The sequence below is a fragment of the Pseudomonadota bacterium genome (assembly GCA_018242545.1).
In the GTDB taxonomy this organism is placed as follows: domain Bacteria; phylum Pseudomonadota; class Alphaproteobacteria; order 16-39-46; family 16-39-46; genus 16-39-46.
On sequence record JAFEBT010000003.1, the window covers coordinates 1 to 57,390 of the forward strand.

Consider the following 57,390-nt stretch of genomic DNA (forward strand, 5'->3'; position numbering starts at 1 on the left):
GGTGCTGCTTGGCATAAGGGGACGCACCTTGTTGTTCCAGCTAACATAGAAATCATGATCTTGCCTCCTTATTGTCCAGAGCTGAATCCGGTGGAAAAGCTTTGGCAATTCCTCAAAAATCGTACGATTAAAAATAAGATATTCAGCACATTAGAAGAGCTCGAGCAAACTTTAATCGAAACTTTAAATGCTTTAACGCGGCAGCTTATTGCTTCCATTTGCAGAACATCATACTTGTTATTTTAATTTATGGAAATAGTATAACAACGCAGAAAGCTCTTCAACATGCCTTTCATGATCCTCTTGGAATTCAGTTAATTTGTCTTTATAAGTCTGATTTTCGAGTCTTTCTATTGCAGCTTTATAAGCTTCAATTGCATCATAATCTAATTCTAAAAGAGATTTTAAAGCATCCGAAAATTTTGTTTGGGTTCCCACTAATGTTGCCATAATATGCTCCTTTCAAAAAATAATTAAATTATAAGTTTATTCATATGATGAACTTAAAAAATTAGTCTTTTGACTCCTTTAAAAATAAAACAAAGATGGACCTTTGGCATACTTATAAGAAGGTGAAAAGATATCTTAGCTTAATACTATTTTATATTTTCTTGAAAAAATTCTTATTTATTCGTAAAAAACTTAATTCTAAATGCCGGCATAAATTTCAGTTTTTTGATGGAAATTGAATAAATGTATTTTCTCAAAAAAACTTACTACAAATTTAGGGTATCTTAAAAAAAAACCACCTAACAAGTCCCTTCTTTATATATTTCATATAAATTTAACACGCGTGTAAAATGTAGATCTAAAAAAAGCGTCTTTAAGATTTCTATCATTCCAAAAATTCCTTTTTTGTATGCATAAGTGGTAATATAATTTACCTATTTATATAGGAAAGTGGAAAGAAATATTTCCAGAAAGGACTCTTTAGGGTGCATGTATATAACCAAAATGATATCTCTCAAAAATACTAGAAAAAATTATATTTTTTGCCTGCTCCATAATACAAATAACGGATGAGGCTGGATATTTGGTCAAATTTCTATTATTTTTTTATTTACTTAAAGCCCCTCTTTTAATCGATTTAGTCGCATCCAACTCGATGCGTGAATTGGTCGACCTTTTGTAGAGTCAGAAGATTATTCTAAGAAGACGACAAAAAATTATAATTAAAAGCCCAACTCTCTTTACTTCCCTATCCCTTTTTTGTAGAAGGAGGGAAAGAAAAGAAAGGCGAGATAATGATGCTCACAGAAGAAATACTCTTTAGAGAACTTAAAAAATCACCTTATCTTCCGATTAAATTTCCCATTTCTCGATATCAGCTTGAAGAAGCAGCCTCCTCTTTTTTAAAATTCTTAGAACTTCCTGAAAATCTTAAAACGCATATTGACTTAAAAATTGCACCTCTCCATCGACGTGGTGACATTGGCTTTAAACATCGTGATTCGGCAGCTGATATCTATAATGACACAAAAGATTTTTTTCACTTCCATCCCCTTATCTTTGAAAAATATGGTTCTTTTTTAAATGAAAATTCTGTCATTCAGGACTTTTTGACAAAAGCAAATCTTATTTGGACTGCAACCCATTCCGTTGTGAAAGAGCTTATGGGATTAATAGACCAGCGCTTTCCAGGAACAACTCAAAAGGTATTTGACACCGATCATGTCCACATCTTATTACGTTTTTTAAAATACGATTGGAAAGAATGTGGGAAATATCTTGCAAAACCTCATTTTGATGCAGGTTCCTTCACCTTAGCAATTGCTGAAAGCTGCCCAGGATTAAGAATTGGCAAAGGCCCCGATGATCTAAAAATCATAAACCATCAAGAAGATCATGCTCTTTTTATGATCTCAAGTAATTTTAAGAAAACTATTAATACCAATGAGCTTTCTCCAGCATGGCACGACGTTATTCAATGCAATGAGACACAAATTGGACAACCCTTTTCAAGATGGGCGATTGTTGCTTTTATTGATGCCGCGAATGTCGAAGCTCTCGACAAGTCCGAAACCCATAAATGGCCTGTTGTTGACCTCTCCTAAAGAGGGCTAACTTATTTGTTACCTTCTTTTTCAATTTTTGAAAAATCCGCGAGCTTCTCAAATAAATTCACAACGGATTTTAAAAGACGATGTCTATTTTCACGAAGAATTGCATCGGGAGAATTCACTTGAACTTCTTCAAAAAAAGAATGAAGCGTTGGTGCAAGATTTGAGAGAATTAAAAAAGCTTGTTTAAAGTGAGCATCTTTTTTATGAAAATCACCTTTCTCAAACGCGTCTTGAGCATTTTGTAAATGGTTCCAAAGTTCTAATTCAGAAGCCTCTTGAAACATTTCTCTTTGAGGACTTTCTGAGAGATCAAAAGAGCTCTCTTTTAAGATGTGGCTTGCACGGCGATAAACTGTTAAGAAGGTTTCTCCTTCCTCTGACTTAAGAAAGGAGTCAAGGGCCTCTGACAGAAAACATGTCCGCGGAATATTATCTGACCAAGAGGCTGTCAAACACGCAGCAACACGATCTTGAGAAATACCTTGCTCTTTTAAGCTTACCTTCAACCTTTCTTCGAAGAATTCTAAAAGTTTTTGACATGTTTTGGGCGTATCAAAATCTATTTTTCCTTGATTTTGATAAGCTTCTAAAACAAACGTCATAAGTTTCTTGAGAGAAACTTCAAGATGATTATGACGCAACAGACGAATCACACCAAGAGCTGCGCGCCTTAAAGCAAAAGGATCTTTGGATCCCGTTGGGAACAGACCAAGTCCAAAAAAACCAACCAACGTATCGATTCTGTCTGCTAAAGCAAGAATAATAGACGTTATTCTTTCCTGAGCATTCTCAAAAGTCATTCCGAGCTCATATTGTTCTCTAATTGCCGCACAGACTTCTTTTGCTTCACCTTGGAAAGCAGCATAATAAGATCCCATAATCCCTTGTAATTCAGGAAATTCTTCCACCATTGTACTGACAAGATCAGCTTTTGCGAGTTCACCAGCACGCGCACAATGTTTTAAAATATCATTCTCTTTTAAGCTTCTCTTTTCTAAAATATAAGCGCCAAAAGAGCCACCACATAAAACTTTTAACCTTTCCGACTTATCATAGAGTGACCCAAGCTTATTTTGAAACACGCGCGTTTTTAATTGTACCAGCATATGATCTAAAGAGGTTTTTTGATCTTGTTCCCAAAAAAACAAAGCATCCGATAAACGTGCTCTTAAGACACTTTCGTTGCCTTTTTGAATGATCGTTTTTGCAGATTCTGGAGAAAACCCATTCGTAACGACCACAAAGAAAGGTTCTAAGGCTTGTTCTTCAGGTTTTTTAAGAGAAAAATAACGCTGATGAACCTTCATAGACGTTGTGAGTACTTCCCGTGGTAATTTCATAAAGTCTTTTTCAATTTCTCCTAATAAAGGAATAGGCCATTCGACAAGACCTGTAATTTCTTCAAGCAAATCTTCATCTGCCACGACTTGAAAATTCCGATCTTGCGTAATTTTGAGAACATCTTTCCAGATTTTTTCTTTGCGCTTTTTTTGGTCAAGAAGGACAAAATGTTCTTCAAGCTTCTTTGAATACTCTTCAAAAGAATGAACTTCAAAAGAATTGGGACTTAGGAATAAATGCCCCCGTGTTGTATTCGAGGATGTCACACGCCAAGCACCTTCTCCTATGGTTATTGGAATAATTTGATCCTCAAAAAGCGCGAGCAGACCTCTTATTGGACGGACCCAAGAAAGATCTTGCGCTCCCCAACGCATGGATTTTGGCCAAGGAAAATTCTTAATAAGGCGTTCTATGATTGGGCCTAAAAGATCTTGCACCTTTTTTCCTTTTTCAAAAGAGCGATAAATCCAAAAAGACCCTTTGGGACTTTCTTGGAGGTGGCATTCCTCAAGTGTCTTAATTCCTTGAGATTTTAAAAATCCTTCAACCGCTTGTCTGGGAGCATCCATGCGTGGCCCACGAATCTCTTTTTCAAAATTATCTTGGGATTCTGGCAAACCCGTTACAACAGCCACCAATCGGCGTGGGGATACATATGTGGTAATATCTTTAAAAGAAAGCCTTTCTTCTTTTAAGGCATTCCCTAAAAGATTTTTTAAATTTTCACAGGCATCCTCTTGCATGCGCGCTGGAATTTCTTCAGATAAAATTTCAAAAAAAAATGTTTTCATAGGAATCTCATTTTAAAGGCTCTTGAGACGCAACCCAAGCTTCACAACAAGCCCGTGCAAGATCGCGAACCCGTGCAATATAGGCCGCACGTTCCACAACACTTATTTTGCCACGTGCATCTAAGAGATTAAATATATGGCTTGCCTTAACACAATAATCATAAGCTGGTGTAACGAGGCCCTTCTCAAGAAGAGCGCGTGTTTCACATTCAGCATCTTCAAAACCTTTGAGTAAAAAGTTTGTATTCGCAAATTCAAAGTTAAAAGCAGAAAACTCTTTTTCGCGTCTCAAAAAAATATCCCCATAAGTTATTTCTTGATCCCCTCTTCCGCCATTCCAATTTAACTCATAAACAGAATTTTTGCCTTGTAAAATGAGCGCAATACGCTCAAGCCCATAGGTAAGCTCCACCGAAACAGGATCACAAGGGAGACTTCCCATATATTGAAAATATGTAAATTGACTAATTTCTTGGCCGTTGCACCAAACTTCCCACCCCAATCCGGAAGCTCCTAAGGTGGGACTTTCCCAATCATCTTCAACAAACCGAATATCGTTTTCAGTGAGAGAAAAACCAATTTCTTTTAAACTTTCAAGATAAAGTTCTTGAGAATTTAGAGGAGAAGGCTTTAAGATCACTTGAAATTGATGAAAAGCCTGAAGCCGATTGGGGTTTTCCCCATACCGTCCATCGGAAGGCCTTCGAGAGGGCTGAACAAAAGCAGCGTTCCAAGGTTCTTTTCCGAGCGTTTTAAGCGTGGTTGCCCAATGAAATGTCCCAGCCCCCATTTCAAGGTCATAGGGCTCTAAAATAGCGCACCCTTGCCGCCCCCAAAAAGCTTTTAATTTGAAAATAAGATCTTGAAAAGAAAGGCTCACATCATTTCCTTTTTAAGCGTTATTTAAAACAAAAAGACTTAAGAAGAGAGAATTGATTTGTCTTTAGAAAATTAAAAATATTTCTCAAAGCCATCTCTTTTAAAATTTTCCTCTCCAACCAAACCAGAATTTGCATTTAAATTGCATATATCCTCAAAAGTCCATCTGTAAGATAGTTCAAAGTCTATGATCTTTCAATGAAATAAGATTTTTTTTGCACATGTTCGAAAAAAGTCATATGAGGATGACATTTCTTGTCTCTCTTCTAAGAGACATCTTAACAATAAAAAATTTTTCAATGCTTTGATCCTTCTGCCGCACGCCTTAATCTGTCATTGATCGCTTGTCCCAATCCCTGTTCAGGAATAGATTGCACGGCAATTCCTGTAATATCCTTCTGGCGATCTAAGAGATGTAAAAAGGCAAAAAGGTTCTGCGCTGCTTCTTCTAAACTTTCTGTCTCACTCAAATTAAAAGAGACTTTATATCCTAAAAGGGGCTTTCCAAAAGCAAGAAGTCCTTCATTTGGATTAACATTTTCCACATTAAGTCTCAAAGGAAGTCGCGGCGCATAATGTCTTAAGAGCTGTCCAGGAGCGGTAATTTTAGAAACTTTTTGAAGCTTAGAAATCTTCTGTCCCAAACACGCTTCAATTTTCTCTTTCTCAAGCCCCCCTTCTCTTAAAAGAATTGGCGTCTCTTCCGAAAGATCGAGGATAGTCGACTCTAATCCTACCTCAATTGGTGAACTATCTAGAACCATGCTAAGTTTTGATTGAAAATCTTCTAAAACATGATGGGCTCGCGTTGGTGATAAAAAACCAGATCGGTTCGCACTCGGCGCTGCAATAGGGCGGCCAAAAGCCTTTAAAAGTGCGCGCGCTGTGGCGTGAAGAGGAACGCGAAGGGCTACAGTTTCAAGTCCAGCGGTTACAATTTCTGATAAAGGAGAGGTTTTCTTTTTTTTTAAAACGAGCGTCAAAGGCCCTGGCCAAAATTGGTCCGCTAATTTTTGAGCTTCTTTCCCAAAAAAAGCGAGACCTTCTGCCTGCTCTTTGTCAAAACAATGGACGATAAGAGGGTTAAAGGTAGGACGGCCTTTAAGTGTATAAATTTTCTGACAGGCTTTGTCCTGAAAGGCATCCGCTCCGAGGCCATAAACCGTCTCTGTAGGAAAAGCAACGAGTTCAGCTTCTTTTAAAAGCAGAGCGGCTTTTTGAATGTTTTCAAACGTTGAAGGAAAAAGAGACATTATCTATCCTAAAAAAGACCTCTACCGATTATCTTCCAAAGAAATAACACCTGCACCCCTTAAAAGATTTCGTGTCTCGTAAAGGGGAAGACCTAAAATAGCTGTATAAGACCCATTTATCCGCTTTACAAAACTTCCTGCAATGCCTTGGATTGCATATCCTCCTGCTTTTCCAAATCCTTCATGACTCTTTATATACATTTCTTTTTCAAGAGCCTCAAGCCGCTTAAAGCATACGCGTGTTTCAACAACGCGTCGCCAAACCTTTTCCTCAGGAGAAATCAAACAAAGCGCTGTGTAAACACGATGACTTTTTCCAGAAAGCAAATCAAGGCATTGGCGGGCCTCTTCTTCTGAAGAGGGAGCTGCAACAATGCGGCGTCCACAAGCAACGACTGTATCTGCCCCGAGAACAAATCCTGGAAGCCCTTTTTGATCTCTAAAAATTTTCCAAGCTTTTTCGAATGCAAGTCTTTCGGAAAGATTCTTTGGAAGTTCTTTTTTTAAAGGGATTTCATCAAGGCCCGCCGGAATAACTTCAAAGTTATCAATACCTATTGATTTTAAAAGGTCACGGCGCCTTGGGGAGCTTGACGCTAAAATAAGCTTCATTGCTTATTTCTCACGGAAAGAAATGCGTCCTTTGGTCAAATCATAGGGAGTCATCTCAACCATCACACGATCCCCAACAAGAACACGAATTCTATTTTTACGCATTTTACCCGACGTATGGGCAAGAACAATGTGTTCATTATCCAGTTGCACACGAAACATAGCATTTGGCAAAAGCTCAATTACCACTCCTTGAAATTCCATCAAATCTTCTTTGGACATTCTATCCTTTCTCTCTTAGCATCATAAAATATAAATATCTTTTTAGTATAAGAAACATCTTGAATTTTCCTAGTAAAATCAATTTTAAAGAGAAAAAATACGAGAAAATTTTAAAAAAATACCCATTTATGTCGCTAAAATGCCGTTAATTTCTCTTCTTAAGAAATATTTTTTCATCTTTAAACAAAAAGAACAGGAAAGCCCTTAATTTTATCACACATCGAATAAGACTCTTAAAAAAAAGCACGATTTTCTTTCGTGCTTTCTTTTTTAATATTCCTCTTTTTAAAATTTATCAATATCCATCGGAGCTTCAAATAAAAAAGCAGAAAGAGGCGTATATTGTATCGTTAAAAGATGATGAGGATCTTCAGGAACAGCGCCTTCTATTTTAACCACTTTTCCTATAAAAGAGCCTTCATCATTTGGAGATACAAAATTAAATCTTCCTCTTGCTTCCTCCTCAAGTCGTTCTCTTGGCACAGGCCCAAGCCCAGCAGGTGCCCGAGGTCCCCCTTCCTCAATAGCCCAATATGTATGTGAAACTTCCGGGGAAACCTTAGAAAGAAAATGCTGCAAGAATTGCTGACTTGTTGCAGAAAAGAAAAGATCTAAAAATCCGTCTCTCACCTCACGCATTGGCGTCAAAGTAATAGAAAAACGGCATCCAACTGGAAATTTCTTATTAGGATCCCAAGCTGCATCATTTTCTTTCGTATAGACTCGTTTTAAAGAAGGTCCATCTCTTGTTGTTTCATAAGTTACCCCTAATATATCATCTCTTGTTTTAACACCTTGAACAGCATTCAGGGAAAAGACCAAACATCCAAAAAATATAATTAAAAAACACGTTTAAACATTTCCAATCTCCGATAAAATTTATAATCTCTTTTTACCCTATAGAGCTTTTCTTCTCTTTTCAATGCAAAAACAAGTATGTAAGAGTTCATAACAAATGAGACAAAAATCTCAACGAGCTCAAAGAGAAGAAAGTTGAATATACTGCAAAGGGGGGAGATCTTTCAAGTTACGATGAGGTCTGTAAGAGTTATATTTTGATAAAGCTTTGCGCAGAGCGGATTCCATGCCTCTGACAGAATCCTCAAGAAGATCTGATCGATTAAAAATTCTTCTCAAAAAACTCTATTAGCGCGTTCAACACCCCTGTTATATTGAAGTTTTTTAGGAGTAAGAACAATAAAGGGAATAGAAAGCTCAGAATATGCAATCCTTTGATCTGCATAAAAGGCCTCCAAAGTTAGGGTTTTAAGACATTCCTATCTTAGAGGCCTTTTTGATCATAGAAAAGAGGGATGATCGTCGCTACGGTGCTATTTAATGCGCGCTCCGCTCATCCCTCTTTTGTCTCATATGTGTTTGAACTCGGACATTCTTTAAATACTGCTACGACACACTATCATTTATATACCTTTCAACAAAAGCGTTCCATTCACTTTCTGAAATGCTTTCTCTAGGAATAAAAATCTCACTCTCTTCCCTAAAGTTCGGATCTTTCAATATTTCACTTGCTAGGCCTGCGGAAAGATTTCCTATCTCAATTATCCCATTATTATACCTGATAGAAGAAGCACCAAATTCTGCTAATTTTTGCTCAAACTCAAAGTTAAGAACCGCTGTTTTTATCCTAAGTCCAATGGAGGCATTAATCGGCAGTATTGTAAGTACATTCTTCAATAAAACCGGATCATAAATATGCGTCGCACCAGATCCATAATCAATGCCCCAAAGATGAGCCCCTGATCTAATATCATATACTTCTTCCCCCATTTTCCCGACATTAAAGCTGAGCGCCCCAGCCAAAAATCTGTAGTCAACTTTTTTATCTTGAGGGAAAAATTTATTTAAGGTGTCAAAATCTTTTCCTCCTTTTTTTCCAAAAAAAGAAAACTGGCCCTTAACACCTTCCGAACGTTTATCTTTTAAAAATTTCTCAACTGAAAAAGCAGATAAATTATACTCATTACTTCCATTTCTTCCTCCAAACTCAGAAATAAGTTTCATGGCTTGAGGCGTAGAACTTTTATCCAATTGAATATCATAGTAGACGTCACTTCTTATCTCATCATAGCTCGCTTCATACACATTTCTAAAAGCCTTAAGATCCGAACTCTTAAATTGAATTCCTTTCTCACTTCGAAATAATTCTGTCCATTTCTTTTGGCTTTGTTTTAGGTTTTCAAAAAATTTATGGCGGCTTCTTATCTTTCCAACTTCAAGGTCATGCCCAAAGTGAGAATCAGTTCTATTTTCTTTCTTTCTTTTTGGATTTTCTCCTGAAGCAACTAAAAAAGAGCTGAATACCATAAAAACTCCAAGAAAAGTTATTGTTACTTTATTGATTCTTATCATTGATCTTCTCGCCTGTTGTTTGTTCATTTCTTTCAAGTTTGGTTTTAATACTTTCAAAAATCACTTACCCGCATGTGAAATCTGATTCTCTATGCCTTCTTCTTTCCCGGCTTCTAGACCTGAAAAGCAACCGATTGTAAACATCATCATCCCAATACCTGAGACCTTTTTATTTATATGTTTCATTATATTTCTCCCTGTTGTTTAAGCCCTTGTTATTGTTTTATTTCTTTTATATTTTGAGACTTTTGAATGAATGTTTTATCCTGCCTTACCTTTTTCATTAACCAATTTTTTTAAGGTCTTAATTTGAGGGTATCATATACGAGTTCGCCACCCTCTAATGATGTATTTAGGATATCTTCCCCTTGGGATCCAAACCACATTATGTCTCTCAATGTTTGGAAATCGTGCGGATGAAGAGTTTCAACGGTTAGTGCCGCACTGAGGGGACCTTCCGGTAAATTCATGATTCTTAAAGCCTGTTCACCATTCAGACCTTTCAGGCCAAAGCCACCATTCTCAGTTCGGTAATAGGAAAGTTCTTCTTTAAGTGCAAAATCCAGAACCTTAGGATACATTTCTGGCCAATCCATCTTAATTCTTGTGGGAGAATTTCTCTCGACTAAAGAAAATAAAATTGGCATAATTAGATGATAATGATTTGTTCTTAACGTTCTTCGATCAGAATCTACATAAGTATATCTGCCGATAGGATCCGACCATTCAATATCTCCATTCTTATAGTAATCTAGAATCATAGTGTCTGTTTGGTAATGCGTAAAGGCTCTGCCAAATGGATCTGATTCAAGATGAGAAAACCCATCAGGCGCGGCTGCATATGTCCTCCCCTGAAATTTTGCCTCAAAACCTTTCAAAAAAGCCTTTGTCATATCCTCTTGCGTGATCCCCTTAACCCGAATAATTGCTCCTTTAGCAAGCGCTTTATTTTTTGAAAAATACGATATAGCGATGGGCCACCATTGTGCTCCCAAAAATATTCTCTTTCCATCTGGTGACCAACTTGGCGCCGCGTCTTTTATGCTTCCTTTTATAACTTCTGGCCCCTGAAATATCTCCGTTCTTCCGATTCTTTTAGGATCTTCAAGTGCAATTTTAGAGTCATAACCCTCCTCTAAATCAAGGAGCTGACGAACGAAGAATTCAGAAAACTTCTTTTGCATTTCTATTCTCTGCTCTTCTGGAACGGGTGTTTGAAATTCAATGCTTCCTGTTAAACGACCTCTCTCAAAAATATCTCTTTGAGGAATTAATTTTTTGACACTTAACGCAAGATCTCCTTCGAAAACATGATTTTTTTGATCATAGATCCCCCTATCAGCGCTCTTTAAGTCTTCAATTAAAACATATCCAGCTCGAGGGGTAGAAAAACGATATACTTCTTTATAGTGTGAAAGATCTTGAGGAACAAAGCGAGAATCTGTTACAGCCAGGCGCATATCTTTTTTTTCAGGTTTCATTGCATTAAGAGCATCCACAGAAAAAATACCTGTCAAAACAACTATTCCAAATGAAAGTGTTATACTTTTAGTGAACTTCATAAGCTTCCTCCTTGTTCATTTATTTTTTTAAGATTTTTTAGATTTTATTTTTGTTTTGGATTTATTTTTGACTTTTTAACGCGTTTTAATTCTTCTAATAAATCTTTCTCTTTGTGTTTTTGTTTTAATTTTAAGAAAGGCGTTCTATTCGCCTTTATCCAGCAATCTCCTTTTTAGGAGAACTCGTCATCCCCTTCTAAAGACAGAATCAGGACTCTTCCATCTTCTTCTCCTACAGGAACCAGAGCAGGAAACGCTTCATTAGATCTTATATTGCCATAATCATCCTTCCAAGATTTTTCTACTTCTATAAATTTATTAAAGGCTGGCCAAAAATTCTCTAATGAGTCTTTTTCTTTGAAATGAAATTCTCCTATTTCTTTTAGAAATGTTGCATCTGTCATTAAAGGTATAACATCTCCTGCGCGTATATTTTCCGCATGGACAATTCCGTTATACTCCTTAATAGAAGCATCCATTTCTTTCAGCTTCTCTAGAACATCAGGACTTAGGCCTCTTTTAAATCTAACATCAATTCTTGCATCAACAGAGCCTGTTTGCATCAGTTCTTTGGCTAACCTTTGGTCAAAAATTGTTAAATTGTTAGCTTGAGGATTCCATTGCCACACGGCTCTTCCTCGTTCACGGTCATAACAAAATCCTCCTAGATCTCCAGAAGCAAGTATAAATCTGCGCGCATATAAGAGATCATAATCTTTACCTATCAGAGCCCATTCGGGAGAAGCTATTTGATCGGTATATTTTAAATGCGTCTGTATATCACTAGGCCGAAGCGCAACAGGACGACTCAAAGCCGCATAAAGCCCGGAGGTGGGCTCATCCAACCAAAGAATTTGGGGATTGACACCTAAGGCCCGGTCATAGTCTGCATGCTTCGCCATACCCATTTGATCGAAAAGAAGTTGAGAGAAACCTTCATTTATTCCTTTTCCTTGAAGATATATGTCTCCTCTCACCAAGGAAGATCGTTTATCATTTAAAAAGGCATCTATGGAACCTCGAGGTAGGACAAAGATATGATTTTCCACCTGTTTCCCATAATTTTTAAGTGCTGCTTTCGTTTGAAAAGAAGAGGTATCATCCGCCCTAATATAAGCTATAGCCCTTCTTTTATCTTCTAAAGAAAGTTTCCGATAAACCTTTTTAAATGTTTCAATATCAGAGGATTGAACCTCATAATGATCTCTGTCTTTTCTAAGTTGCATCCAAGGTCCATTCGCCATTTTTTTTAACTTTTCAAGAGCAGTTAGCTTAAATTTATCTTCGGTATCCATCTCATATCGATATAGTGCATCATGTTCCGTTCCAAAAAGTTCAGCATTGAATTTCCCCCCTTTTAATGAAGCGTTGAATAAACAAAGAATACCGAAAGAGATGAATATAATTTTAGTAAATCTCATTTTTACTCTCCTGCTCCCTCATCGTCAAGCTCATCGAAGAGTTCATCCAAATAAAGCCGACTCTTTCTTTTCGAAATAACCCTATCAGAAACCGTTATGAAATAAGGATGCATGTTATAATCTTCCCTCGACATTCTATCAATCCAATTAACCGCTCCTTGCGCAGGCATGCTTACATCCAGAACCTCTCCATTATCTTTTAAAACTTCTGCATCAAAAAGCTTTAATTTCTCTCTCACGTCTTCTGTATTTCGAACAGTAAGAGCAATGCCTGTATTAGGATGGGCCTTTGCGATGTCATCAACTATTTTATAGGAAAGCATAGGATCATATATATTGACTATTCCTTCTGGTATATGGCGTTCCCATAATTTTCTTCCCTCCCCTAAGTTGTAACCCGCTTCTTTACCTTGCCCCCATGTATAAGCATAATCTCCAGTCAAAATTGCCTTTTTATAACCTTCTTCTTTCATTCTTTTCCATGGAGCTTTTCTCCAACCACTTTCTATAAATTCTAAATCAGCCCATGCTAAGCTATAATCCCGACAGACAGTAAAACCTGCAACACCCTCCCTATCTTCAAGAAGATCTTTTAATTTTCCTTCTTTTACTTTGAAATAAACCCCGTCTAATGTATCTGCATATGGCAGCAAGCGCGCTTTTACACCAGGAGAAACTTCTTTTGCGAAACGAAATTCAACGTTAACCTTCTCTTTTTCGGCTGGAGTTAATGATTTTAGAGCTTCTAAAATTTTAGGAGCGTCCGTTCCTTCAATCTTATTTTCTTCAAGATTAATTTTGACAAATGATGTTGCTTTTGTCTTTCTTTCATCAAGGCCAAAAAACGGCATTACTTCAGTTTTAAGCAAAGCAGCTTTTCGATGCTCGGCTTCTTTTTTCATTGCATCCACTGGGAACAAGGAAAAGGTATTTCCTAAAACGATCATACTTAAAGAAATTATTGTGATTTTGTTTCGCCTCATCTCTTTCCTCCTTGTTTTAAACGCATCTTTTATTTTTTCTGCATGTTTTCAGAGGCCTGTTGAGCGTAAATATTTTCTTTTGCGTTCAAAATACCTCTTGTCTCACAACAGACGTTTTGAAAATTTTACTTTTCTCGTTGTATTTCTTTATAGGCTTTCAGGGCCTCTTTCACTTTCAGAGAAGGAATTGCACTTGCTTCAAAAGAAATGGTAAAATCATCCTTCGCTTTTTTCTCTAACCCTCTAAGGACCTCCTCTGCTTTCATTTTTGACTTTCCGAAACCTGTAAACCCTTCTTTTTTATCTCTTCCAATCATTTCTCGAGTATCTTTCGAACCCTCTTGTCCCCAAGAAATCTCGGCGTCAGGAGAAATCCTCTTAAGTATTTCTTTGGAAAGAGCCCTTCCATAAACAAAGATACGATTGTCTTCAGGTCTATAGGATGCAATTTTCTTTCCAGTTGAATCATAAAGATCCTCTATGTCTGCATTTCTTCCAGACCAATAACTATCATGCACCATAATCTGGTCATATGGTTTTATGAAGGAACCCTCTCCTATAAAATTTGGTGTAAAAAGAACTTCTGGGCATCTAAATCCAACTCTCTTGATTGCTTTTTCAGAAACATCAGGATCCTGAAGTATCGCCCCAAAACCAAGCGCTGGTATGACATAATGATCTTTTTCAAAAGTTTCTCCCTGGGCTTCAAAGCGTGCTCGAAATTCAGGAGTAGTTTCTATAGGAAGATAAACCTCAACTCTTATTTTGTCTTTTTCGGAAGGAGACATCTTTCCAAGAGCTGTCATAAGACCTTTCATATCATTCCCTTCAACCCATTGAGTGTTTCTGTCATAAGCAAGATAAGGTTGCTTTATATCAAAAAAGAAACTTCCAACTCCCATAAAACCTGGTGATGCAAAAGAAGTTACGGCTCCGTTTCCATACATTTCTGTTTGACTCCCCTGCACTGCAGCAGAAGAAAGAACGCCTCCGATCACGAAAATACCTAAAGAAAAAGCTGTGATTTTATTATATTTCATGTTTTGTTCTCCTTGCTTTTTTTACCAATTTTTATTATTTAGATACATTTTGTATACCTGGAATGTCCCTCTCATACGTATAAACACCTATATCTTCTACAAATTTGCCTCAATTTCCCGGTTGTAAAGCTGTATCTGGAAACTTCATGTATTCTATTCCTCCTGAAGTCATGAACCCAAAAGCAAGATCCCCTACAGGTACATTTTCCATTTTCAAAGATTCTCCATCTATCGTATAAGAAATTCTTTTTTCATCTAATGTAGACTGAAACTCTTTGAGGGCATTTACAGAAACCACCTGATCTTCTGGCAAAATATCTATCATTTTCCGCGTTAATCCTTTCCCCGTTACAGTAACTTCTCCAGTGCCCAAATCATGAATAAGTCTGTCACCAGTTGCAGCATTGAACACAGTTTCCTTTCCCCGTCCGCGTGCAAAAACAACATCTCCCTTCCTAAGAAAAAAATCAAAGTCTTCATGTCCTCTAAACCATTGCGTCGCAGGCGCTATCTGGGGAGCCAGCATATATATTCCTAATTCAGGATGGCCCTTCCACTGTTTTATAAATGCGTCAACCTCTTTTCCTTGAAGCTGAACGGTTTCTCCCTTTTTACGTAGGCCATATTTCCTTAAAAATTTTCGATCTTCAGAAGAGGCATTGTTATCCAAGCGTATTTCTACAGTAAGGTTTTTCCTTTGTTCAGATGATAAAGAAAAAAAGAGTTTTGAAAACCCATCAGGATCCGTTCCTTCTAATCTTTTCTCTGTTTTGTCCCAGTATAAATAAGGATTTTCTTTGAGTTTCTTAAAATCAAAAAAAGGCTTTTTGAAAGGGTTGATACTTTTTTCTCTAACTTCAACATCCTTCTGTTTATCTTCTTCTTTTCCAGCCTCAAGACTTGCAAAACAAAAAGAAACGCCCCCCATGAGCATAAACACAGCAGTCGTCATCTTAAGATATTTCATTTCCTTCTCCTTGTTTTAAGTTATAATTTCATTGTTTTCTTTTTTATTTTCATGTTTTATGAAGACATCATTTTAAAAAGAACTTATCCAAAACATTTCCTTATTTCCCAGGATGGGTTTTTATGAATTGGATTATTTTGAATCCTCTCCTTTCAGCAACCTATTCAGCAGTTTTTCCTTTAAAAGACGCTTTTTTTGAAAATCCATCACCTCCTTAGAAAGTGTTATTTCTATATCATCCATCCACTCCTCAAATGGAATATCTGCAACTTTAACATCTTTAGAACTCCAATATCCTTGAGAATCAAGACCCAATGGGATACCATGGGCTTCAAATATAGAAGGAACAACGGACGCACTTGTTTTTTTAACTTTTATATCCACTCTTGCTGCAGGAGGGAGAGCGGCACTAATATCTCTTGCCAACGGTCCTCTGAAAGTAAATTTTCCTAAGAGAGAGTCATACCCATAGAGTTTGTCTCCCAGCTTTGTATAAAAAGCTTCTCCCCATCCGCCACGTGCAAAATAACCTCCACCCACATCCCAAAGTATAACAAAGTCCTGTTTCTTCAAATCTTCCGAAATTTTTGAAGGGACAATCTTTAAAAAGTCCTCCTTTTCCATGCCAGTTATTTTAAAATCAGCCTCCTCTATCCCAGGAAGGTTGATTAAATTAGAATAATGTTTTAGAAACTGCTCAGGCGAGATTATATAATCTGTTCCATCATAAACAGCCCCCAAATTTACCAAACTTCTTCCAACTTCAAGTACAGACATATTATATGGAAGACGAATCCTAACGCTCTTTTCCCATTCTTCTTTACCTGTCACAACACTGCCTGTTCCTAGGACAATATGGTTCTTTTCTAAGCGAGGAGCAGTTGCAACACTTTCATCCAGCAGTTGAGAGGCTCTCCTTGAATCTTTTTTTGAGTCCTTAACTTCTACTCGCGCAATCACTTCTAAATAATTTCTTATTTTAGATGCATCTCTGCTTCTGATCTCCCCTGCATTAAAATCCAATTCTACAGAGGACCTTTCCTTTATTTTCTCATCAGAGGGAAGATTGGACTTTCCATTAAACTGATCTTTAACACTTCCCTTAAACATTATATGTTCGAAAAAATGCGCTAGTTCCTCTTTTTCTGATTCCCTCTGCAGCGCCTGTATGGGAGAAAAGGAAGTCCCTATTAAAACGCCTGTAATTAAAGAAACTGTCGTAAGCGTATTGATTTTCATAAGATTTCTCCCCGTTTTTAAGGACATTAGTTTTTTGTTTTTTTATTCAAGATTTAAAAAGAATTCGTTTGATCCTTTCAATCTTACATAGCTATATTTGCATTTGCATTTAAAAAATTTGCAATTTGTTTATCTATCTGCTCACTGATCATAACGTCAATAGAACTCCCATCCGTAAATCTTAGAGCATTGAGTGATTGAAGACCCTCTGCTGCAGGCACATCTTTTACATAAAAACCTGCTCCATTTTCTTCTTTGTAAACAAAGCCCAACCTCTTATTGCGCTCATTAAAAAGCAGATCATCCAATGCTTCAAATTTTATTTTAACACGTGCATTTGGATCCAGGTTCGCAAGAACTTCTTTTGAAAGTATGGGATCCTTAATCCTCACAACACGCTCTTTATGAGAATATTCTATGATGGGTTTTCCAGTTTTCTTATCAAACAGAGACTCAGTATCTCCTGTAACGAAACCAAAATATCCAGCCCCTTCATAATATTGATCAAAATTTCCATCTTTTAATTTCTTTCCTCCCGCTACATATCCCCAAAAAATGTCTTTTGGACAGTTAAATCTTAGAAAAGTTCTTGTTGGCAATTTGTAGAGGGTGTCAGACCATAAAGAGTTAAACTTCTCAGCCGGTACTGTATAAGCGCCCAATTCAGAAATATCTTTAAATGCTTCTAATTTTCCTTTGACTTCTGGAGCAGGAGAATATCCTTCTGGAATTTCAAACCGAATCTTTGTCTTCTTTTTTTCTTCCTCAGGGAGTAAAGCGATTACACTCCTCAAGGTCTTTAAATCTGTCCCTGATATCTCACCTTTTGACTTATCATACCTAAAATACTCTTTTTTCTTAAACTCTAACCATTCGGGGAGTACTTTTCCCGTGGCCTCTATATCGGAAGCCTGCATTGTTTGATTTCTAAAGTCTCTTCTTTCCATATCTACCTTTGCAGCATTAGAAGAGTCTCCCGCTAAAATTGCTATTCCGAAAGAGAAAATTGTAAATGTTTTCAGTTTCATTTTATTTTTCCTTTTTTAAAGTTTATCTTAAACACCTTATTTAGACATTATTTTTTTGTCTTTTAATCTTAAAAAGCCTTTCTTCTTTTCCGAAAAACAATCTTCAAAACCTTTCTTTATACTTTAGATTCCGAATGCTTTTCGACCTTCTCTTTATCAAAAGAGGATTTAGGAACAGGACGGTCTCCTTCAGACTTGAAAGACACATGTCTTTCTGGTTTTGGATGTTCCAAGATTTTAATTTCGGCCATTTCTTCAAGCTTATGACGCCGGTCTTCACGGGCTTGCTCAATAGCTTTCTTAAAAATTTCAGCACGAACTTTCGGTATTTTAATATCCGCTTTAAGAGCTGTTATTCCGTTTTGTGTGCCAGCTATTGTGAAATTCATGTCGCAAGCACGCTTCTCATCCTCTGCCATATCTGAAAGAACAACAAATTTTTCGCCTTTTTTCAAAACACCAACAGTTGTTCCAGTAACAAGATTTTTAAGAGGGACACCTGCATCTCTTAAAGCAACAGAAATGCCTGTAAGTGCAACGGAATCTGCAGCGCCATCGATTCCCATTATTTCAGAATCAACTTGGACCTGATAAAGAAATTCTTCTTTCAAAGGAAGGACAGGACGAAAAGCCTTTTCCATAAAAAGGTTAGAGATTCCATCAATGGTGTACAAGCCCGGCCGTCGTCTTTGTTCTATATTTGTCAGAGAATCAAAGGGTATCTTCACAAGCCATCTCTCATCGACTATAGGTTTACCTGCTTCTCTTTTTTCAAACTTTACCTTTGCTAAAGCTTGGTTTTCCCCTGAGCTCACGAATGCACTTCCATCAGCATCCCCTGAAAAAAGCCCAGCCTCTCCTCTTAATTCTCGACTTTCTTTTAATTTACGTTTGTCTTGGCGCTTTCCGTGGGAAATTTCTTCTCGAACAATTGCAGCATAAACTGCAAAAAACGCCTTATTGAGCCAAAACTCAGGAACGCCTTTGAAAGCAGGATCTTGTTCTAAATTCTCAAAAGCACCCTCAAGAAGAACCTTACGGTTTCTCCAATCCTGCTCTTGAGGCACAGCTTTAAGTTCCTCCAAAACTTGAGAGGATACTTTCTTTTTTATGTCTTCAAATGCTTGAACTTCAGTCCCATACTTTTTTGTCGCAGGATTCATTCCCGCCTTGTTTGCAAGACGATCCATGGCTGCAATCAAATTCTTAAACTCTTTCTGTCCTTGGGCAAGGGCCTCTAAAACGGATGTTTCAGGAAGTTCATTTGCACGGCCCTCGATTGTTACCAAATCACGCACTGTTCCCGTCAAGAGCATGTCGAGATAAGCTTTCTTTCTTTCTTCTATCTTTGGATTAATGACATAGTTCCCATCTACCAATGCAACGCGCGCTGCACCAAAGGGCTCTCTTATTGGAACGCCGGAAAGTTTTAAAGCTGCAGAAGCCGCTAAAAATGCTGCAACGTCACGATTTTCATGGCCTTCCAAAACGTCACATGTCACAGTCATGGGACGCGCCCATCCTTCAGATAAAAGAAGAGAAATGGTGCGTTTTAGTTGATCTGCTACATTTTCTTCAACCTCCTCAAACACTTGAGGTTTACCAGGTATTTCTTCTTGCTTTTGAAAAGCTTCAAATCCTGGTGTGCGATAAGACACCATCAGGGGATCAAAATCGGGCGCTGCTATTTGGGGTTTACCAATATCAACAGTCGCCAAAACAGTTGTACCTCCTAATCTTACAACAGCTGATCCATCGGCTTGTCTTGCAAACCCTCCCGTTTCAATACTGAAAGGTAATCCTCCAAAGGTGGTTTCTTCCCGATAAACACGCGAATCGTTAAGAAACATTTCCAAGCCTTTTTTGTCTTTTTTTTCTTCATTTAAAGAATCTTGATCAGACGCAAAAGAAAAATTGAGCCCTAAAAGAAATATGCTTAAAGTGGTCATTGTTAAGGTCTTGAATCTCATAGAACTTCTCCTCATTCATCTTATGTTAAATATAACTCACATTTTGATCCCAACTCTCATCACCCATTTCTCAGAGAATCATTCTTCATTAAGATAAAATTTCGGTTTCTTTTACCATCTGGCACGATATCCTTCTGAAGTTCTGAAAATACTTTTTTCTTGTTTTTCATCCATAGGCGGCCTTAAAGTTTCTTTTCCTTGAAGAGCGATTTCGGGCATTTCAATAAGCTCTATTTTTGACCTAAATTCTGAAGACGTTAAGAAGCGAACGGCTTTCGCCCTCTCCAATTTTGCCAAGATATATCCATCAGGTTGAATGCTATAAGAAATCTGTTGTTTGTCTAGTTTTTGTCTTACGTTCGCCTCATCTTTCATCTTTAAAACAACAGGAAAATTTAGGGATTGAACCTTAAGATCATCCTTAAATTTCCCTCTCCAATCTCCTTCAGAAATAATTATCTTGCCTTTTTTAAGGTCAACCATGGCATTTCTATTGGTATCATATATCCCTTCTTCAGAACGGCCAAAGGCATAAGCCTTTCCATCGGCTTCAAGAAGATATCTCCAATTGTTGTAAGACCTATCTTTAATAGGATCTTCTCCTTCTCTCCCCCGTCCGAGATGCCATTGATCTACGACCTGGGAAGGTAAGTGTCCTTCAACTTGAACAGTATAATCTGTCCTCTCTTTCCCATCCTTATTATTTTCCCAAACAAGCCCATCAACATCATTAGGGGAGATTAAAAGCCATCCTCCTGTCACATTATTTCTTATCCAGACTTCATGACCTCTATTCAGCTCTGACCTCCTCTCATCCCAAGATCTCTTATAAACTTTAACTTTAAGAGCTTTTCTTTCTTCTGGAGAAAACCCTTTGAGAAAAGCCTTCAATTTTTCTTTTCTATTGGTTGAAAAGAGAATTTGTCCCGGTAAAATAACAAACTCCTGCCACACATGAGCATTGTTTTTGATCCCATCAAAATCCACAAAATTATAGTTATTCCTGGCATACCCTTGCAGAAAACTCTCTCCCTGATAATAATTTAAGGGGACGGAGAAAGCGGGATGGGAAGGATAAGGAACTGAAACTTCATTATCTTCTCCATAAGAATCAAATGTAACGAAGGACGAAACATTGGTTCTTTCATCTAAAACAGTTGCATCTTGCGCCTGCGAAATATCAGGGAGCTCCATTCCATGAACGGTCAAAAGAGGATACGACAAAAAAAGAACTTTAAAAGAAAGAGGGATAATTTTTCTGAATTTCATAATAGACTTTCTCCTGTGTTTTGAATAAGGTTTCGTTTTGCTTTATAAGTGAAAGAAACTTTTTCTTTTATTAAGCTTCAAAAGAATTGTATCCAGGTGATCCAAAACCGGTTTCAATGAATAAATTCCTCAATCTTTCAGCATCTTGACTGTTCTGAAAAGCGATATTTGAACGCATTATATTGTCTTTGAAGAAGTCACTATATCCTGGCTCAAACCATTTTTCATAATCATAATTATACCATTTTGTTCTAAGAAGACCATTCCCATCTATATCGTAAACAACATTCCAGTCATTTAGTTTTTGTTTGACTTCGCCAATATTTTTGAAGGTTACTTCAAAAGGATCTTTTAAATTGTGATAACTCCAATAAGCGACCCATTTTAAAGTTTCGTAATCATATATTTTTATAAATTTCTCTGCAGGAACATATTCCCAAAGTTTTTGTCCTGTTTTTGCGTCATAAGCGGTCTCTTTATTTTTTTCAGTTGCGAGAACTTTGTCAGGAGTTTTTAGGATAGAGGTAACACCATCAGGAACGAAATCTGTATGAGCGAATATTTTTATCTTCTTTTCAGGGTCAGCATCATAAGACCATCTAAAAGTTACGTTTCTTTCCTCTAATTTGCGTTGCGCCTCTTTATCCTTTAAAAGTTCATGGATCTTTTCTTTATCAACATAGAAGGTCTTTCCTTCCACTCTGCCATATTTTTCAACAAAATTGTTCTTTCCCACGTCTTGCCACACTAACCTAAGGTCATCATCTTTTGCACCTGTTTGATCTCTCCACAACTCATAATTCCTACAAAGCTCTATCCAATTATTACCTGTAACGAATATTCTCCTGTTCTTTTTTTCTGCCTTTATCCATCGAACGTCTCTCTTTTTAGTAATTTGACCTTCATACATAGCTCCCACGTCATCTTCTTTTGAAAACTCTATATTCGCTGGAGCTTTTCTTCTTAGAGTATCTTTGATTTCTGGCGCTGCCTTAAGTGTCTCTGCTGCCAAAGAAATTGTAAGAAAAAGAGAGCCTAGGGTTGTTACTGTATGTTTATTAAGTTTCATTTTTTGTTCTCCTTATTTGTACGTGATTGTTTAACTCTTTATGCTTTGCTCTAACTTTCATTCTTCAAAAGTGAGCTGAATGAAGCAAGAACTTCATATCTTTGAACTTTTACTTTTCATATTTCACCAAGATATCCTCATTTCTTATAACAATGAGTTCCCCCTCCTCAATTTCAGCTTCAGCTTCGCCAAACCCCTCAAAGGGAAAGCCGCGAGAACGATAATACTTAAATAAATTCTGGTAATTTTATTGAATTTCATATGTTTTCTCCGTGTTTATTGTTTTTTATTTTATTATTTTTGGTCTTTATTGTTTTTGTTTTTCTAATTTAGAATATACTAATTTTTAGAGATTGGCACGCTTAAAAAAACAGTAAAGGGATCAAAATCCGGAAAATAAGGTTATGTTTCAAGTGACTATCCACGGGTTAATACCCGTGGTATCTGCGCCACCTTTTAGATAAAAGTTTTTAAAGGATCTTTCTATCTAATCTTTAGTCAACTTCCATAGGAGCTTCAAATGCAACCGTAAGAGGCGTGTATTGAAGCGTTAAAAAATGGTGAGGATTTTCAGGAGTATCCTCTTCTATTTTAGCTATTCTTCCTTTAAACACCCTTCCATCGCTTGCACCCAAATCAAATCTTCTTTTTGCTTCTTCTGCTATTCTTCTATAATCTGCTGCTGGGTCTTGGTTAGCACCCATTCTAATTACATCTTGCACAAAAACGTCCTCTTTAAAGATCCAAAATGTATGAGGCTTTTCTGGGGAAACTTTGGAAAGAAAGTGTTGAAAGAAATTCAAATGCAAAGGTCCACTAAAGAAAAGCTCTAAAATTTCTTTTTCAATACCTTCCTGAACGGGGGTTAAGGTAAGAGAAAATCTGCTTTCTATTGGAAATTTCCTCTCAGGATCCCAATGTGCGTGTCTTTTTTTCACATAGGCACGTTTTAAAGAGCGACCTATTTCCTGACTTTCATAAGTTAATTCTAATAATCCATCGTGTATTTTCACACAAAGAACATTATGGAAAAAAAGACAACACAGGCAAAAAAAGGCAAATGAAAAAATACGATTAAACTTTCATAAGCTCCTTAACTAAAATGATCTCTTTAACCTATAGTATTCCCCCCCCTCTTTTCTTCAAGATTCTAAAAAATCTACCTCAGGAAAAAGCGACCACTTAGGGCAATACCCACAGAAACACCCTCAAAAACAGCTGAAGCTATACTATCTGAAACTATAGCAGCATCCTTTCCATTCCTATGTAAGATGTGAAAGGCTTGCTCAGGACGTAAGTTAGGCAATACGAGGTGCCCTGTTTCTCCAAGAGAATAAGAAAGCTCATATCTTTTCATCATACCTCTGACTTCTGGATAGTCGAAAAACTCTAGGTTGATCCTTGCCTCCTTATTCGTGTCTTTCAATAACCTTATGTGTCTTTGAATTTCTTGAAAGTCATTGGTGCGATAGATTTTTTTAACGGGGTCAAAATATCTATACTTTCCTGTAGAATCATCCCTTAAATATACCCATCCCTCATGATTGTTAACCTCCATCAAAGGGCCTTTTCTATAAATTTTTAGAGAAAAAGGGTGCCCTTGAGGAACAGCATAAAAGAAAGAGTTTAAAAGATCCTTTTTCTTATCTCGTCCCTCCCCTACCCCTATAGAATCCGGATAACGTTTATCAATTCCTATCAAATGATCAAGCCAGAAATTATTTTCCGGCCCCCAAAAAGCTGTGGGTATAAGTTTAAAAGTGACCCTTTCAGAAAGATTTTTATTTTCTGAAATAAATTTCAAAACCGCAGGGAGGTTCTTAGGGTCTATAGCAACTTCCCTTTTATCAGGAGAAACTCTCCCTCCGTGTCTTTCGAGCCATATCATTTCCACTTCTTTCAGGGTAAACATAAAACGAAATGTTCCTTTGGACTCAGGTATAAAGATCTCTTTTCCATCATATACTGTTTTGAAATCGTCTCCTGTTATTTCTTTTGCACCAGGATTCCATGCAAGAAATTTTCCAGTTTTAAGATCTTCTACTCTTATATTTCCGCTTGAGTCTTTAAAAAAATGCTTCGCACTATCAAAAGACAGAGGTTTTTTTCTTTAGCGAGGTCTTCAAACTTTCTGGCTTCTTTTTGCCTCACCGTATTTTTTTCTTTATCAAGTCCAGCTTCTATAGATGTTGCTGAAAAAGTTTTTAAAATAAGAAGTCCAAGAGAAAGTGTTGTTGTATTGAGTTTCATAAGATATCTCCCATGTTTTCGTTAAGGATTTTTTTCTTCGCTTATCGCGTTAGCTTCTAAAAAGGTGTTAGAAGATATGCCCGCGTTCCCTTCAAGCACGGGTTGCTCATTCAATTTACGCTGATTTATGTATTCCTGGAATACCTCCAGCAGGTGCTCTTTTGTCATACTTTCTTGTTGAAAATAAACTTCTGGAGACGCCCCTGCCTGTCGAATATCCAACACCATCCGCATAAGGTCTCGCCGAAGGCCACTTACTTCCATAATATCCTTATGATGCGTAACAGATGCGCCTTCTTCTATCAGCTTTCTCTCAAGCTCGAGATCTCTTTTTTGTATTCTAAATCCAACAGGTGCCTGAGGCTTTATTTTTTGAAAAGCTCTTAGAGCGAAATCCTGATCATGAAAGATCACCCACTTTGATCCACTATCAATCTGCCAAAGTTCTTTTCCTCTTCTTACATCATAGCCCGCTTCTTTTAAGGGACCAGTAATAAGAGCATATTCATCTGTCAAAAAAACATGATTAAATGCTTTGTCTCCCAAGAAAAACTTATCTGAGAAATCAGAACCAACCGGTGTTGGTGCCCAAATAGAAAATTCTCTTCCTTCTTTTAACCATCCATTTTTTATAAGGACATCAAAGGAAGGATAAGGCAATTTCCACAAGCCCTTTTGATCTTTCATTCCATGTTTTTTAATAAATTTTTTTCCGTCACCAAACCCATGCGCGTCCAATTTAATTTTAAATTTAGCCTTTTTTTTAATCTCTTCAGGAACTGACCTATAAAATCTTTCAAATTCAAAGGGATCTGAACTTCTAATATGAACCCCATTTTCTGTTCGGAAGCCTTCTGTCCATTTTTTTGACTTGTTTTTTAGGTTGTTAAAAAATTCCTGAGGGGTTTTTGACTCTGCCTTTGGGACCTTCTCCTCGATGGGACCATAAATTATTTCTCTCTTTTCTCCCTCAGGATAGTGTTCTGATGCCTTTAAAAAAGGACTGAATACCGTACAAACTCCAAAAGAAAGAAGGATGATGTTAGATGTTTTCATCATAAACCTCCCTGCCGTTCTTGACGTTTTTTACAAATCCTTCTTGAAATAAGGCAGCAGGAAATTCAACCCTCCCTTTAAATTCTTCGCCCCCGTATGCAAACCATCCATATGCTTCCTCTAAAGAGAACTCTTTATAAAAGGTTCCATCATTTCCTCTTCTAAACGCTTCAATGCGGTTCTCTGTTAATTTTATTTCTGCTTTAGGCTCACCTTCAGCAATTAAACGAACAGGGACATTCGGAAAGCGATCTTTAAATTTCTCAATCATCTCAAGTGCAAGCGTTCGATTATAGATGCGAACCTTTCCGTCTTTAACAGAATGCTCCCAGATTTTTTTTCCAGATTTTCTATCATAAAAAGCCTCTTTTCCCGCATCCCAAGCTAAAACACTCATATCATTCACAATATAATATCCATATTTCTGTGCTTCTAAATCGCGCCTTATTTCGAAGTCTTTAGAAGTTTCTAGACCTGGAAGCTGACCCTGACCCATAGCTTCGCGCGGATAGGTGTGCCCACGCAAAAACCAAAAGAAGATCTGACGAATGTTACTTATTTTGTGTGTCTTTAAAAAATCCTCAAAATCGTCGGGTTTTAGGGCAAAATTATATCCATCCCTCGTTTGTGCAAAGGGTTTATAAATTCTTTGAAGTTCAGGAGAAGCTTTTTGGTTAAGTGTAAATCCAAGGCGAACATTCTTTTTTTCTTCAGGAGACATTCGTTTTAAAGCTTTTTCAATTTCAGCGACATTTGTTCCTTTAAGTTCTTTTCTTTTCTGATCAACCTCAATATAAGAGCCTTTTCTAAGCTCATTTAAAGCAATGAAATGTTCTTTCTCTTTTTTTTGAGCTTGATCACTTCTTTCCATTTCGGCTTCTGTTGCTTTTGTACCTTGCACAAAAGAAAGAGATCCACTTAAGATAAAGACACTTAAGGACAGTGTTGTTATATAATTTATTTTCATTAGATTCTTCCTTTTTTTAAGTTTCTTTTTAATTTTATGATGCTCTTATGCTCATTGCGGTAAAGAAATGTTCCTTTTAAAAACTATCTTTACAAAAGGCATAATAAGCGTTTTAAAGACGTTTTTTTGCTTTATAAGCAGTCAAAGCTTCTTTCATTTTTGAAGCAGAAATTTCACTCCTTTGAAAAGAAATATCAAAAGAAAGCTCTGGTTTTTCTTCCATCATTTTAAGCAAATCCCTTGCTTTTATTGGAGTTTCTTTGAAATTTTTATCTTCCTCATTTTTATGAGGCATCATTTTCTGTTCTTCTGATCGAACAGACTTTTTCCAAGCTACAAACGTCTCAGGATTAGCTCTTTTAAGAAATTCCCTAGCAAAATCAGCTCCATAAATGGAAATATGATCGTTGGTTGGATTATACGAAGCAACCTGTTTTCCATCTTGAGTATAAAGAAATTCTCCCGCGTGATTCATCCCATATAATAAGCCGCCCTGCCATATAATCCGATCAAATGCGTCGCTATCAACTTTTATTATACCCAAAATTTTGGTGAAAATAGGTTCTGAACATACAAATCGAATTCTCATGGGTTTTCTATCTCTGTTCTCACCATCTAACTTTTGATACTTTTTTACAAAATCATCTCCTGTCATGACAGAAAAGTCATTGATAGATGGTCTTCTGATGACCCCTTGGCTTAATTCAGGAGAAAGTACTTGATCATAATATACATTAATTTTTAGATTTTCCTTTTCTGAAGGAAGTAACTTATCAAAGCCTTTTACAAAAGTTTGTATATCATTCCCTTCAACGCGCTGGTTCTTTCTATCAAAGATCATATAAGGTTGGGCTGGATTCACAAACGCCTCACCCAATACCAACGGCTCCAAAGACACAAGAATGGTAAAATCCGCTCGGTCCTCCCTGCCTGCATGAAAATCTTTAAGAGGAGCCGAAGAAAGAGGTGCTCCAAAGGCAAGAAAACTTAAAGTAAAAGCTCTGATTTTAGTGTACTTCATTGAATCTCTCCTTATGTTTTAACGTTATCTTTTCATTCCCGTATAAGACGTCATTTCAAAAAATCTTTAAGGATATCTTCTTGTTTCAATTGAATTATATGAACCATCTTCTAATATGCACAATCTTTCCAACCTTTCTTGTAACTGACTCTTTGCCCAGGGATCGAGCTCATGCTTAGGTAAAACAAATTCCATATCCTCTCCCCAGTCCGTCCGTAGGACATCTTTAAGCTCTACATTTTTTGCATACCAATATCCTTTTGGATCAAAAGCCCCTGTGATGCCTACTTTCTCAAATATCCCTGGCATCATACCATCCGCGTTTTGGCTTTTAATCCTTATCTCCCCTCTTATGTCTAAAGGGAGCCCTTTAAGAACGTCTCTTACAAACTTTCCATTTAAAACAAGTTGCCCTGCTCCAAAATTGTTCTCAAAGTATTTTTTGCCACTGGTATTATATCAAAGTATTTTCTGCCACTGGTATTATAATAAAACTCTCCTCTATCATTGCGCACCAAGACATACCCACTGCCGAGAAACCAACATGGGGTTACAATTTTCTTATTCAAATCCTCTAAAATATATGGATAAATAAGTTTTTCAAACGCTTCATGTCCAATTCCTTTTATGCGATACTGCGCTGCTCCTATTCCGGGAACCCCTATGAGATCAGGACTTCTAATTTCGTGCGCCTTAAAATCGAATATTGCCTTGGCGTTTTTCTCCAATTTTTCATCAGAAGGAAAATAAGAGAGAGCCCTATTCAAATCTTTAGCCTGTTGTTCCATAAAAGTAGAATTTTTGTGCTTACCGATTGATTCCTGTGCCATAGCCTTTAAAGAAGAGAAAAAAGATCCCATTATAAGCACAGTTATTAAAGAGACGTACGTCAATATTTTGAATTTCATGTTAACCCCCCTTGATTATTTAGCTGCCCATGACCTTGAAATAAATTATATTCTCTTTGGACAGCTTCACCGCCGATGCTTGAATCCAACGCATCTACAACCCCTTCCTCATTTTCATCCTCAAAAAATAAGTCTGACCCTATGAAAATTTGCAATTTCAAGTTGTGGAACTCTCCAAGAGTTGCCTATTTCATCTTCAGCCATTTTTGCTGTTTCAGGCCTTAGAGACGCTCTATTTTCCATCGCCCTCACAAAAGAAAAAGGAAGAGCTGCAAGCATAAGCACACTTAAAGAAATCTTGTTTATCTTATTATACTTCATGGGTTTTTCTCCCTGTTTATTCTTTTTTTATTTTCTTATGTTTGGTCTTTATGGTTATTTTTCTAATTCTTATAATATACTAATTTTTAGATTTTAACACTCTTAAAAAAACATACAGACTTAAAGAAAAAAATGAGAAGTTAATTTCTCCTAAACAAAAGAGTACCTATAGTTTTATACCTCTTGGACAAGGCAAAATTTCTTCCCTGAAAATGAAAGCCCAATTTTTAAAAGACGCGTGAGACCGCGTTGCTCAATTTCTCTATAATAAGCTTTTTGAGAAATTTGCCTCAGGGCTTCTTCAGCTGTTTGTTTCAAAAGAGCCACCCTCTCAGTTTCCGAAAGAGGTTTACCCTCCGGTTCTTTAAGGCGCTTAAATTCCATTAGAATACTAAGTTTCTGAGCATCTCGCGATATAATTGCATAATCATAGCGTCCCTCACCACTTTCAGGGTTGGACCTAATTTCATAAAGGGAAGACGCATGCAAACTTGCCGTAAGTCCAATCATTAACCCATGATAAAAAGCTTCCGGGGTTCGGCTCGCGTCATGAACACTGACGGTGTGCTCCAAGAGTTCCTTTAAGTCAGCAGAGAATTTCTCGATATTCCCTGTTAAAAGAGCATTCAAAAATTGATTGTACCATTCAAGTCCATAATCATGAACAAACCATTCTTTAATTATTTTTTTAAGAAGAAAGCTTACTTCTTTATTTGGAATAACAAGCGTGCATAAAGTTCCATCATCGATATATTGATGATTCATCGCCGTTAAATATCCTGTCATCAAAAATAAGCTCCAAATCGATGTCGGATTGCTTCTTTTCAGATCGGAAAACACTACATTCTCATCAATAAGTTTCTCAAGAGTATGTTCTTGAAGAAGTGATTCAAAATCCTCTTTAAAGGAAAAACTTGCCCCTGTTAGAAGAGATTTAATCAGTTCGTTATCGGATGTATTGACCCAATAAGGCTGAAAACTCCGCCTTTTTGAATAAAGTTAATAATTGACCAAGGGTTGTAAACGGTAACATCTGACATATGATATCCATTGTACCAATCTTTAACTTCTATTACTTTTCCTTCCATATGAGCTTGCGTCAAGAGATCCTCAACTTCGCCTTCTGTAAACCCAAAATAAGAACTATATTTTGAATTCAAAACAGAAAAGACATCAAGATGATTAAGTCCTGAGAATAAACTCTCACGTGATACCCGCAAGATTCCCGTCAAGACCGCTTTATAAAGACAAGGGTTATCTTTAAGACACGCACTTAGAAAATTCCGGAAAAAAGACACGAGCGTCTCATAAAATCCTTTGAGATATCCTGCATGGATGGGAGTATCATATTCGTCTATGAGAACAATGGTTTTTTTTTATGATGCATAAAAAGGCATTCCGTGAGTGTCTTAAGAGAATCTTTAAGTTGGGCTTGATTTGCTTCTCTTTTTAAAATTCGAGTATATAAAAATTTAAGCTCTTCCGGAAGGATATCGCTTTTTTGCAAATAAGAAAAATTTTTATAAAGACTTACGATGATTTCGTAAATCTTATCATAAGCCAAAGCAAAATTATCTTCTTTGATATCTTTAAAAGAAAGAGAAATGACGGGGTATTGACCCTGATAGTCTTCATATATCGTTTCTTGAGAAATTTTAAGCCCTTTAAAAAGTCCCTTTGTCGAAATTGAGCTAACTTCCGGAGCAAAAAAGTACTGAAGCATGGAAAAGTTGAGTGTTTTTCCAAATCGTCTTGGACGCCTAATAAGAATAACTTTAGCAGCCTCTGTAATAACCTCTTTAATGAAAAGCGTTTTATCAACAAAATTAAATTTCTCATCAATGAGAGTTCTAAAGTCACTTTCTCCAATAGGAAGCTTCATTGAATCCTTATCCTCTTTGTGCTCTATCTAAAGATGCTTTTAAAGCATTTTTCTGTTTAGCGTATCTTAAATCAAGCTCAAATGAAATCTTTAGAAGACTTTTTCTTGAGAGAAGACCCAAACACCTTGTCATTAAAAAGATATTGATAGGACGCATGCATGTATCAAAAGAATTAAAAAAGAGAGAATTTTAGTCTAAAAATTCTCTCTTTCTTTCAAAGACCTCTTTAAAAAGTTATGACTTCTTCGTTTCTAAACCCGATATTGTCTCTTCTATAATTTGAAGTATAGGCATACCTTTTAAAAGATCTTGTGCAACTTGTATATTAATTAAGGATTGCTCATGGTCCTATACAATGGACAAAGCTTCTTTTGCTTTGATTTGCGATGCATGAAAACCCTCTTCATCTTTTATGAATCCAACAGCTCTTAGTGCCGCATTATCAGTAGGCTGAGGAGATGCCGACATTTTAAGAGTTACATCAACTTTTGCATTTTCATCTAATTTTTTCAAAACATTTTTTGCAAGAGCAGCGTTCTCAATCCTAACCTTTCCTGATCTGAACTCATGGGATAAGAGCCGGTTTCCCCTCGTCGCATCATAAATATCTTCACCATTTCCAGTATATGTTCTAATATAATTATCATGTACCCATATGTGAGAAAAGGGCCCGTTATTCTGAGGAAATGCCCAAGCACCCCTAATGAGGTAATGGGTCGAAGGATTTATCCTATGATAGTCCAGAAAAATGTTCTCAACCCTGGGAATCATTATCTCTTTCCTCGCCCACGTAGAAAAGTCACCTCCCGACATTTCTACACGATCCTCATTAGAAAAAGCCCCATATTTTTTTAAATTCTCTAAATCCGTTACAGAAGCGTCAGGAGAAATTTTTACTGAAACCTTAATTTTATCTTTCTCTTTCTCAGGCAAGAGGTCCAGCATGGCCGCAATTTTAAGAGCATCTGTTCCACGGATCGTTTTATTGGAGAGATCTACGACAACATAAGGTTTTTCCTTGAGCTCAGACATAGAAAAAAGTGAACGCACCTCTTTTTTCGTTTTTGGTTTTGCTTCAGAAAGTATTGTCATAGAATCATCACGCCCTCGTCATCTTTCCATGGCAAACGCAAGACTACTCGTTAAAAAGAATGCGGCCAATGAAACTGTTGTTATTTTGGTAAAATCCATGGTTTTTCTCCCGTATTTATGAGGCTGTTTTTATAATCTTACGGCTTTATTTTTATTGTTTCATTCTTTAATGATATCATTTTTATTAAGAATTTATAGTCTTAAAATTCTTTTAATGTTTTTGGCCCTACAGGGCTTTTTCTAACTCAAGATGAATGCCAAAGGACTTAAGCCGCTCAAAAAGGTCTGTTTTCAGGTGTTTTAATCCTTCAGCGGTTTCTGCTTCAATTCGCATGGTTAAAACATCTTGCGTATTTGAAGCTCTAATGCCCCACCAGCCTTCTTTAAAGGTTGCGCGAATACCATCGAGATCATTAAAAGAAACGCCTTCCTTTAAAAGGTCTTCTTTAATCTTCTTTAAAATTTCTTTCTTATCTTTTCCTGCGCTTTCAATTCTAATCTCAGGCGTATTTTCCCGTTTTGGAAGGTCATCATAAAGCTCAGACAAACTCTTTGAAGACATATTTAAAATTTCAAGAAGTCTTAATGCCGCATAAAGAGCGTCATCATATCCATAATAACGATCGGCAAAGAAAATATGACCGCTCATTTCACCGGCAAGAGGCGCTTTCATCTCACGCATTTTTGATTTAATCAGAGAATGTCCTGTTCTTTCCATAATCGGAACACCCCCAAATTCTTCAATCTTGTCAAAGAGAAGTTGGCTTGCCTTCACATCTGCAATAATAGGAGCTCCAGGCATTGTTTTCAAAACCCCTTCGGCAAGAAGAATCAGAATCTGATCACCCCATAAAATTCGCCCTTTTTCGTCCATAACGCCCAAACGATCGCCATCTCCATCAAAAGCAAATCCGAGATCTGCATTGGTTTTCAAAATAAAATCTTTAAGCTGGTCTAAGTTTTCGGGAACGGTGGGATCCGGATGATGAGCAGGAAAATTTCCATCAATTTTTGTATTGAGAAGAATATGTTCTCCTGGAAGACGCTTTACCAATCGCTCTATAATTTCACCGGCAGAGCCATTTCCAGCATCCCACACAACTTTTAAAGGTTTTTTAAGCATAAATCCTTCAAGAAGTTTTTCAACATAAAGATCGCGTAGATCATGTATCTCAAAGAAAGATGTATGGGAAGAAGAAGAAGAAGAGGAAAGATTTTTGAGTTTTAACGCAAGATTTTGAATTTCTTGCCCAAAAAAAGGCTGTTTTTGAAGGGTTATCTTAATTCCGTTATGGGTGGAAGGATTATGCGAGCCTGTAACCATTAAAACAGCATCCACATCCAGTGCATAATGCGCAAAAGATGCCATGGGCGTTGGACCACATCCAATGGAAAATACGTGGGCTTTTTCTTCAAAAAGGCCACGATGAAGCGCGTCTACCAATTGCGGCGTGCTTAACCTTCCATCAAATCCCACAGCAATACGCGGTTGTTCTTGATTCTTTTTTTCACGGACAAGCTCTGCAAAAAGGCGCCCGATGCTATAAAAATCTTCCGGAAAAAGCGTTTCGTTAAAAATGCCCCGAATATCATACTCTCTTAAGATTGATGGATGAAATGTATGCACGTTAAACCTTTCTTTATAGATTTTGCCCTTTCACAAGGGAGCGGCCTAAAGAAATATAGGTAAAGGGTGTTTTTCTCATTTCATCAAGGGTATAGATATTTCTAAGGTCAATCAACAAAGGTGTTTTCATAATCTGATTCATTTTTTCAAAATCAAGGGCCCTGAATTCATTCCATTCTGTTAGGATAAGACCTGCATCTACTCCTTCCAAAGCATCATAAACGTTTTTCTCCCAAGAAATATTGGACAAAAATTTCTGAGCTTCCACCATACCTGCTGGATCATAAGCTTTTAAGATTGCTCCTTTCTCTTGTAAGAGAGGAAGAATTGTAAGACTTGGACTTTCACGCATATCATCCGTATTGGGCTTAAATGTAACCCCTAACACACCAATTGTTTTTCCCTTAAGGTCTCCGTTGAAAAGAGCTTCTATTTTTTCTGCCATCTGCTCTTTTCGCGCCTCATTTGAGGCCACCACGGCTTCAACAATTTTTAAAGGTCTTCCAAGATCTTGAGCTGTTTTAACAAGCGCTAATGTATCTTTTGGAAAACAAGAGCCACCATATCCGGGTCCGACATGTAAGAATTTTGATCCGATACGTTTATCAAGACCAATGGCTTTTGAAACAGCTTGCACATCAGCGCCTGAAGCTTCACATACATCTGAAATTTCATTAATAAATGCAATTTTCGTCGCTAAAAACCCATTCGCGGCATATTTAATAAGCTCCGCTGTTTCTAAATTTGTAAAAACAATAGGCGTCTCTAATAAGTTGAGAGGCCGATAAAGCTCACGAAGAGCCTCGCGTGCGTTCTCAGTTTCTGCCCCCACCACCACACGGTCAGGACGCATAAAATCTTCAATTGCAGATCCTTCTCTTAAAAATTCAGGATTAGAGGCCACATCAATTTTAAGATCCGGACGTTTTTTCTGAACAAGGTCCAAAATCTTGCGTCCTGTTCCAACAGGAACTGTTGATTTTGTTACAAGAACCGTTGGTTCAGATAAATTTTCTGCCACTTCTTCAGCCGCACTAAACACGTAGCTCAAATCTGCGTGACCATCTCCACGACGACTCGGAGTTCCAACGGCAATAAAAACAGCATCAGCACTTTTTAAGGCTTCTTTCAGGTCATTTGTAAACGTTAAGCATCCTGTTTGAAGTCCTTGTTGTACAAGCGTTTCAAGCCCAGGTTCATAAATCGGAATTTTTCCTGCCTGGAGATCTTTTATTTTTTTTTGATCTTTATCGACAGCCGTTACATGAACTCCAAATTGAGCAAAACACGCTCCAGAAACAAGGCCTACATATCCAACACCAATCATTGCAAGACGCATTTATAATTCCTCATATTTTTAAGAATGAAACTGATACTCTTTTAAAATAGCCGACATTTCTTCTCTTAAATCTTCACGCGCAAGAGCAAAAGCAACCGTTGCTTTTAACAGACCTTGACGTGTTCCACAATCAAATCGCTTTCCCTCAAATAAAAATCCTTGGAGCTCTGTGAAAAATGGCCCCTCTTTAAGCCCTTTTGCTAGCGCATCTGTTAGCTGAATTTCCCCTCCCACACCTTTTGCATGAGAATTTAAGATTTCAAAAATAGAAGGGTCCAAAATGTATCGACCTATCACAGCCATTTGAGACGGCGCTTTATGAAGCTCGGGCTTTTCAACAATCCCTTTTGCTTGAATGAGTGTCTTAGATTGCGCTTTAACATCTAAAATACCATAGTAACATGTTTCTTCTTTTGAAACTCCTTGTACAGCAACCATATGCCCAGAATTCTTATAAGCGTCGACCATTTGTTTTAAGCATGGCGTTTTACTTTGAATAAGATCATCTGCCAAAAGAACCGCGAAGGGTTCGTCTCCAATCAAATGTCGCGCACACCAAACGGCGTGACCTAATCCTAAGGGCTCTTGCTGACGTATATAAGAAATCTGACCAGGCGCCATTAAAAGATCATTAATCATTTCGAGATCTTTTGTTTTTCCCCGTTTTTGAAGTTCTGCATTTAATTCATAGGAATAATCAAAAAAATCCTCTATTGCGCTTTTTCCTCTCCCTGTTACAAAAATAAACTCCTCAATTCCTGCAGATCGGGCTTCTTCAACAGCATATTGGATTAAAGGCTTATCAATAACGGGAAGCATTTCCTTTGGGCTTGATTTTGTAACAGGTAAAAATCGCGTTCCAAGCCCACCCACTGGAAAGACAGCTTTTTTAACAGCACTCTGCATAAAAAAAATAGTCCTTTTATAAAACATTGTTTGAAAGTGTCCTTACCCTACAAAATTATGAGGAAACTTTCAATCACGGATGTAAGATTTTTTTTAATAACGCAGTGTAGAGGTTTTTGAAGTATTAAAAAGAAAATAAAGATCCCTTCTCAGTGAAGCTGCTGGATGGAGTTTCTTGTTTAAAAGAAAGCAAACTCTATGAACAAGAATTTTAAGACTACACGCTGCGTTAATTGTTAATTGGAACCAGCATTGGTAAAGGCTCCCAAATTATAAATGGTTTAATTTTTCGCTTGGCTTTTCTAAGATCATCATAATACATGACGTCATAAACATTTTGATCTTCTGGATAACTTTGATTGGCACGGTGTAATGAATTGTATGAAGGAACAATACCTATATTATCTTGTCCCAATAAACGTTTCACAATAGAATCAGGATCACTCATATTAATGGGCATTCCTACCTCATATAATGCCAAAAACATACGAATTGCTTCAGCCAGACAGCTTATTGCAGACGGCACTCTCATCTCTTTCCTAAAGAAAAGAGTTTTCGAGCACTTCATTATAAAAGGCCATAATTTAGTGATAAGAGCAAGAGTTAAGAGCAAATTCCATTCTTACTAAGAAAATTACTATTTCATATTAGCCAAGTAACCCTGTACAACCTTATCTGACATCTTGAAAGACCTTGTAAATTTCTCTATGGTTCTAAAATATTGACCCCTAAAGAGATTTACAATGACACCAAAGAACATAAACCTTTTTTTTGAAGCTTTGGAAAAGGCAATTCCCAATCCTCAAACAGAGCTCATCTATACAAATCCTTATACACTTCTTGTTGCCGTTGTCCTCTCCGCCCAAAGCACAGACAAAGGTGTAAATCGTGCAACGCAAGACCTTTTTAAAATTGTGCATACCCCGTCAGATATGATTCACTATGGAGAAGAAAATCTAAAGAATACCATTAAAACCATTGGACTTTATAAAACAAAAGCTAAAAATATTATAAAATTGAGTCATATTTTAGAAGATCGCTTTAAGGGAACCGTCCCGGCGACACGTGAAGAACTCGAGTCACTCCCAGGCGTTGGGCGTAAAACAGCCAATGTGGTTTTAAATGTTATTTTTGGGCTTCCAACATTTGCTGTGGACACCCATATCTTCCGTGTCTCTAATCGAACGGGTCTTGCCGTTGGAAAGACCCCCTTAGCTGTTGAAAAAATATTAGAAAATGTCGTACCAGAGAAATTCCGGCATAGTGCCCATCATCTTCTTATTCTCCATGGGCGCTACACGTGTAAGGCTCAAAAACCTCTTTGTCCGGCTTGCCCAGTAAAAAACCTCTGTTCTTACACCTTTAAAACACAAGAAATTTCTCCCAAATCCATTTAAAAGAATTTTTACATTTCATCTCTTAAACTCAGGAAGAACATAGGTTGGAACCTTCCCATGTTTTTGAAAGACATTCCTTAAATTTTTCTCAAAAGGAAGATCTTTTCCCGTCTCTAGGCATTCAAATTTATGAATTCCGGCTGGAATAAAAGCAACGTCTAATCCTTGCTGCACAGCTCCTGTAACATCTGTTCTGAGAGAGTCCCCAATACATAAAATCTTTGATTTATTTTCAATTTCAAGAACATTTAAGGCTCTTTCATAAACACTTTTATGGGGCTTTCCATGGGAGAAAACCTTTCCACCTTGAGACTCATACCAGTCCGCCAAGGTTCCCGCACAAATCAACTCTTCTCCTTGAATATGAACAATCAAATCAGGGTTAACGCAAACAAAGGGAATATTTTTTTTGAGACCCTTTTCTAAGAGAGCCATATAATCTTCTAAAGAGTCTTCCCAACTAAACGTATGGATTCCTAAAATAAAATCAGCTTTCTCAATGGAGATGGCTTCTTTTAAGCCTGGGACATCGAGCATATGACGGTCCTTTTCTCCACCAATAAAAAAGGCATGACATCCAAAATTTGGAATATAAGTTTCAATCATGGCACCTAAAGCATCATCTCCAGAGGTAATAAGCCCCTTATAAAGATGAGGATCTATCTTAAGATCTGAGAGCCGCTCTTTAATAAATATAGATTTACGCGGTGCATTCGATAGAAAAACTATCTGCTTTTTTAAAGTTCGCAACTCTTCAAGACTTCTTAATACATCGGGATAAAGAACTTTCCCGTCATGAATGACGCCCCAAAGATCAACCACATAACCATTATAATCCTCCCAAATATCTGAAAGACCTTTAATTATTTTAAAAGACATTTTTACACACTCCCTTTATACTAATAAATAACAATGCAATACAAATTTAGAGAAGATAATAGCATCTAATCGTTTTTGGTTTCCACTTTTAAGAGACTAACTTTCATGAAAATTATACAAAACCCTAAAATTTATCACCTTTTTTGTTTCCTCATTCATTTTATGAAACCTCAAAAGGGACTTTTTATTGTTTTGATTCTCGGGCTTTTTGCGTGGCCCCTCGAACAAAGCTTTTTTCCTTATTTTATTAAACTTATCATTGATGGATTAACACGTCTTGAATCTTTACAAATTCCTTTAAATGAAATGCCTATTTTTAAAGATTTAGGAAAAATTTTACTTTTAGGTCTCGTTTTCTTTCTCGTGACAGAATTTATCTATCGAAGTTCTGATTTTTTACGCGCTTTTTTGCTGCCTCCCTATATGGCACGTCTTCGAACTTATCTTATTGAGTATGTTGCACGTCAATCATTTACCTACTTTTCAAATAACTTCCCAGGGGCTATTGCAAATAAAATCAATGATCTTCCCAGAGCAGCTTATGAACTTTTTGACACCATTTGCACCTCTTTCATCCCTGGCATTCTAAATGGGCTTATTGCAATTTTACTATTGTTTATGCTCTCTCCCCTCTTAGGTCTGATTATGATGGGGTGGTTTGTTCTCCACTTAAGAATTTCTTGGGTCGCGTCAAAAAAAGCCAGCCTTTATGCTAAAGATCAATCGGAAGCTTTAAGTACCCTTTCAGGAAAAATTGTCGATGCTCTTAATAATATTTTTACAATTCGACTTTTTAATGGATTCCATTATGAAAAGAAATATTTAGACCATTATCAAACTTCTGCCGTTCAAAAATATACAAAAACACTTGCTTTCTCTGCCAAGCTAAAAACAATTCTTGGAATCTTAGGTCTTCTTGAATATACCGCAATGATTTCCGCAAGTCTTTATGGGTGGAAAATGGGTTGGTTAACGCTTGGCGATGTGGCATTTATCTTAACAATTCTTCAAAATATTATGCAATCTACGTGGTGGGTCACTTATGAATTTCCTCATCTTTTTGAACAAATTGGTATCTCACTTCAAGCTTATGATCTTTTAACACAAAAAATTACAATTCAGGAAATTCCTGGAGCCCCTGCGTTAAACGTCACAAAAGGAGAGATCGTCTTTGATAATGTAAGCTTTCATCACACATCAAATTCTTTAGAACATCCCGTTCTTTTTAAGAACTTAAACCTTACCCTTAAAGGAGGAGAAAAAATTGGTGTTGTTGGGTTTTCTGGAAGTGGAAAAACAACTTTTGTAAATCTTATCTTAAGGCAATTTGATCCACAGCAAGGTCGTATTTTAATCGATGGTCAAGATATTAAAGATGTCTCTCAAGCCTCTCTTTGGAATGCAATTTCCGTTATTCCTCAAGATACAAGTCTTTTTCATAGAACACTTTATGAAAATATTCACTATGGCAACCTAACGGCGTCTCGAGATGACGTTCTCATCGCGGCCCAAAAAGCCCATGCTTCTGAATTTATCTCTCTCCTTCCCCATGGATATGAAACAGTTGTTGGTGAACGTGGTGGAAATCTTTCTGGTGGAGAGCGTCAAAGAATTGCAATTGCGCGCTCAATTTTAAAAAATGCCCCCATTCTTATATTAGATGAAGCAACATCTGCCCTTGATTACAAAACTGAGAAAAACATCCAAGAAAGTCTTTTAACAGCGATGAAAAACCGCACAAGCATTGTCATTGCACATCGCTTGTCGACACTTTCTCGAATGGATCGTATTCTTGTTTTTCAAAAAGGAGAAATTATTGAATCTGGCACTCATCAAGAGCTTTTAAATCTTAATGGTTTTTACAAATATCTTTTTTCTCTTCAATCAAATGGCTTTCTACAAGAAACAAATGATTCTGTTCTTTAAAATGTTCGACTCAGAACAAAATCCACTAAGTTCGAAAGAAGTTTACGTTCTTCAGAATCTGGAAAAATTTCAAGCATTTTTTTAGACGTTATACTGAGAGTTAAGAGCTTATTTTGAATATCTTGGAAAACGTGATGTCTTTCAAGATAATTTTGTGCTTTCTTAAAATCATCTGGCCGTTGTTGATGCTCACAAAAAGTTCTTTTCCAAAAGGCCCTTTCTTCTTCGTTTCCTTTTTCATATGCTAAAAGCACAGGCAATGTAACTTTTCCTTCTCTAAAATCAATTCCCTTTTCTTTGCCGCCCTCTGCTTCTTTATAATCTAAAATATCATCCGTCATTTGGAAAAGAATACCTAGAAAACGACCATATTGTTTTAAATCCTCACATTCTTCGGAAGGAATGCCCCCTAAAATTGCACCAATATGGCAAGCGGCCTCAAAAAGAGAAGCTGTTTTTGCTTCAATAATTTCCTGATAGTGAGATTCCGTCATATTTAGATCATGGAGCGTTTCAAGTTGTAAAACTTCTCCTTGGGCAATTAAGGATGAAGACCGAGACAAAATTTTAAGGACATGAAGAGATCCATCTTCAATCATACATTCAAAAGCACGCGTAAATAAAAAATCTCCGACTAAGATACTCGCTTTATTACCCCATACTGTCTGAGCTGTTTCAATCCCCCGTCTTTGAGGACTTTCATCAACAACATCATCATGTAAAAGCGTTGCCGTATGTATAAATTCTATAGCTGCGGCAAGATTAATGGATCGTATGCCTTCATATCCCACCAACTTAGATGTTAAAAGAACTAAAAGAGGTCTAATCCTTTTTCCGCCAGCCCAAATTAAATGTTGAGAAATTTCTGAAATAAGAGAAACTGGACTCAGCAACCGCAGACGTATCAACTGATCAACAGCTTTCATCTCATTTTCTAAATAAGATTGAATATCCACCCAAATTTGAGAGAATTTATTTTCTTTGTTTAAGCTTTTATGCACCATATTCCTCTTTTAAAAAACTTCCTTTTTTGCCTACCTGAACCTTTCTTTAAATACAACAAAAGAATCTTAAACTTTCTTTTTTAAAATAATTTTTTAAGTTAAAATTTCTATTTTCTTTTAAAACACTTTCTCGAAAATTCCTTGACAAATAAAAGCTCCTTAAGCTATGAAAATGGTGAGCTTCTTAAAAGAGGGAAAATCTCATTCTGCAAGATGAAAACAGCTCTCTTCTCTATAATACACTTTTCTCTCTTTAAAAAGAACGCTTAACAAACTTGTCTCTATTTGGCGGAGTAGCTCAGTTGGTTAGAGCAGCGGAATCATAATCCGTGTGTCGGGGGTTCGAATCCCTCCTCCGCTACCAAGAACAGCCGGCTTTTAATCTATCTCGTTGCCCATTTGCAACAAACCGAGCAAAAGAAATATTTTATTTAAAAGTCCTTCTTTTTTTATCTGTTCCATCTTCTCTATATATTTTCTGTCATTTTTTAAGCTTTATGCTTTCTTTAAGATCGATTTCTATTTCCCTTTTTTTGCAGGGCTTTTAAAAATTTGTTTTCTTCTGACCGTTTTAATCTTTGCAATCTAAAACGTGAATGATAGGATCAATTTTATAAGAAAGCGCTTAATTGTTTACCATGACGTAATTTAAGTGCTATTCTGATGAATGTAAAATATTGATTTTTACATGGGGTGGAGTTACATTAATTTAAAGGTTTCTAAAGCCCCTTCTAGAAGTTTTAGAGTGGCCGTTCTTAATAAGTTAACATAAAGGGATAAAAATGAAAAAACATTTAGTTTTGATCTGTGCAAGCGTTGCTTTTGTATCATATGGGATTGATTCTGCCAGTGTAGCACAAGCAAGTGTACAAACTTCAAAAAATACGAGCGAACTAAGATCTGCAGGTGCAGCTTCTCTTGCGAGCTCACAAGAATTAACATTAATGGAAATTATCGGCCTCGATGATATTGCGTTGAATGATTTTCTTAATGCTTCAACAAACTCACCAAACGTTACTACGAAAGTTATGGCTGCAGCCAAAAAAGATGATCGTGTTATGAAAGCTTTACTCGCAAAACTTGAGAACAACATTAACTATCGCGATCAAATGCTCGTCACACTTTTAAATGATCCAGAATTCTGTGCGCTCGTCGTATCACCAAAATTCTCTGGCATGTTTCCAAAAACTGCTTCGACATTAAGTCAAGCAACTTCGGCATTGCCTTCTGGAAATTAAAGAAATTTGAGACTCCTAAAAACCGCCCTTCGTTTTAGGGCGGTTTTTTATTGTGTAAAATAGGGGGTTACCCTGACAAGATATCTTTTCATAACGTGTATAACTTTGTTTGTAGGCTTTGAAGAGCTTAAATCCGTGTCAGAAAAAGTGACGACAGATGTCGATCAAAAACCGATAAAACGAACAATTTTGCAAAAAATCTTTTCGAAGAGAACAGAAAGAAAAAATTTTATTAAACTCTCCCACCACAGATATAAAAAAAGAAAATCTGCTTAAAAAGATCCATCTACTGTTTCTATAGACCCAGTATAATGTTATGATTGGTAAGCTTCTTAAAGATGACAGCGCAACAGTGCAAACGATTACTTTTTCGGTTAGCCCAGTTTCAACACCAGAAGATGCTAACATCATTGCAAGTACGACACGCTCCTGCAGAAACTCTCCAATAAAATCGTGCTTTAAAGGAAGCAAAGAGGATTTGTTAAAGACTATTTTTGACTTTTAAAAAACTTAGTTTTCTTCAAAAAAATCATAAGTTTTTTTATTTTCTTCAAATTTTGATAATCCTTGTCTGGTCAGCGTATTAAAAAAGGAAATGCGAAGTGCCTTTCTTAATTTTAATCATTTTAGAAAAAAGAACAAACCCTCAATAAAAGGATTAACATAAATCTTTAATTTGTTATAATGGAGAATAAGTCTTATTATGAGAAATCTTAAAAACGTCTCTTTCTAATAAATAAAAAAGGATTTTCTTACCATGGCACAAAAAATAACATTTCTAACACCCGCTCTTTGTGTTTCTATAATGATTGGAATGGCTTTTCTTCCTCAATCCACAAAAGCAAGCATTAGAACAATGAAATCTGTTGGACGTGGATCCCTTAAGGAGGCCCCTGAAATTCCTATGAATGCTGATTCTTTGCGGTCTTTTATCACATCTGGGGCGCATTCACCCTCAGCAATTCATCAAATCATAGAACGTTCAAAAAAAGATCCACAGATTTTGCATGCTTTTTTACAAAAATGTGAATCGGATGTAGGATACCGCGAACACATTATGTTTTATATTTCATCTCTCGATGATCAAGAGTTGATTGATCTTATTACCCAGCATAAAGATAAATATGGTCGTGCTTTTAAAATGCTCAGTGACTTTAAGTTAAAAAACTTAGCAAAAAATACCTAATGCATGTTGCTGGCTTCTTGGATTAAAAAAAGCGGCGTTCTTTTAGAGCAGTCATAAGGGTTCCATCATCTAAATAATCAAGTTCTCCCCCTAAGGGCACACCATACGCAAGATGGGTTATTTTGAGGGTATAATTCGTATGTTGAGAAATATAATCCTTTAGATAATGGGCTGTTGTTTGCCCTTCGATTGTTGCGTTAAGCGCAAGTATGATTTCTTCAAATTGAGAGGCTTTAATGCGTCGCACAAGGCCTTCAATTTTTAAATCTTCAGGACCTCTTCCATCGAGAGCGGACAATGTCCCGCCTAAAATATGGTATCCTCCTTTGTACTCTCCCATCCTTTCGAGAGCCCAAAGATCCGATATGCTTTCAACAACACAAAGAAGATGATTCTCTCGCTCTATTGAGGTACACAAAGAACATGGATCTTCTTCATCCCAATTACCACATGAAGAACATTCTTTTATTGCATCCGCCGCAGACTTTAAAGCTTCCATTAAAGGATAAGCAAGACTCTCTCTTTTTTTTAAAAGATGTAATGCTAATCTCCGGGCAGAACGGGGCCCAAGCCCCGGAAGCCTCGACAAATGCAAAATAAGAGTCTCTAAAGATGATATTTTCATGGTAAAATTAAAAAGGAAGCGAAAGTCCCCCAAGTCCCTTCATTCCACCCATAATTTTTTCCATTTCGGTCGCCATCATCGCTTCTGATTTGCGTTTACCATCTGAAAAAGCCGCCACAATTAAATCTTCAAGAACATCTGCCTCTTCAGGATTCAACAAACTTGGATCCAGAGAAACAGAGATCACGTCTCCTTTTCCATTAAGAACCACCTTAACAAGTCCTGCTCCAGACGTTCCTTCAACATGCTGTTGAGCAACTTTTTCTTGTACAGAAGCCATATCGGACTGTAACTTCTGAGCTTGTTTCATCATTTTTGAAAAATTTTGCATTATTCCTCCTTCGGTTCATCAATAATTTTTTCAACACGGGCTTCTTTAAACGTTTTTAAAACTTCCTTCACAAGAGAATCTTTTTCAATCTCTAGAAGACGCATCTTTTCAAAAGCTTCTTTTTTATCACGCAAAGTAGGCTGACCCATTTCTTGAGACAACTGAACGATCCACTTTCGATGCGTTAAAGCTGTTAAAACCCGCGCTAACTGAAGATGATTTTTTGTCTCTGCCTCTGTATTAAGACGCAAAGTCAAAACACCCTCTTTCATATCAACCAGATGCGCTTCTTGATAAAGCATTGTATACAATCGAATCTCTTTATGTTTCAACAAAAAATCTGCTATTTCTTCCAAATTCTCAAAAGAAGGAATGCTTTCTTCTTCAGTTTTCTTTCCCGAATTTACTTTTTCTTCTAAAGGCGTCGTTTCAATGTCTTTTTCAATTTTTTCTTCAATTTTACTTTCTTCTTGATCCCGCACAAACTCTTCTTTTATGTCTGCTCCTTTTTCTGAAAAGAAAGAAGACCATGTATGAAGAGGAGGAAGATCTTGGATATATCCAAGCCGCATGAGCACCATTTGGCTTGCCAAAGCCGAAAGGGGAGATGAACGGATTTCTTCCCATCCTTTTGAAAGAATTTGCCATGTTCGTTGAAGAACAGGAACGGAAAAGGTCTTTGCAAGAGCATGAAGGTGGTGTTGATCTTCTTTTGTCCTTATGCCCAAATCAAGCATCGGGTCAACTTTAAGACGTGACAAAATATACGTTATATCGAGCAAATCTTTTATTAAACGAGAAGAATCGCCCCCTTTTTGATAAAAGTTCTCTGTCATTTTTAATGTCTTACTCATCTCTCCCTTATGAAGAGACTCAAACAACGTGATCATTTCTGAGCCTTCAAAAGCACCGACCATATCCCGAACATGACACGCCGTTAGAGAGAAAGCCTTTGATGATTCTGCGTCCGTTCTTTGAAACATATTAAGAGCTTGATCAAGAAGAGACATCGCATCCCGTAAAGACCCATCTGCAAATCGGGCAATAAGAGCAATGGCTTCATCATCAACCTTGCTTTTTTCTTGAGACACAATTGTTTTTAAATAAGAACTCATTTCTTCTGCAGAAATGCGTTTTAAATCAAATCGGCAACATCTTGAAAGAATTGTCACGGGAACTTTATGAATTTCTGTTGTTGCAAAAATAAATTTTACATGGGGAGGAGGTTCTTCCAAGGTTTTTAAAAGGGCATTAAAAGCATTCTTAGAAAGCATATGGACTTCATCGATGATATAAACTTTATACGCCGCTGATGCTGGAAGATATCGGCAAGATGAAATAATCTCGCGAATATCATCCACACTCGTGTGGCTCGCAGCATCCATTTCAATAACATCAAGATGTCTCTCTTCTAAGATATCTACACAAGGCCCACATGTTCCACATGGCTCCACGCTTTCATTAAGAGACCTCCCTACACAATTAATCGCCCGCGCTAAAATACGTGCTGTTGTTGTTTTTCCAACCCCACGTTCCCCTGTTAAAATAAAAGCATGTCCTAAACGATTACTCTTAAGAGCATTCGATAAAATTTGAATCATCACGTCTTGGCCGATAACATCCTTAAAAGCTTGAGGACGCCATTTACGCGCAAGAACTTGATAAGAGCCCTTTGACTCTTGTGAGGATGGCGAAGAGTTTGAAGTTGAGGAATTTTGAAGGCTCACCTAAGGCACCTTAAAAGATAAGAAAGTATCAAAAAAAATCAAAAAGGAATGAGCTCAATGACCCAAGGGGTGCTTTTTACGGCTGCTGCCTCTCGGCCCTGACCGGGTTTCAAAGCCCACTTGCCCAAAAAACCCATTCCCATCTTTCTTATATCAAACTCAAGGCGCTTTAGGATAGCTTTTTTTCTTTAAAAAATAAGAAAATCATTTTTTTGCATGAATTTTAAAAATACGGAATTTATTTTAATGTTCCCGGCAAGATATCATCTTCTGTTCCAGGCCTCATATACCAACGACCTAAATTCCTTGCATAGCTTGAATCAATAACATGCATACGTAAGCGCTTTCCTACTTTGGGATTTGTAAATTCTTGAGGTATTAAATCTTCATCAAAAACACGTATGGAACCATGACAATCAAATGAATGAAAAGCTGTCGCACCGGACGCTACGATTAAAGGAACTAATTCTTCCCATGCTTCTAGAAAAGATACTCTTTGATGGTTACCTCTCAGGTGCACACGTTTTTGGTAGGCAGCCTTTTCACAAATTTCTTGGGCGCTTGGAAATGTTTTAAATGCCCATCGTGTTTGAAGAAATCTTATTAATTTACTCTCTTCACATTCAATAACTTCAAGAAATGCATCATTACTGATGGCAGACGCATATACAAACCGGCTTGTCTGTGAAACATAAAAAGCCAACATAAGATCTTCACACGGCATAAAATCTTTTGCTTTTTTTCCAGGATAGTTAGGATGGTATACATTTTGATAATGTTTCCAGGGTGTAAGGCAAAAGTCGATGGTATTTAAGAGTTTATCTTTTAACGCTGGATTTTGAGATAAGATTTTAGCAATAACACTTTCAAGTAAAAGGTCTGGAAGAGCTTGAGAATAAGGATGTGACCCAGGAGTCTTTAATTCAGCTTCTACTTGAATGAGTTTCGTTCGGTAATCTTTATAAGCAGCATGGAGATTGTGGTGCTCATCAATAGGATTATTATCTCTATCTATGCCATTCATAAAAAGGATAAGCTCAAAAAGACCAACGTTTCTCGGGAGTTTCCCCCTTAATGTATGAGGGATAAAAAGAAAAGATCGTGAATTAACTATTGTATAGGAAAGAGGCGTTTCTTCTTCTCTGACCTCTCTTGAAACAGCATCCTGTATTCGCATCATTTTACCTTCTTGCGTTAGATAACAAGGAGTAGGAACATGAATACGAATATCTACATCTGACGCAAATTCATAACATTGATAGGGCGCATGTACGGAACGTAACAATTTTGTAATAATTCGTGTGGGAAATACTTTATGATAGAGAGAGCCATCCTCGTTTGTAAATCGTGCCATACTTGTAAATTCTTTTGTAAGGCTTTCATAATATTTTCTAAACGCGCTCTCTTCTTCTGCTAAAAGATAATCAAAAGTTCTATAAAAAACTTCTAACGAGGTACTAATATGCTGCACGGCCCATGCCGTTGCTATAAAATCTTCCTCCTCAAAGAGTCTTTCACCCCTTTGAGCTCTTTTTTTGTACTTTTGCCATAAAGGATAATTAAAGCGTGGAAATATATGACATCCATCATCGAAGAGTTTTTGTTGATAAAAAGCATATCGATTGGGAACAGGATGATCTTTAGCAGAATGTGCCTCATACATAAAGAGGCTGAAAAAAAGAAAATTTACAGATAAAAAAAGTCGTTTTAAAATAAGGATTTTAGACAAAAAAATACCACGCGCATTTCTACAAAAAAAGGTTTTTTCTTCCTTCAATTTAATTTTAAACCTAAGCATTATTTTAAATATTTTTCATAAAAAATAGAAACATAAATCTTAAATTCCATCCTTCAGTTAGATAGTCATTAAAATTTCAAATTTCAATAGAACGGTTTAAAATAAACACAAAAATTACATTTCAAGAAAACAAAATCCTTCTCAAAATCATACGTATTCTTCTAAGCATAGCCTTCCATCATATCCTTTGCGATCAAGCGCATCATGGCTTCTTTTCGCTTTTCACGGGCTCCTTCATAGTCTTTTGATTCTTCTTCAAGAAGTTGAGCCACGAGCTCTTCATAAAAGGCGCCTCTCTCAGTTTCAGAAATTTTTTCTAAGTGGGCTCTTGCTTCTCCCCATAACTGACCTTTAAGAGCTGCTTCCACAACCAAAAGCTTTGCAACACTTGAATCGGGTGTCAAATCTAATAAGTGGAGAGCCATGCGATAAGGTTCAAGCTTATCCTGCACAGGAGAGAGAGAAAGATATGTATGTCCCAACATAAAATTTTGAGAAATTTGCCATGCACGCTCAATTGTTTTTAAAGATTTGCTTCTTTTCCCATCTTCATTTAGGTATGTTGCGTAAAGGCATGCTGTTGGAACAAAGCCGGGAGAAAATTCATTCGAGTAAGATAAGAGTTCCATTTTTTCATCGCGCGACAAATCAGGAGCTTGTGATCTTCTGTACCATAAAAGTGCTTTAAGACTATTTTTACGTTTTCTCTCCTCTTGAGAGGAAGGCTTAATTTGATCTAAAATAAGCCCGGCTTTCTCAAATTCCTCTTCTTTTAAATAAACATCAAAAAGTGTGTAAAGAACCCAAGGGAGTGTCGGATATAATTTATAAAGCTCTTCGCTTAATGTTTTTACTTGGATATTATTTTTTTCCTTTAATGCAATCTTTGTTAATCCATAAAGTCCTAAAAATAAGCCTTCTTTTTCTTTTTTAATTTTTAAAAAGAGTTTTCGAGCGGCTTCATTATTGTTTTGTCTTAGATTTTCATGAGCCTCCATATAAAGCCCAAGAACAGGAGATGGAAATAAGCTTTGAAGTTTATGAGACTTCTCAAATATTTTTTCAATATCTTGGCCATAAAAATAAAGCATGCCTTCTAAAAGGGTGCGATATCCTTTTTTATATTTTCTTAAAGTATGGGCCTTTATAACACGGTCTTTCAATTTTAAAAAGAATTGTCCGATCATGTAAAGGCAAGTAAAAAGAATGCTAAGAAGAACGACAACCCCAACAGAAACACCGACGGACGTGTGGATACGATATCCTTGCCATTCTATAAGTACTTCTCCTGGAATTTGGATAATCCAAAGCGCAAGAGCGGCTAGAATAAAAAGCTTTATAAAAAAAATAAAAAACCGTACCATTAAGAGACTCCCTTTATTTACCTTTATTATCTTTAATGTTAATCCCTTTAATTTCGCCAAACGCACTTCCTAAAATATAACCTTCTATTTCTTGTAAAGTTTTTTGTGTCTCCATATATTGCTCTGCGGATATTATCCATTCCCGAATCTCACCTTCTTCTCTAAGACCAATGCTTTTCAACATTTCAAGAGCCCGTTTAAGATCGCCATAGCCAAGAACCTGTTCAATATTAACAAGCGTCCTATCAAGTGTTTCTTTTGTAACGCTTCCCCCTTTAATGCGCCGAACACTAACAAGATTTTTAATCCGCGATAAAATTTTTTCTTTAAAATTCTGCGGTTCAGGACGCAAAATGATGCTAATTTTATCTGCAACATTAGGAAATGACAAATAAAGATCTACAGGCGTTGCAATCCCTTCATAAGAAAGAGGCTTTAAAGACTTTAAAAGATCTTGGAGCGTTTCATCACTCACCGCAATTTCGTTCATCAATGCTTTTAATTCCTCTTCAAAAGGACGCCCCGCTAAGACAACTTGTTGCAAATTTGAGAAACTCTGCATCACTTTGAGGCTTTCTTGACCTGCTTTGTTTTTTAAAAGAAGTATTTTTTCAATTTCTGAAACACGTTCTTCTAATTGACGGAGATGGGCTTGATCAGCACTACTTTGTCTTGCTAAAAGAGCTGTCTCTTGAGGAAGAATAACTTGGGAATGCCTGCTTTCAAGTGCATTTAAACGCCCGTTTAAAGCTGCCATTTCACCTTGGGTTTGGACAAAATCTTTCTCAAGAAGATCAAATTTTTCAAGCTGAGTTCTTAAAATAATTTGATTCTCCTCAAGCTTTTTTATCCTCATCTCAAGTGTTTCTTGCGTTTCTGCTAAATCAGAAACTTCGGAAGAAACGGAAGAAACATTTTTTCCCTCTTCCATTGCTTCCCAAAAAAGAGCTCCCATTAAAACGAGGACAGCCATTCCTAAAACCCATAAAAAAATAACAAAAGATTTCTGCTTAGAGCCTTTTGATTTCTCTTCATTTTTTTCATCTTTTAAAGAGACGTCAGAAATAATTTTCTCTTTTTTTATCGGCTCCTTAGAAGCTAAAGAATGTTCATGAGAAGAAGCTTGCGCTGCTTTTATCTTTTCAGAACGCTCTTCTTTCTCATTCTTGTTTTTAACATGTTTTTTTTCTTTTGATTTTGACTGTTGTGGATGAGAGAGAGCTTTTTTTGTAATCTTTACCATGATGAACCTTTGGCTTTAATAAGTGAAAGACATTCCATCATAGCGTGTCTTTTTGGATTTAAGCAAGAGGGGTTAAATTTTCACAGCATTTCCTCTATGTGTCTTGCCAAGAAAAAATCTGCCTTATCGTCTTAACATACAATCAAAAATAGCTATTATAGATATAATAGCTATTTTTTTACACGTTGAGGATAAAAAATAATGTTCCATATTGTTGCTAAAGATGCAAAAAACCGTTTTGGACAATTGTTAACAAGTGCCATGAAAGGGCCTGTTACAATTGATAAAAACAACAAACCTGTTGCTGTTCTTATCTCAACAGATGAGTATAAACGGCTTGAAAAAGTTGAAGAAGATTTTTTAGCACTTAAAGCACAATCTGCACTTAAAGAGGGCTTTATTGGGATTGAAGAAAGTGAAATTTTCTTAAAAGAATTGCTCAATGCTTAAAATTAATTTTTCTAAATCAGCGCAGAAAATTTTAAAATCTCTTTCTCCTAAGCACAAACATCAATGCGCCTTAAAGATACAAGAGTTAATCTTAAAGCCCCTTCCAAATGATGTTAAGTCTATAAAAGGGACTTCTTTTTTAAGAGTTTCTGTAGGAGAATATCGAATTGTTTATCAGTACACGAAAGAAAATTTAGAAGTTCTTCTTCTCGACAAGCGCAATAATGATTTATGAAATAATTAAATTATATCAACGAGTTAAATTTTTTATGGTGAATAGATACCTTATCTTTTAATGAGCATTTTCTTATTGTTTTATAAAGTAATTTCTTATTTTTTAAGGGTAATCAAAAAATTGAGATTGATAACATAATCATCAACGTTTAATTAAAATAGAACCTTTATACTAGGCATATCATGGACAATAAATTTAAAATTGTAAATTGTAGCGCTCAAGAAAATTATATTTTAAAAATTACTTTTGCTGACGGAGAAACTGGTTTCGTAGATTTGGCCCATCTCGTTGGAAAAGGTGTGTTTTCTCTCTGGAATAATATTAATGAATTTAAAAAAGTATCTATAGACCCTATTGTAAAAACGGTTTGCTGGGAAGGAGAGATTGATCTCGACCCTATAACTATCAGAGAACATCTTTCTATCTCACATAAAAGGAGTCTTGCCTAGGTGATTTCTACCTTTTTTGGTGATTTTCTTCTAAAGAAAGTTATTTTCAAACGGCTTAAAAACAAGTTGAGTCTTTATCATTAACAGCCTGAAAAATTTACTTTTTCTTAAATCACAGAAAAAGAGGTCTTGCATCCGCAAGAAGTTGTTGCTTGCGGATTGTTTTTAATCACAAACTGGGAGCCAATGAGCTCTTCTTCATAATCTAAAGAAGCTCCTTTCAAAAGCCCTAAAGAAATGTCATCAATAATAACTTCTCCAGGCTCTTCTCCATAAATCTGATCTTCTTTATTGTAAGTGTCATCCATTTTGAAAACATACTGAAACCCAGCACATCCGCCTCCTTCTACTAAAATACGAAATCTTATATTTTTTTTAGGAGAGTCTCCCGTTTTAGAAAGAACCTTTTTTAACTGATCTTGAGCTTTAGGCGTTATTGTAAACTCGCTTGGCACAGCAACCTCTCTTTTAAATTTTTTCCTCTCATTTGAGGGTAAAAAATAAATTTTCTGGATAACAGACGCAATCAGAGGTATACCAAAATAATCATCGTTAAAAAATAAAATTCTTTTTAAACGTTAGGAAATAGTGCCGTGAATCTTTTTCGTGATCTTCATCATCGCCTTTTAACCCTTCTAAGTGAGCTTCAACAAGAAAATACTCTACCCACGCCCTGTGAATTCTCAAAGGTGTCTTTGGAGTCTCCAAAAGATGAAACCCATGGTGATATGTCAACGAATGCAGCTCTTGTTCTTGCAAAATCTTCTTCTTTATCTTTCCAAGATTTTATTGAAACACTTAAAAAAAAGATATCTGCCTTTGAATGTGTAACATCGGTTGAAAGTGCAGGACCTGGATTTATTAATATGCGGCTTTCCGATGATTTTTGGCGCAGTTACTTAAAAAAAATTTTAGAAAACGGCCCTTCGTATGGAAAATCCAACGAAGGCACTGGTAAAACTGTCAATGTTGAGTATGTCTCCGTGAACCCAACAGGCCCAATGCATGCAGGGCATGGACGGGTGGCTGTTGTTGGAGATGCTCTTGCGACACTTCTTGAAAATGTTGGATATCGTGTTATTCGGGAATATTACGTTAATGATGCGGGAGGGCAAGCCGATACACTTGCAAGATCCGTATATATCCGTTATTTAGAAGCTCTTGGAGAAAAAGTCCCCCCTATCCCTGAAGGCCTTTATCCCGGAAGTTACCTTATTCCTGTGGGAGAAGCTTTGGCCAAACAATATGGTGCTCTTTATAAAAATACACCCGAATCAGAATGGCTTGAAACTTTCCGTGCTTTTTCTGTCAAGGCCATGATGGACCTTATTCGAAGTGATTTAAATCTTCTCGGCATTCATCACGACGTTTTTACTTCTGAAAATGAACTCCTTCACAAAGGCGTCGTTGCACATATGATCGAAACACTTAAAAAAGAGAATCTTGTCTATACAGGTATTCTAGAAGCACCAAAAGGAAAAGTTCCAGAAGATTGGGAGGCAAGACCACAACTTCTTTTTAAATCAACGCTTTTTGGAGATGATATCGATCGGCCTCTTCAAAAATCTGATGGATCTTGGACGTATTTTGCAAAAGATATCGCCTGTCATTATGATAAATATAGCCGTACACAAGGTGCTCTTTACAATGTGTGGGGAGCAGATCATGGCGGATATGTTAAACGCATTAAAGCGGCCGTTGAAGCCCTTTCCCATGGAAAAAATCATCTTGAAGTCATTTTGTGTCAAATGGTTAATTTAATGGAAAATGGAATTCCTTTAAAAATGTCCAAGCGTTCCGGAACATTTATCACGCTTCAAGAAGTCATTGAAAAAGTTGGAAAAGATGTCTTCCGACTTATTATTTTAATGCGTAAAAGTGATGCCCCTTTTGATTTTGATTTTTCCAAAGTTCTTGAAAAGTCGACTGAAAATCCTGTTTTTTATATTCAATATGCCCATGCACGTATTCAATCTGTGAAAAGGCAAGCCTTAGAAACGTTTCCCAATCTTGATTTAACACCTGACGGCCTCCTTAAAGCTTCTCTTTCATCTCTTCAAGAGGCAGAAGAAATTAATTTAATTAAAATTCTCTCTTCTTGGCCCCGGCATATTGAGCTTGCAGCTTCCTCTTTAGAGCCACATCGTATTGGTTTTTTCCTCCATAATCTTGCCGCTCATTTTCATGCGCTTTGGAATATGGGAAAAGAAAATACCGAACTTCGTTTTATTCATCCTCAGTCTCTTGAAAAAACACAAGATCGCTTGGTTCTTTTAACGTGTATTGCTCAAGTTATTTCAAATGGTCTTCAACTTTTGGGTGTGCAAGCACTTGATGAAATGCGTTAGGAGCTTAAGAAAAACGTGTTACAATTTTTCAAATACCTTGCGTCAGAAAACTCTTATAAGATGAAGATTTTTCTTGCATTAGGATGCCTAAGCCTTCTTTTGATAAGTCTTCTTTTTTGGGGAATTCTTAATAAAGAATCACATCATTCTTCATCGTCTCTCTATTCGGCTCCTCTTCTTAAACCTGATTATGAAACGTTCAAAATAAAATCTCAAAACCCAGGAGGATCACCTATTCTCCATCAAGATAAAGAAATTTATAATCAACTTATCAAAAAAGAAGAAAAATTAGAAACCCCAGACGAAGACTTTTCTGCATTTCTAACCGATCCAACCTCCTTTTTAGAGGAAGGTACGGAAATTCTCAAAGATCAGCCTTTACCGCCCCCTTCTCTTGAATCTCTTTATGATCCTGAAACAAATTTCCCTTCTCCAAAAGAAAGCACCCCTCAATCTTGGTCAGACATATTTGAAGAGCTTATGGAGCAAGGTATTGAACCAGCTGCTTCTGTCCAAAATTCTCAGTTTTACTGTGTTACACTTCCTCCTGTTCAAGATAAAGAACATGCACACACAGAATGGAGACGGCTTCGTTCAAAGAATAAACTTCTTCTTCAAAATCTGCCCATGACAATTACAAGAGATGAAAAATTAGAAGGGAAAGTTCAATTTCAAATTCAAATTGGTGCCTTTAAATCAGAATCTGAAGCAGAAAATATTTGCTTGGTTTTGCAAAACCAAAAAATCCCTTGTTATATCACAGTAATAAAAGGATCTTAACATATGGACACATTTTTCTTCATTCTTAAAAATGTTTTTCTCCTTGGATTTCCTGTTATCCTCGCTATTACGCTTCATGAATCAGCACATGGATTTGTAGCTCTTCAGTGTGGAGATAAAACTGCTTATGAAAGAGGAAGAATTTCTTTAAATCCATTCAAACATATTGATCTTTTTGGAACAATCCTATTACCAGCATTTCTCATAATTGTGCATGCTCCTTTTATTTTTGGATATGCAAAACCCGTGCCTGTTAATTTTAATGCTCTTAAAAATCCAAGGTGGGATACTCTTAAAGTTGCAGCAGCTGGCCCTTTAACAAATATTTTTCTTGCCTACTTTTCTGCCCTTGCATTTTATGTTATCCCTTTCTTTCCTGATTTTTTATTTACAGATTTTAAAACATTTTTGTCTACCTCCATTCAAATTAATTGTATTTTAGCTATTTTTAACATGCTTCCCATTCTGCCACTTGATGGCGGACGTATTTTAGGGGCCCTCCTTCCTCCAACACTCGGAAAACGCTTTTTACATCTTGAACGTTATGGTATGATTATTCTTCTTGTTTTAATTTCTTTTCCTTTTTTAACGTCAGCCCTTTTAGGATTTCCGATTCCTCTTCTGTCATGGATTCTTTTTCCTTTCCTTAACGGGCTTCTTGATATAATAAGGATCTTAAGCGGTATACCCATCGCATTTCTTTAAGGAGTCCATAAATGAGTATCGGATTTTGGCAAATCATTTTAATCCTCTTGATCGTGCTAATTGTTTTTGGATCTGGAAAACTTCCGAAGGTAATGGAAGATCTTGCGAAAGGAATTAAATCTTTTCGGGATGGTATGAATCTAGAAGATCACCCTCCCCATCAAGAAAAATCAGGACATTCCTTAGAAAAACTTCCCTCTTATAAAAAAAAGAAGGGCTCTTCTTCCAAAGTAAAAAAGCCTTGAAAAAATTCTAATGTTTTCGATTGGTATTTTTGAAATTATCCTTATCTTTGTCCTTGCTGTTATCCTCTTAAAACCCGAGGATTGGCCGATTTTACTGCATAAAGCAGGTCGTCTTTATAAGAAAATGCGCATTTTCAGCCATCATTTCCAGCGCTCTATTGAAAATGCTTTAGAAGCATCAGAAATTCAAAATTTTACAAAAAAAACGCCTCCCACGCCTCCCTCCTCTTATAAAGGTGGTCGGAATGACTGACTTTGATTCTCCAAAACCTTTCTTGGAACATTTTCGAGAGGCACGGAAAAGAATTCTTATTGTTTTCATTGCCTGGACTTTTGGCAGCGGGTTATCTTATTTGTTCTCTGAAGAAATTTTTGGACTTCTCCTTCTTCCTTTTGTAAAAGAAACACAAAAGAATCCTCATACCATAATCTATCTTGGGCTTACGGAAGCTTTTACAACTTATTTAAAAGTTGCTCTTTGGGGGGGCATTCTTTTGAGCTTTCCAATTTTTGTCTATCAATTTTGGAAATTTATAGCACCGGGACTCAAGCCAAAAGAAAAAAAAATCATAAAATCTTGTTTTATAATTTCACCCTTTTTGTTTAATCTTGGGGCTCTTTTTTCTTATTTTGTTGTGATTCCTCTTGCCTGGCGCTTTTTTTTAAGCTTTGAACATTCCTCCTTGCCTTTACCTCTGCTTCTTGAAGCACGTATGAGTGATTATTTTTCGCTTACCTTTAGCTTCCTTGTCTCTTTTGGGCTCAGTTTTCAATTTCCTCTTATTTTAATCGGACTTGCACACTTAAGGATTATTTCTTCAAGAGGACTTGCGTTAAACAGAAAATATGCCATAATCTTAATTTTTATTGTGGCTGCAATTTTAACGCCTCCAGACGTGTTAAGCCAAATTTTGCTAGCTATCCCCCTAATGATCCTTTATGAAGGGACAATTTGGATCATTCGTCGTAATGAGTATTTAAGTGAGACTTTAAAAAAACATGTTTGATCTCAAATGGATTCGTGAAAATAAAGATTTTTTTGATCAAGGGCTTCAACGTCGTGGGGTATCTTCCCAAAGTACACTTCTTTTAGAAATGGATGAGGCCTTACGTTCGCTCCAAACAGAAATTCAAACAATCAATGAACAGCGCAATGTTACAGCTCGTAAAATGGGAGAACTTAAGAAAAAAGGGGAAGATATAACAGCGCTTGTCCAAGAAGGCGCTCAGCTTAAAAACCTTCTCCCAGAACTTGAAGAAAAAGAAAGAACACTTCATCAACAAATTTTTAATATTCTTGCCTCTTTGCCAAACCTTCCACAAGAAGATCTTCCGGTAGGCGATGAAACGGCCAATAAAGAAATAAAAAAAGAAGGGACCCCCCCCTCTTTTTCTTTTACACCCAAACAGCATTTTGAATTAGGTGAATCCCTTGGGCTTATGGATTTTGAGCAGGCTGCTTATATTTCGGGTGCGCGTTTTGTCATCCTAAAAGGGCCCTTAGCACATCTTGAACGTGCCCTTGCTTCTTTTATGTTAGATATCCATACACGAGAATTTGGATATCAGGAAGTTTCCCTTCCCCTTCTTGTTAAAGATGATGCTTTATTCGGAACGGGGAATCTTCCTAAATTTTCAGAAGATCTTTTTAAAACAACAAGTGATCACTGGCTTATTCCAACAGCAGAAGTTCCTTTAACCAACATAGTTGCTCAAAAAATCTTAGAAGAAAGTACTCTTCCTCTTCGCCTAACAGCTTACACACCCTGTTTTCGATTAGAAGCCGGATCTGCAGGCCGAGATACACGCGGCATGCTCCGTCAACATCAGTTTGGAAAGGTTGAATTGGTAAGTATTACAACGCCCTCTCAAGCTTCCGCCGAACACGAACGCATGCTCATGGCTGCTCAAACAGTTCTTAAGCGTCTTGAAATTCCCTATCGTGTTATGCTCCTTGCAACACAAGACATCAGTCCTGCCTCTCAAAAAACATACGATCTTGAAGCATGGC

Annotated in this window: 60 protein-coding genes, 1 tRNA gene and 1 other RNA gene (1 of these 62 only partly in view); 17 read left to right on the forward strand and 45 right to left on the reverse strand. The window is 36.8% G+C overall.

Annotation, left to right across the window (positions count from 1 at the left end):
- The coding region (locus JSS34_00890) for a transposase (protein MBS0184904.1) at positions 1–246 on the forward strand (246 nt) is incomplete at its 5' end.
- On the opposite strand, the gene JSS34_00895 is transcribed toward JSS34_00890, so the two are convergent.
- Positions 238–450 (reverse strand): DUF2383 domain-containing protein, encoded by a 213-nt coding sequence (locus JSS34_00895; protein MBS0184905.1) that lies wholly within the window; start codon positions 448–450, stop codon positions 238–240. The genes JSS34_00890 and JSS34_00895 overlap by 9 nt on opposite strands.
- Positions 451–1,244: 794 nt before the next feature.
- Here JSS34_00895 and JSS34_00900 point away from each other — a divergent pair.
- The gene (locus tag JSS34_00900) at positions 1,245–2,054 is read left to right on the forward strand and encodes a hypothetical protein (GenBank protein ID MBS0184906.1); all 810 of its coding nucleotides are present in this window, start codon (positions 1,245–1,247) and stop codon (positions 2,052–2,054) included.
- 11 nt (positions 2,055–2,065) lie between these two features.
- Here the strand turns inward: JSS34_00900 and JSS34_00905 are convergent, their stop codons facing one another.
- From JSS34_00905 to JSS34_01070, 34 genes are all read right to left on the reverse strand, one after another.
- Positions 2,066–4,195 (reverse strand): glycine--tRNA ligase subunit beta, encoded by a 2,130-nt coding sequence (locus JSS34_00905; protein MBS0184907.1) that lies wholly within the window; start codon positions 4,193–4,195, stop codon positions 2,066–2,068.
- A gap of 7 nt (positions 4,196–4,202) precedes the next feature.
- Positions 4,203–5,075: a glycine--tRNA ligase subunit alpha gene (locus JSS34_00910; GenBank protein MBS0184908.1), complete on the reverse strand. Its 873-nt coding sequence runs from the start codon at positions 5,073–5,075 to the stop codon at positions 4,203–4,205.
- A 295-nt stretch (positions 5,076–5,370) separates the two neighbouring features.
- Positions 5,371–6,327: a threonylcarbamoyl-AMP synthase gene (locus JSS34_00915; protein MBS0184909.1), complete on the reverse strand. Its 957-nt coding sequence runs from the start codon at positions 6,325–6,327 to the stop codon at positions 5,371–5,373.
- Between the two features lie 21 nt (positions 6,328–6,348).
- Positions 6,349–6,939, reverse strand: a complete 591-nt coding sequence (maf, locus tag JSS34_00920; protein MBS0184910.1) for a septum formation protein Maf — start codon at positions 6,937–6,939, stop codon at positions 6,349–6,351.
- Positions 6,940–6,942: 3 nt separating this feature from the next.
- Positions 6,943–7,161 carry a translation initiation factor IF-1 gene (gene infA, locus JSS34_00925; protein MBS0184911.1) on the reverse strand — a complete coding sequence of 73 codons (219 nt, stop codon included), beginning with the start codon at positions 7,159–7,161 and terminating at the stop codon, positions 6,943–6,945.
- Positions 7,162–7,446: 285 nt separating this feature from the next.
- A complete protein-coding gene (locus JSS34_00930) occupies positions 7,447–7,983 on the reverse strand; it encodes a hypothetical protein (protein ID MBS0184912.1) in 537 nt (178 codons plus the stop codon).
- Between the two features lie 582 nt (positions 7,984–8,565).
- A complete protein-coding gene (locus tag JSS34_00935) occupies positions 8,566–9,486 on the reverse strand; it encodes a hypothetical protein (GenBank protein MBS0184913.1) in 921 nt (306 codons plus the stop codon).
- Between the two features lie 341 nt (positions 9,487–9,827).
- A complete protein-coding gene (locus tag JSS34_00940) occupies positions 9,828–11,093 on the reverse strand; it encodes a PD40 domain-containing protein (GenBank protein MBS0184914.1) in 1,266 nt (421 codons plus the stop codon).
- A gap of 173 nt (positions 11,094–11,266) precedes the next feature.
- Positions 11,267–12,514 carry a hypothetical protein gene (locus tag JSS34_00945; GenBank protein MBS0184915.1) on the reverse strand — a complete coding sequence of 416 codons (1,248 nt, stop codon included), beginning with the start codon at positions 12,512–12,514 and terminating at the stop codon, positions 11,267–11,269.
- Between the two features lie 2 nt (positions 12,515–12,516).
- Positions 12,517–13,497, reverse strand: coding sequence for a hypothetical protein (locus JSS34_00950; protein ID MBS0184916.1), 981 nt, complete (start codon positions 13,495–13,497; stop codon positions 12,517–12,519).
- Between the two features lie 125 nt (positions 13,498–13,622).
- Positions 13,623–14,537, reverse strand: a complete 915-nt coding sequence (locus JSS34_00955; GenBank protein MBS0184917.1) for a hypothetical protein — start codon at positions 14,535–14,537, stop codon at positions 13,623–13,625.
- A 109-nt stretch (positions 14,538–14,646) separates the two neighbouring features.
- The gene (locus JSS34_00960) at positions 14,647–15,504 is read right to left on the reverse strand and encodes a hypothetical protein (GenBank protein ID MBS0184918.1); all 858 of its coding nucleotides are present in this window, start codon (positions 15,502–15,504) and stop codon (positions 14,647–14,649) included.
- A gap of 132 nt (positions 15,505–15,636) precedes the next feature.
- Positions 15,637–16,743, reverse strand: coding sequence for a hypothetical protein (locus tag JSS34_00965; protein MBS0184919.1), 1,107 nt, complete (start codon positions 16,741–16,743; stop codon positions 15,637–15,639).
- An 83-nt stretch (positions 16,744–16,826) separates the two neighbouring features.
- Positions 16,827–17,771, reverse strand: a complete 945-nt coding sequence (locus JSS34_00970; GenBank protein MBS0184920.1) for a hypothetical protein — start codon at positions 17,769–17,771, stop codon at positions 16,827–16,829.
- A gap of 116 nt (positions 17,772–17,887) precedes the next feature.
- Positions 17,888–19,741 (reverse strand): hypothetical protein, encoded by a 1,854-nt coding sequence (locus JSS34_00975; protein ID MBS0184921.1) that lies wholly within the window; start codon positions 19,739–19,741, stop codon positions 17,888–17,890.
- A 111-nt stretch (positions 19,742–19,852) separates the two neighbouring features.
- Entirely contained in the window at positions 19,853–21,010 is a 1,158-nt protein-coding gene (locus JSS34_00980; GenBank protein ID MBS0184922.1) for a hypothetical protein, read from the reverse strand.
- A gap of 70 nt (positions 21,011–21,080) precedes the next feature.
- Complete coding sequence (locus tag JSS34_00985; GenBank protein MBS0184923.1) at positions 21,081–22,079, reverse strand: hypothetical protein; 999 nt, start codon at positions 22,077–22,079, stop codon at positions 21,081–21,083.
- Between the two features lie 494 nt (positions 22,080–22,573).
- The gene (locus JSS34_00990; GenBank protein ID MBS0184924.1) at positions 22,574–23,092 is read right to left on the reverse strand and encodes a hypothetical protein; all 519 of its coding nucleotides are present in this window, start codon (positions 23,090–23,092) and stop codon (positions 22,574–22,576) included.
- Between the two features lie 146 nt (positions 23,093–23,238).
- On the reverse strand, positions 23,239–23,991 hold the full coding sequence (locus tag JSS34_00995; GenBank protein ID MBS0184925.1) for a hypothetical protein: 753 nt from the start codon (positions 23,989–23,991) through the stop codon (positions 23,239–23,241).
- A gap of 134 nt (positions 23,992–24,125) precedes the next feature.
- Complete coding sequence (locus tag JSS34_01000) at positions 24,126–24,329, reverse strand: hypothetical protein (GenBank protein MBS0184926.1); 204 nt, start codon at positions 24,327–24,329, stop codon at positions 24,126–24,128.
- A gap of 21 nt (positions 24,330–24,350) precedes the next feature.
- Positions 24,351–25,388 (reverse strand): hypothetical protein, encoded by a 1,038-nt coding sequence (locus JSS34_01005; GenBank protein MBS0184927.1) that lies wholly within the window; start codon positions 25,386–25,388, stop codon positions 24,351–24,353.
- Positions 25,372–26,352, reverse strand: a complete 981-nt coding sequence (locus tag JSS34_01010) for a hypothetical protein (GenBank protein ID MBS0184928.1) — start codon at positions 26,350–26,352, stop codon at positions 25,372–25,374. Before JSS34_01010 ends, JSS34_01005 begins: the two co-directional genes overlap by 17 nt.
- Positions 26,353–26,464: 112 nt before the next feature.
- Positions 26,465–27,373 carry a hypothetical protein gene (locus JSS34_01015; protein ID MBS0184929.1) on the reverse strand — a complete coding sequence of 303 codons (909 nt, stop codon included), beginning with the start codon at positions 27,371–27,373 and terminating at the stop codon, positions 26,465–26,467.
- 66 nt (positions 27,374–27,439) lie between these two features.
- Positions 27,440–27,685, reverse strand: a complete 246-nt coding sequence (locus JSS34_01020; protein ID MBS0184930.1) for a hypothetical protein — start codon at positions 27,683–27,685, stop codon at positions 27,440–27,442.
- A gap of 86 nt (positions 27,686–27,771) precedes the next feature.
- Positions 27,772–28,281 carry a hypothetical protein gene (locus JSS34_01025; GenBank protein MBS0184931.1) on the reverse strand — a complete coding sequence of 170 codons (510 nt, stop codon included), beginning with the start codon at positions 28,279–28,281 and terminating at the stop codon, positions 27,772–27,774.
- Between the two features lie 120 nt (positions 28,282–28,401).
- Positions 28,402–28,602 (reverse strand): hypothetical protein, encoded by a 201-nt coding sequence (locus tag JSS34_01030; protein MBS0184932.1) that lies wholly within the window; start codon positions 28,600–28,602, stop codon positions 28,402–28,404.
- A 174-nt stretch (positions 28,603–28,776) separates the two neighbouring features.
- Positions 28,777–29,388, reverse strand: a complete 612-nt coding sequence (locus tag JSS34_01035; protein ID MBS0184933.1) for a PD-(D/E)XK nuclease domain-containing protein — start codon at positions 29,386–29,388, stop codon at positions 28,777–28,779.
- Positions 29,389–29,540: 152 nt separating this feature from the next.
- The gene (locus JSS34_01040) at positions 29,541–29,969 is read right to left on the reverse strand and encodes an AAA family ATPase (protein ID MBS0184934.1); all 429 of its coding nucleotides are present in this window, start codon (positions 29,967–29,969) and stop codon (positions 29,541–29,543) included.
- On the reverse strand, positions 29,957–30,484 hold the full coding sequence (locus JSS34_01045; GenBank protein ID MBS0184935.1) for an AAA family ATPase: 528 nt from the start codon (positions 30,482–30,484) through the stop codon (positions 29,957–29,959). The genes JSS34_01040 and JSS34_01045 overlap by 13 nt, the downstream gene beginning before the upstream one ends.
- A 349-nt stretch (positions 30,485–30,833) precedes the next feature.
- Positions 30,834–31,577, reverse strand: coding sequence for a hypothetical protein (locus tag JSS34_01050; GenBank protein ID MBS0184936.1), 744 nt, complete (start codon positions 31,575–31,577; stop codon positions 30,834–30,836).
- A 226-nt stretch (positions 31,578–31,803) separates the two neighbouring features.
- Positions 31,804–33,204 (reverse strand): phosphomannomutase/phosphoglucomutase, encoded by a 1,401-nt coding sequence (locus JSS34_01055; GenBank protein MBS0184937.1) that lies wholly within the window; start codon positions 33,202–33,204, stop codon positions 31,804–31,806.
- Between the two features lie 13 nt (positions 33,205–33,217).
- A complete protein-coding gene (locus JSS34_01060; protein MBS0184938.1) occupies positions 33,218–34,543 on the reverse strand; it encodes a UDP-glucose/GDP-mannose dehydrogenase family protein in 1,326 nt (441 codons plus the stop codon).
- An 18-nt stretch (positions 34,544–34,561) separates the two neighbouring features.
- Complete coding sequence (gene galU, locus JSS34_01065; GenBank protein MBS0184939.1) at positions 34,562–35,449, reverse strand: UTP--glucose-1-phosphate uridylyltransferase GalU; 888 nt, start codon at positions 35,447–35,449, stop codon at positions 34,562–34,564.
- Positions 35,450–35,678: 229 nt separating this feature from the next.
- The gene (locus tag JSS34_01070; GenBank protein MBS0184940.1) at positions 35,679–35,975 is read right to left on the reverse strand and encodes a hypothetical protein; all 297 of its coding nucleotides are present in this window, start codon (positions 35,973–35,975) and stop codon (positions 35,679–35,681) included.
- A 217-nt stretch (positions 35,976–36,192) separates the two neighbouring features.
- Between JSS34_01070 and nth the strand changes: the two genes are divergently transcribed.
- Positions 36,193–36,846 carry an endonuclease III gene (nth, locus tag JSS34_01075; protein ID MBS0184941.1) on the forward strand — a complete coding sequence of 218 codons (654 nt, stop codon included), beginning with the start codon at positions 36,193–36,195 and terminating at the stop codon, positions 36,844–36,846.
- Positions 36,847–36,861: 15 nt separating this feature from the next.
- Here nth and JSS34_01080 read toward each other — a convergent pair whose 3' ends face one another.
- Entirely contained in the window at positions 36,862–37,725 is an 864-nt protein-coding gene (locus JSS34_01080; protein ID MBS0184942.1) for a TIGR01459 family HAD-type hydrolase, read from the reverse strand.
- Positions 37,726–37,830: 105 nt separating this feature from the next.
- On the opposite strand from JSS34_01080, the gene JSS34_01085 reads away from it, so the two are divergent.
- The gene (locus tag JSS34_01085) at positions 37,831–39,651 is read left to right on the forward strand and encodes an ABC transporter ATP-binding protein (protein MBS0184943.1); all 1,821 of its coding nucleotides are present in this window, start codon (positions 37,831–37,833) and stop codon (positions 39,649–39,651) included.
- On the opposite strand, the gene JSS34_01090 is transcribed toward JSS34_01085, so the two are convergent.
- Positions 39,648–40,655 (reverse strand): polyprenyl synthetase family protein, encoded by a 1,008-nt coding sequence (locus JSS34_01090; protein MBS0184944.1) that lies wholly within the window; start codon positions 40,653–40,655, stop codon positions 39,648–39,650. The two genes, JSS34_01085 and JSS34_01090, sit on opposite strands and share 4 nt — an antisense overlap.
- 287 nt (positions 40,656–40,942) lie before the next feature.
- Between JSS34_01090 and JSS34_01095 the strand changes: the two genes are divergently transcribed.
- From JSS34_01095 to JSS34_01105, 3 genes are all read left to right on the forward strand, one after another.
- Positions 40,943–41,019: transfer RNA gene (locus JSS34_01095), tRNA-Met, on the forward strand.
- A 418-nt stretch (positions 41,020–41,437) separates the two neighbouring features.
- Positions 41,438–41,893 (forward strand): hypothetical protein, encoded by a 456-nt coding sequence (locus JSS34_01100; GenBank protein MBS0184945.1) that lies wholly within the window; start codon positions 41,438–41,440, stop codon positions 41,891–41,893.
- A gap of 757 nt (positions 41,894–42,650) precedes the next feature.
- The gene (locus JSS34_01105; GenBank protein MBS0184946.1) at positions 42,651–43,079 is read left to right on the forward strand and encodes a hypothetical protein; all 429 of its coding nucleotides are present in this window, start codon (positions 42,651–42,653) and stop codon (positions 43,077–43,079) included.
- A gap of 22 nt (positions 43,080–43,101) precedes the next feature.
- On the opposite strand, the gene recR is transcribed toward JSS34_01105, so the two are convergent.
- The 7 genes from recR to JSS34_01140 all read right to left on the reverse strand — a co-directional run bounded on the left by recR (position 43,102) and on the right by JSS34_01140 (position 50,167).
- The gene (gene recR / locus JSS34_01110) at positions 43,102–43,704 is read right to left on the reverse strand and encodes a recombination protein RecR (GenBank protein ID MBS0184947.1); all 603 of its coding nucleotides are present in this window, start codon (positions 43,702–43,704) and stop codon (positions 43,102–43,104) included.
- Positions 43,705–43,711: 7 nt separating this feature from the next.
- Positions 43,712–44,035: a YbaB/EbfC family nucleoid-associated protein gene (locus JSS34_01115; protein ID MBS0184948.1), complete on the reverse strand. Its 324-nt coding sequence runs from the start codon at positions 44,033–44,035 to the stop codon at positions 43,712–43,714.
- Positions 44,035–45,762, reverse strand: coding sequence for a DNA polymerase III subunit gamma/tau (locus JSS34_01120; GenBank protein ID MBS0184949.1), 1,728 nt, complete (start codon positions 45,760–45,762; stop codon positions 44,035–44,037). The genes JSS34_01115 and JSS34_01120 overlap by 1 nt, the downstream gene beginning before the upstream one ends.
- A gap of 43 nt (positions 45,763–45,805) precedes the next feature.
- Positions 45,806–45,901, reverse strand: an RNA gene (gene ffs, locus JSS34_01125) — signal recognition particle sRNA small type.
- A gap of 99 nt (positions 45,902–46,000) precedes the next feature.
- Complete coding sequence (locus tag JSS34_01130) at positions 46,001–47,491, reverse strand: hypothetical protein (protein ID MBS0184950.1); 1,491 nt, start codon at positions 47,489–47,491, stop codon at positions 46,001–46,003.
- A 230-nt stretch (positions 47,492–47,721) separates the two neighbouring features.
- Positions 47,722–48,924 carry a hypothetical protein gene (locus JSS34_01135; protein ID MBS0184951.1) on the reverse strand — a complete coding sequence of 401 codons (1,203 nt, stop codon included), beginning with the start codon at positions 48,922–48,924 and terminating at the stop codon, positions 47,722–47,724.
- Positions 48,925–48,937: 13 nt separating this feature from the next.
- Entirely contained in the window at positions 48,938–50,167 is a 1,230-nt protein-coding gene (locus JSS34_01140; GenBank protein ID MBS0184952.1) for a hypothetical protein, read from the reverse strand.
- A 201-nt stretch (positions 50,168–50,368) separates the two neighbouring features.
- Here JSS34_01140 and JSS34_01145 point away from each other — a divergent pair, with 201 nt between their 5' ends.
- The 3 genes from JSS34_01145 (at position 50,369) to JSS34_01155 (ending at position 51,301) form a co-directional block, all read left to right on the forward strand.
- A complete protein-coding gene (locus JSS34_01145; protein MBS0184953.1) occupies positions 50,369–50,617 on the forward strand; it encodes a type II toxin-antitoxin system Phd/YefM family antitoxin in 249 nt (82 codons plus the stop codon).
- Positions 50,610–50,852 (forward strand): type II toxin-antitoxin system RelE/ParE family toxin, encoded by a 243-nt coding sequence (locus tag JSS34_01150; GenBank protein MBS0184954.1) that lies wholly within the window; start codon positions 50,610–50,612, stop codon positions 50,850–50,852. Before JSS34_01145 ends, JSS34_01150 begins: the two co-directional genes overlap by 8 nt.
- Positions 50,853–51,034: 182 nt before the next feature.
- Positions 51,035–51,301 (forward strand): DUF2442 domain-containing protein, encoded by a 267-nt coding sequence (locus tag JSS34_01155; protein MBS0184955.1) that lies wholly within the window; start codon positions 51,035–51,037, stop codon positions 51,299–51,301.
- A gap of 107 nt (positions 51,302–51,408) precedes the next feature.
- On the opposite strand, the gene JSS34_01160 is transcribed toward JSS34_01155, so the two are convergent.
- Complete coding sequence (locus JSS34_01160; GenBank protein MBS0184956.1) at positions 51,409–51,756, reverse strand: iron-sulfur cluster assembly accessory protein; 348 nt, start codon at positions 51,754–51,756, stop codon at positions 51,409–51,411.
- 138 nt (positions 51,757–51,894) lie between these two features.
- Between JSS34_01160 and JSS34_01165 the strand changes: the two genes are divergently transcribed.
- The 7 genes in view from JSS34_01165 to serS are tightly spaced (at most 60 nt apart) and all read left to right on the forward strand, a layout consistent with a single transcriptional unit that may run on beyond the window.
- Positions 51,895–53,649: an arginine--tRNA ligase gene (locus JSS34_01165; protein MBS0184957.1), complete on the forward strand. Its 1,755-nt coding sequence runs from the start codon at positions 51,895–51,897 to the stop codon at positions 53,647–53,649.
- Positions 53,650–53,709: 60 nt separating this feature from the next.
- On the forward strand, positions 53,710–54,429 hold the full coding sequence (locus JSS34_01170) for an SPOR domain-containing protein (GenBank protein ID MBS0184958.1): 720 nt from the start codon (positions 53,710–53,712) through the stop codon (positions 54,427–54,429).
- Positions 54,430–54,432: 3 nt separating this feature from the next.
- Positions 54,433–55,134, forward strand: coding sequence for a site-2 protease family protein (locus tag JSS34_01175; protein MBS0184959.1), 702 nt, complete (start codon positions 54,433–54,435; stop codon positions 55,132–55,134).
- 11 nt (positions 55,135–55,145) lie between these two features.
- Entirely contained in the window at positions 55,146–55,379 is a 234-nt protein-coding gene (tatA, locus tag JSS34_01180; GenBank protein MBS0184960.1) for a twin-arginine translocase TatA/TatE family subunit, read from the forward strand.
- Between the two features lie 10 nt (positions 55,380–55,389).
- Complete coding sequence (locus tag JSS34_01185; protein MBS0184961.1) at positions 55,390–55,632, forward strand: hypothetical protein; 243 nt, start codon at positions 55,390–55,392, stop codon at positions 55,630–55,632.
- Positions 55,625–56,386, forward strand: coding sequence for a twin-arginine translocase subunit TatC (tatC, locus tag JSS34_01190; GenBank protein ID MBS0184962.1), 762 nt, complete (start codon positions 55,625–55,627; stop codon positions 56,384–56,386). Before JSS34_01185 ends, tatC begins: the two co-directional genes overlap by 8 nt.
- Positions 56,379–57,390, forward strand: partial view of a serine--tRNA ligase gene (gene serS / locus JSS34_01195; protein ID MBS0184963.1) — the 5' portion only. The gene runs 278 nt beyond the window's last position; only the first 1,012 of its 1,290 coding nucleotides appear in the window; the start codon lies at positions 56,379–56,381; its stop codon lies beyond the right edge, outside the window. Before tatC ends, serS begins: the two co-directional genes overlap by 8 nt.

Excerpts from the sequence above, each read along its gene's own strand:
- JSS34_00895 (MBS0184905.1), bottom strand. The coding sequence starts at position 450 with ATGGCAACATTAGTGGGAACCCAAACAAAATTTTCGGATGCTTTAAAA.
- JSS34_00900 (MBS0184906.1), top strand. The coding sequence starts at position 1,245 with ATGATGCTCACAGAAGAAATACTCTTTAGAGAACTTAAAAAATCACCT.
- JSS34_00905 (MBS0184907.1), bottom strand. The coding sequence starts at position 4,195 with ATGAAAACATTTTTTTTTGAAATTTTATCTGAAGAAATTCCAGCGCGC.
- JSS34_00915 (MBS0184909.1), bottom strand. The coding sequence starts at position 6,327 with ATGTCTCTTTTTCCTTCAACGTTTGAAAACATTCAAAAAGCCGCTCTG.
- maf (MBS0184910.1), bottom strand. The coding sequence starts at position 6,939 with ATGAAGCTTATTTTAGCGTCAAGCTCCCCAAGGCGCCGTGACCTTTTA.
- infA (MBS0184911.1), bottom strand. The coding sequence starts at position 7,161 with ATGTCCAAAGAAGATTTGATGGAATTTCAAGGAGTGGTAATTGAGCTT.
- JSS34_00935 (MBS0184913.1), bottom strand. The coding sequence starts at position 9,486 with ATGGTATTCAGCTCTTTTTTAGTTGCTTCAGGAGAAAATCCAAAAAGA.
- JSS34_00940 (MBS0184914.1), bottom strand. The coding sequence starts at position 11,093 with ATGAAGTTCACTAAAAGTATAACACTTTCATTTGGAATAGTTGTTTTG.
- JSS34_00945 (MBS0184915.1), bottom strand. The coding sequence starts at position 12,514 with ATGAGATTTACTAAAATTATATTCATCTCTTTCGGTATTCTTTGTTTA.
- JSS34_00950 (MBS0184916.1), bottom strand. The coding sequence starts at position 13,497 with ATGAGGCGAAACAAAATCACAATAATTTCTTTAAGTATGATCGTTTTA.
- JSS34_00955 (MBS0184917.1), bottom strand. The coding sequence starts at position 14,537 with ATGAAATATAATAAAATCACAGCTTTTTCTTTAGGTATTTTCGTGATC.
- JSS34_00960 (MBS0184918.1), bottom strand. The coding sequence starts at position 15,504 with ATGAAATATCTTAAGATGACGACTGCTGTGTTTATGCTCATGGGGGGC.
- JSS34_00965 (MBS0184919.1), bottom strand. The coding sequence starts at position 16,743 with ATGAAAATCAATACGCTTACGACAGTTTCTTTAATTACAGGCGTTTTA.
- JSS34_00970 (MBS0184920.1), bottom strand. The coding sequence starts at position 17,771 with ATGAAACTGAAAACATTTACAATTTTCTCTTTCGGAATAGCAATTTTA.
- JSS34_00975 (MBS0184921.1), bottom strand. The coding sequence starts at position 19,741 with ATGAGATTCAAGACCTTAACAATGACCACTTTAAGCATATTTCTTTTA.
- JSS34_00980 (MBS0184922.1), bottom strand. The coding sequence starts at position 21,010 with ATGAAATTCAGAAAAATTATCCCTCTTTCTTTTAAAGTTCTTTTTTTG.
- JSS34_00985 (MBS0184923.1), bottom strand. The coding sequence starts at position 22,079 with ATGAAACTTAATAAACATACAGTAACAACCCTAGGCTCTCTTTTTCTT.
- JSS34_00995 (MBS0184925.1), bottom strand. The coding sequence starts at position 23,991 with ATGTTTACCCTGAAAGAAGTGGAAATGATATGGCTCGAAAGACACGGA.
- JSS34_01000 (MBS0184926.1), bottom strand. The coding sequence starts at position 24,329 with ATGAAACTCAATACAACAACACTTTCTCTTGGACTTCTTATTTTAAAA.
- JSS34_01005 (MBS0184927.1), bottom strand. The coding sequence starts at position 25,388 with ATGATGAAAACATCTAACATCATCCTTCTTTCTTTTGGAGTTTGTACG.
- JSS34_01010 (MBS0184928.1), bottom strand. The coding sequence starts at position 26,352 with ATGAAAATAAATTATATAACAACACTGTCCTTAAGTGTCTTTATCTTA.
- JSS34_01015 (MBS0184929.1), bottom strand. The coding sequence starts at position 27,373 with ATGAAGTACACTAAAATCAGAGCTTTTACTTTAAGTTTTCTTGCCTTT.
- JSS34_01020 (MBS0184930.1), bottom strand. The coding sequence starts at position 27,685 with ATGATGCCAGGGATATTTGAGAAAGTAGGCATCACAGGGGCTTTTGAT.
- JSS34_01025 (MBS0184931.1), bottom strand. The coding sequence starts at position 28,281 with ATGAAATTCAAAATATTGACGTACGTCTCTTTAATAACTGTGCTTATA.
- JSS34_01030 (MBS0184932.1), bottom strand. The coding sequence starts at position 28,602 with ATGAAGTATAATAAGATAAACAAGATTTCTTTAAGTGTGCTTATGCTT.
- JSS34_01035 (MBS0184933.1), bottom strand. The coding sequence starts at position 29,388 with ATGACAGGATATTTAACGGCGATGAATCATCAATATATCGATGATGGA.
- JSS34_01045 (MBS0184935.1), bottom strand. The coding sequence starts at position 30,484 with ATGAAGCTTCCTATTGGAGAAAGTGACTTTAGAACTCTCATTGATGAG.
- JSS34_01050 (MBS0184936.1), bottom strand. The coding sequence starts at position 31,577 with ATGACAATACTTTCTGAAGCAAAACCAAAAACGAAAAAAGAGGTGCGT.
- JSS34_01060 (MBS0184938.1), bottom strand. The coding sequence starts at position 34,543 with ATGCGTCTTGCAATGATTGGTGTTGGATATGTAGGCCTTGTTTCTGGA.
- galU (MBS0184939.1), bottom strand. The coding sequence starts at position 35,449 with ATGCAGAGTGCTGTTAAAAAAGCTGTCTTTCCAGTGGGTGGGCTTGGA.
- nth (MBS0184941.1), top strand. The coding sequence starts at position 36,193 with ATGACACCAAAGAACATAAACCTTTTTTTTGAAGCTTTGGAAAAGGCA.
- JSS34_01080 (MBS0184942.1), bottom strand. The coding sequence starts at position 37,725 with ATGTCTTTTAAAATAATTAAAGGTCTTTCAGATATTTGGGAGGATTAT.
- JSS34_01085 (MBS0184943.1), top strand. The coding sequence starts at position 37,831 with ATGAAAATTATACAAAACCCTAAAATTTATCACCTTTTTTGTTTCCTC.
- JSS34_01090 (MBS0184944.1), bottom strand. The coding sequence starts at position 40,655 with ATGGTGCATAAAAGCTTAAACAAAGAAAATAAATTCTCTCAAATTTGG.
- JSS34_01100 (MBS0184945.1), top strand. The coding sequence starts at position 41,438 with ATGAAAAAACATTTAGTTTTGATCTGTGCAAGCGTTGCTTTTGTATCA.
- JSS34_01105 (MBS0184946.1), top strand. The coding sequence starts at position 42,651 with ATGGCACAAAAAATAACATTTCTAACACCCGCTCTTTGTGTTTCTATA.
- recR (MBS0184947.1), bottom strand. The coding sequence starts at position 43,704 with ATGAAAATATCATCTTTAGAGACTCTTATTTTGCATTTGTCGAGGCTT.
- JSS34_01115 (MBS0184948.1), bottom strand. The coding sequence starts at position 44,035 with ATGCAAAATTTTTCAAAAATGATGAAACAAGCTCAGAAGTTACAGTCC.
- JSS34_01135 (MBS0184951.1), bottom strand. The coding sequence starts at position 48,924 with ATGGTACGGTTTTTTATTTTTTTTATAAAGCTTTTTATTCTAGCCGCT.
- JSS34_01140 (MBS0184952.1), bottom strand. The coding sequence starts at position 50,167 with ATGGTAAAGATTACAAAAAAAGCTCTCTCTCATCCACAACAGTCAAAA.
- JSS34_01145 (MBS0184953.1), top strand. The coding sequence starts at position 50,369 with ATGTTCCATATTGTTGCTAAAGATGCAAAAAACCGTTTTGGACAATTG.
- JSS34_01150 (MBS0184954.1), top strand. The coding sequence starts at position 50,610 with ATGCTTAAAATTAATTTTTCTAAATCAGCGCAGAAAATTTTAAAATCT.
- JSS34_01155 (MBS0184955.1), top strand. The coding sequence starts at position 51,035 with ATGGACAATAAATTTAAAATTGTAAATTGTAGCGCTCAAGAAAATTAT.
- JSS34_01170 (MBS0184958.1), top strand. The coding sequence starts at position 53,710 with ATGAAGATTTTTCTTGCATTAGGATGCCTAAGCCTTCTTTTGATAAGT.
- JSS34_01175 (MBS0184959.1), top strand. The coding sequence starts at position 54,433 with ATGGACACATTTTTCTTCATTCTTAAAAATGTTTTTCTCCTTGGATTT.
- tatA (MBS0184960.1), top strand. The coding sequence starts at position 55,146 with ATGAGTATCGGATTTTGGCAAATCATTTTAATCCTCTTGATCGTGCTA.
- JSS34_01185 (MBS0184961.1), top strand. The coding sequence starts at position 55,390 with ATGTTTTCGATTGGTATTTTTGAAATTATCCTTATCTTTGTCCTTGCT.
- tatC (MBS0184962.1), top strand. The coding sequence starts at position 55,625 with ATGACTGACTTTGATTCTCCAAAACCTTTCTTGGAACATTTTCGAGAG.